Below are 57,671 nucleotides of genomic sequence, written 5' to 3'. Positions count from 1 at the left end.
AAGGCGTGGGCACCAAGCCATTGGCGAAATCGGCGGCCACGCGCATGCGCAGCCGGGTGCCAAGGGTGGCGGTGGCCGGCGCCGTAATGGTGCCGGTGTGCTGAATCAGGTTGTCGGAGCTAAAAACCAGCTCATTGTTGCCAGTGAAGGCGCCGTCGTTGTTGAAGTCTATCCACACCCGCACGTTTTCCGTCGTGTTGGGATTGGTGCGCACGCTGATGGCGTAGCTCTGGCCTATCACCAGGGCGGCGTTGTCGGTGCAGCTGTTGTCCTGGTAGCCCTCGCTCTGGCCCACCGAGGTTTTGTTGATGAGGTTGTTGCCCACCGTTACGTTCAGGATGCCCATGTTGAAGGTAGCCGCCTGTGTGCTACTGGCCCGGCCCGGCGTGCAGGTAGCCGCAATTGGACAGGTAGCAGTGCCCTGGGCAACTGCCTGCTGTACTGTGCCCAGCGTCATCAGAATGGCCACCATTCCCGGCGCAAAGCGGGACCAAGAACGTAAGAGTGGGGTCATACAATATTCAAAAGGAGAAGGGTAGAATTCAGTGGATAAATGTAAGCAGAAAAACAGGACGCTGTCGTCAGAATCAGCTGTTAATGACTTTTAATCATCCTTTTATTCAGGATTTTCATTTGAATAACTCGATTTCTCTTTTCCTTATTCGGCGGGGCTTTTGTGGAATGGAAGGGGTCGGGTTCCGTTAGAGCGCCGCTCTAAATCGCGATGCCCGGCCGTAAGTTTGCCTTCCTACTTTCCCCTGCTACCTCCCAGCAGCATTACTGGAACTGCTATTTTTTAAGGCTATGCCATCCCCAATTGTTCTCATCACCGGCGGCACGTCCGGCATCGGCCGGGCATGTGCGCTGGCATTCGGCCGCGCGGGCTACCAGGTGGCCTTCACCGGTCGCGACGAAGCCAAGCTGGCCGACACTGCCCAGGCGCTGGCAGCTGCGGGCATTACCAACCTGCCCGTGCGGGCCGATGTAGGTGACGAAGCTGCCGCCGAGCGCGCCATCAGCGAGACCGTGGCCCGCTTTGGAGGTATCAATGTATTGATAAACAACGCCGGTATTTCCATGCGGGCCCGCTTTCAGGACGCGGAGCTCGACGTTATCAAGCGGCTCATGCAAACCAACTTTTTCGGCACTGTCTTTACCACCAAATTTGCCCTGCCGCACCTGCTGGCCACCAAAGGCAGCATTGTGGGCATTAGCAGCATTGCCGGCTACCGGGGCCTGCCGGGCCGCACCGGCTACTCGGCCTCCAAGTTTGCTATGAATGGTTTTCTCGAAGCCCTCCGCACGGAATTGCTCGACCAGGGCGTGCACGTGCTCACCGCCGCGCCGGGCTTCACGTCCTCCAACATCCGCCAAGTAGCCCTGGCTGCCGATGGCTCGGCGCAGGGCGAGTCGCCACGCGACGAAGGCGCCATGATGAGCAGCGAGGCCGTAGCTGCTGAAATACTGAAGGCCGTGCAGCAGCGCCGGCGCTCCCTCGTGCTCACGGGCCAGGGCAAATTCACGGTTTTTATGAATAAGCTGATGCCGGGGCTTATGGATAAGCTGGTGCTGAACCACTTTCGCAAAGAGGAGAAAGGGGTGTTGTAGCATCCATTTCGCACAGAGTTAAAAGAGGTAAGGGGAGTTTCACGGAGAAGCATTGGCTCCGTGAAACTCCCCTTACCTCTTTTAACTCTGTGCGAAAACCCTACAGCGCCGACTTCTGTGCTAGCTTCACGGCCTCGTACATATCCACAATGCCTCCTGTCACTGACAGCGTTGAGAAGTCAGCCTTCTTGTCGGTGCCGGGCACCTGCACTTGCGTGCGGTGTACCTGGGCTGATTGCATGATGATGCGCTTCAAATCGGCGGCACTCAGCTTGGGGAAATACGACTTAAGCACCGCGGCTACGCCGGCCGTGACAGGCGAGGCCATGCTGGTGCCGCTTTCGTTGCCAAAGGTGCTGCCGGGCAGCGTGTTGAAGATGGCCACGCCGGGGGCAAATACATCTACCGCCTTCTTGCTGTAGTTCGAGAAGTTGGCGGGTAACTGGGCGTTGATGCGCGGGCCGGAAGCGCCCACCGTGAGCAGGTTGGGCACGGCGGTGTTGTTCATGTAGAACGACGCCGGATAGTTGTTGGTAACATCGAGGTTGGCGTTTTCATTGCCGGCGGCGTGCACCAGCAGCACGTTTTTGCTGGCAGCGTATTTGAAGGCCGCTTCCACAGCCTGGCGCTGCGGCGAAAATTCCTTGCCAAAGCTCATGTTGATAATCTGCGCACCATTGTCCACGGCGTAGCGGATGGCATTGGCTACGTCCTTGTCGCGCTCGTCGCCATCGGGCACGGCCCGCACGGTCATGATGCGCACGGGGTTAGGCGCAATGCCCATAACGCCAAGGTTGTTGTCGCGCACGGCCGCGATGATGCCCGACACGTGGGTGCCATGCGTGGGGTCGGGGCCTTGGATGTCGTTGTTGCCGTAGTAGCGCTGGGTCAGGTCATTAGGGTTGTCCTTCACGATGTCGGCGCGCGGGTCGAAGCTCAGGTTGAGCGAGTTTTCGAGCATGCTGCGCTCTTGCTTCACGCCTTCGTTCAGCTGCTTCAGCAGGTCGTCGGCATCGCTGGCACCCGTCTGGCGCATCATGTCGAGCATGCCGCCCACGGCGCGCTGCAAGTTGGGGTCATCGGTTTTGGCATTGCGCAGGGCCGTGGTGTCAAGGGTGGTAACGCCCAGGGCCTGCTTCATGTTGTCAACCATCATGGTGAGCGGCCCGGCCATGCCTTCTACTTGTTGGAAGCGCTCAGTTTCCTCAGCCAGGCGGGTTTTGTAGGTTTTCTCCGCTTTCACATAAAGGGCATAGTCTGCCTTTTCGGTGGGCTTTACCGTGGCGGCGGTTTTGCCTTTAAAGCGCTTGCGGCCTGCGGCTACTATGCGGGTCACTTCCAGGGTTTCGGCGTTGATATTGCGGCCATCGGGGCCACCCAGAAAGTTCCAGCCGTGCACGTCGTCGATGTAGCCGTTCTTGTCGTCGTCGATGCCGTTACCCGGGATTTCCTTGGTGTTGGTCCAAAGCATGCCTTTCAGGTCGACGTGGGCAGTATCGATGCCCGAGTCAATCACCGCCACAATGACCGGGCCAGGGGTGCGGTTTTTCAGGAGCTCCTCGTAGGTGCGGGTGGCGCCCACGCCGGGCACTTTGTCAAGCCGGGGGTCTTTCAGATACCATTGGGATGTGCTTAAGTCGCCCACCGGCGCCGGGGTGGCAACAGGAGTCGGCTTCGATTCGGGCTCGGTAATAACCTCCGGCGCGGGCGTGCTGATGGCGGTAGTTGCCGCAGTGGTAGTGGCCTGGGGCCGGCGGGCGCAAGAGGAGAGTAGCGTAGCAGCCAGCAGCACTGGCAGGGTTACGCGGGAAAAGATTGGCGTCATAGAATGGGGAAACGCCGCATCGAGCGGCTTGAGCATGAACTAACCAGTATCCGGGCCTATGGGTTCTGGTCGGGGTAAAGACGTGCCCACGCGATGGGATGTTGCGCCTGGGCCGTGGTAGTTCCAATTCCAAACTCTTTATTTGGTTTATACCTCACAAGCCCAACCTGCCATGAGCCGCTTAACTGGTGTTTTTGGTTTACTAATCTGGCTGCTGCCTCATTTTGGTTGGGCAACAGCTCAAGCGCCAGATTTATTGGTTTATCATGGTGACACCTTGCGCCTCCATTCAAACCCATTAGAATCGTGGCTTGAGAAATTGCCCGCACGTCCGACAGAACTTAACTTTTCAACCGCCTGCTGGCGAGGTTACGAGGCCACTTGGCTGCTGGAAGACGACCAACTTTTTCTGCTTAATGTGACCGTATGCGGTGAGAAGCCCCGTTCGGTAATTGACTTGAGGCGTTGGTTTACGCTTGATAGGCAAGGCCGTGTGCCCGCTGTTTGGGTATCGGGCAACTTAGATGTAGTGCTGGGAGAATTACTCCGCTACGAGCAAATGGGGTATGCATCAATCTATCAAAAGGATTGGCTCTTGACATTCGAAGTGGGTCGTTTAGTTAAGCAGCAGACATTTGATAATACAGCCTGTCAGGAAGCGGGCCCGCCGGGGGGAGGAGCCGAATTCTTTAATAGGCTTCATCAATCCATTAAATGGGCAAGTGTACCCAAGCAAAAAGCATCTGCCCAAAAGCGAGTATTCGTACAGTTTACTCCTGATAGCACCGGGCGTAGTTGTAGCGTAGTACTGGTAAAAAGCTGTGGCCTCCCCTATGATTCGCTTGCTTTGGCAGCGGCCCGTATAGTGGCTGCTACCGATTGGGGAGCATGTTATCGTTTCGGCAGGTGGCAATCTTTTGCCTGGATTGCTCCAGTAGTCTTTACTGAAAAGAACCGTCGGCGCAATTGGGCCATTCGCCCAGCGGGTGTGCGGTAACTTCACGGCCCGAATCCTGTTTCTTCGCTCATGCGTTTCAACCTCCGCTCCGCTGCTCGCTACCTCGCGGCATTTGCTGTCCTCAACTCTGCCGCCTTCACCGAATCGAAGGCCCAAACGCCCAAGACCTACACTTCCTCGGAAATCCTGTTGGGCCTGAAGAAGCTCAACGTCCTCGGCTCGGTCCTCTACATCGCCGCTCACCCCGACGACGAAAACACCCGCCTCATTGCCTACCTGGCCAATGAGCGCCTGCTCGAAACCGGCTACCTGAGCTGCACCCGCGGCGACGGTGGCCAGAACCTCATCGGCCCCGAGCTGCGCGAAGGCCTCGGCGTCATCCGCACGCAGGAGCTGCTCGCGGCCCGGCGCACCGACGGCGGCCAGCAGTTCTTCACCCGCGCCAACGACTTCGGCTTCTCGAAAACCCCAGAGGAAACCTTCCGCATCTGGGACAAGGAACAGGTGCTCGCCGACATGGTGTGGGTTATCCGCCAGCGTCGGCCCGATGTGCTCATCACCCGCTTCCCCACCGATGGCCGCGGCGGCCACGGCCACCACACCGCCAGCGCCATCCTCGCCGCCGAAGCCTTCGACGCCGCCGGCGACCCCAAGCGCTTCCCCGAGCAGCTTAAGTATGTGCAGGCCTGGCAGCCCAAACGCTTGTTTTGGAACTCTGGCAGCTTTTTCGTGAAGCCCGGCGAAAATATGGACGGCTACCTCAAGCTCGACGCCGGCGGCTACAACCCGCTGCTGGGCCAGAGCTACGGCGAAATCGCGGCCCGCAGCCGCTCCAACCACCGCAGCCAGGGCTTCGGCTCGGCGGCTACGCGGGGCGAGGCGCTGGAGTATTTCCAGCCGCTGAAAGGCACGCCAGCCAAGACGGATTTATTCGAAGGAATTGACCAGACTTGGAAACGCGTGTCCGGTGGCACAGCCATCGAAAATGCGGTAGGTGAGCTGATTCGTAAGTATGACGCCAGTAACCCAAGCGCCAGTGTGGCGGGGTTGTTTAAGCTGAATGAGTTGGTGAAACAGCTACTTCAAGCGAAGCAAACTCCTTCTAAAACCCCGGATGTTGGGGCAACGAGGGAACAGAAAATGATTCTAATCGAGAAGTCGCGTGAGGTGCAAAAACTAATTGCTGCTTGCCTCGGCTTGAGCATAACAGCAACTGCTGCGGAACCTTTAGTGGTAGCAGGACAAAAAATGAGTGTTGCAATAGTAGTGCTGAACCGTTCGCAGAAAGAAATTACTCTCAAACGGGTAAGCGGTTTTATGACAATGTTTGATACCGTGATGCAGAAGCCACTGCTTACTGGGAAAGCAATAAGTTTTACTGCAGGTCTCACTATTAATAAAAAAGTGGGTACCTCCCAGCCATACTGGTTGAGGCTGCCCAGCAGCGTTGGTATGTATCAGTTGCCGGATTCTGTACTGGTCGCAGAAATTATGAGCAAGAGCATGAGCACCTCTGCTTCTTCTAATGGAGTGCCTCAAAAGCCAAGTATTCAGGTCAGCAGGAACTTTCTCAAACCGACCAGGCAAGAGCTTATAGGTATGCCAGAGAATGAGTCTAACGCCTCTGTTCTAGCCTCTATGGAAGTGGAGGGCCAGCAGTACTCCCTATACGTCCCGGTTCTATACAAGCACACCGACCCCGTCCTTGGCGAGTTGTACCAGCCCCTGGCCGTGGTGCCACCTGTAATGGTGAACCTGCCGCCCGCTCGCTCCTACGTCTTCGCCGACAACAAGCCCAAGACCGTGCCCGTCACCCTCCGCGCCGGGCGCGCCGGGGTGAGTGGCAACTTGGCCCTCGCCCTGCCCGCCGGCTGGAAGAGCGAGCCCGCCACCGTGCCCTTCACCCTCGCCAATAAAGACCAGGAGCTGACTGTGGACTTCCAGGTGCAGCCCAGCGCCACCGCCGCTTCCGGTCACTCCGAGCTGCGCGCCACCGCCACGGTAGAAGGTCAGAAGTATTCGCGCGGCATCCAACCCATAGTCTACCCGCACATCCCCACGCAGTTTCTCTTTCCTGAGGCCGTGTCTCCGCTGGTGAAAGTCGACCTCAAGCGGCGCGGCCAGAACGTGGCCTACCTCATGGGCGCTGGCGACGAAGTGCCCGACGCCCTGCGCCAAATCGGCTACAACGTGACCATGGTGAACCCGCTAGAGCTCACCGCCGCCAACCTCAAGAAATTCGATGCCCTCGTGGTCGGCATCCGGGCCTACAATACCGTGGACCGCCTCAAGTCCCAGCAGCCCGAAATCCTCAAATACATCGAGCAGGGTGGCAATGTCATCGTGCAGTACGTGGTAGCCCGCGGCACCGTGTTGCCCGAAATCGGCCCGTACCCCATGAAGCTGAGCAGCGACCGGGTGACCGTGGAAGACGCCCCAGTCACTTTCCTCAAGCCCCAGCACCCGCTGCTCAACTTCCCCAACAAAATCACCGAGCAGGACTTCAAAGGCTGGGTGCAGGAGCAAGGCCTCTACTACCCCAGCTCCTGGGACCCCAAGTACCAAACCATTATCAGCAGTGGCGACCCCGGCGAGAAACCCAAGGAAAGCGCCATTCTGGTGGCTGACTACGGCAAAGGACACTACATCTACACGGGCCTGTCGCTGTTTCGGGAGCTGCCGGCCGGTGTCCCCGGTGCGTTTCGGTTGATAACGAACATGATTTCCTACGGGAAGGAAAAGGTGCAATAGGTTGACGTCCTCCGCGCCGGAACCTCACCCCCGGCCCCTCTCCAAAAGAGAGGGGAGCCACGGCGGCTCGGATTTTAAGCCCTTTTCCTGTTTTCTAATTTTACCTTGCAGGTCGTTTGAGCATTCATTTGCTTAAATGACCTTCGCATTTTTTACAAAAGCTCATTCTGGCCAAGCCGTGCCGCCGTGGCTCCCCTCTCTTTTGGAGAGGGGCCGGGGGTGAGGTTCCGGCGCGGAGGGCGACCTACATTATTCCGTGCTCACAGTAGAAAAAATCGGCGGCACCTCCATGACCGCCTTCGCCGACGTCCTCGACAACATCATCTTCCACAACCGGAAAGGCCAGGACTTATACAACCGCATTTTCGTCGTCTCGGCCTACGCCAACGTCACCAACTGGCTGCTGGAGAACAAGAAAACCGGCGCTCCCGGCGTCTACCACCGCATCACCCAGCACCAGGAGTTTCGGCAGGCGCTGCAGGAAGTAGCCACCCAACTGCAGGAGTTGAACAAGGCCTACGAACCCCTGGGCCTCGACTTGGCTGTGGCCGATGCCTTCATTCAGCAGCGCATCAACCAGGCCCAAACATACTTGGAAAGCCTCACCAACGTGCTGGCCTCGGGCTACGTCAACAGCGCTAATATTCTGCAGGCAGCCCGCGAAATTCTGGCCTCGATAGGGGAGTCGCATTCGGCGTTCAACTCCGTCAACATCCTGCAAAACCGCGGCGTAAATGCCACCCTGGTCGACCTCAGCGGCTTCGACGACGCCCAGGCCCTCACCATCGACGAACGCATCAGGCAGACCTTCGCCGGCATCGACTTTGCCAACACCATCTGCATCGCTACCGGCTACACCAAGGGCACCGAAGGCATCATGCGCGAGTTCGACCGCGGCTATTCCGAGGTCACATTCAGCAAGATAGCCGTGGCCGTGCACCCCGAAGAGGCCATTATTCACAAAGAATACCACCTCTGCTCCGCCGACCCCAACCTTGTGGGCCTGGATAACTGCCGCCCCGTGGGCTTCACCAACTACGACGTGGCCGACCAGCTCGCCGACGTGGGCATGGAGGCCATTCACCCCAAGGCCTCGAAGCCGCTCGAAATCAATGCCATCAACCTGCGCATCAAGAACACCTTCGAGCCCGAGCACCCCGGCACGCTCATCACCCGCGACTACGTGTCGGCCCGCAAGCACATCGAAGTCATCACCGGCACCGATAAAGTCGTGCTCATTGACATTCACGACCCTTTGATGGTAGGCACGGCCGGTTTCGACCTGCAGCTGATGCAGACGTTCTTCGACTCCAATGTCAGTTACATTTTCAAAGCCACCAGCGCCAATAGCATCACGCTGCTCATCTGGGAAAAGGACCTGCAACCCGAACTGGTAGCTGCCCTGGAAGCCAAGTACGAAATGGTGACCATCGAAAACGCAGCCCTGGTCTGCCTCATCGGCTCCAACATTGACGAGCCCGGCCTGCTGGCCCGGGCCGCAGGGGCCCTGGCCGAAGCGGGAATTAATATTCGGAGTGCTGGGTTTGCGCTGCGCAAGGTCAACATTCAGTTTATTGTTGGCCGTGAAGAGTACAAGCCCGCCATTGTGGCTTTAAATTCGGCCATGAGCTGATTTGAGCCCTCTTGTCCCACCGCGTCAACCTAACCCCCTATCCCGTGGAGAGGAGGGATTAGCTTCTAATTCTAGTTTTTAGAGCTAAAACTAGGACTAGTTCCCCCTCTCCACGGGAGAGGGGATTAGGGGCCGTGCCCGGCAGGGGTGAGGTTAACGCGGTGGGCGACCACGCCAGAACTTATTCCCGAATGACATTACGCCAGTTTCTCCTGTTCACGGCCGTAACCGTGCCGGCCTGCGGGCTGTGTATACTGTTTCTCGACCAGCCGCTGGCGCTGTTCATTCGGGCTAATTTCGGCTGGCTGGCCCCGTTTTTTGGCGAGCTGACTTCCGCAGCCGATGCCGTTCACGATGTGCTGATGACCCGCCTGCTGGGCATCCCGTTTTTTTTCTTGCTGCTCGGGGCAGCCTTTGTGGTGGGCCGCTACGTGCTCCGACGCCCGCAGGCTACTCTGTTTCTGATTCTGCTGCTAACGCACGAGTTCAGCATGGTGACGGCCAAGGTGCTGAAAGGGGTAGTGCACCGCCTCCGGCCCGAGGTCCTGTTCGATTCGGGCTACGCGGGCACGGGTCTGTGGCAGCCCGGGCCGCACAACGATTCCTTTCCTTCGACGCACACCGCCGTTTATTTCAGCTTATTCTGGCCGCTGGCGGTGGCCTTCCCGCGCTGGCAGAAGCCGTTGCTGGTGCTGCCCGTGCTCATTGGTCTGGGCCGCATGGTGCTGGGAGCCCACTACCTGGGTGATGTATGGGCCTCCATCTGGCTGGTGGTGGCCTTTACTTTCCTGTTTGGCTTGCTGGGGGTGCCCCGCAACGTGCTAGAGGCCCCTGTCTTGCACCAGGACCCTGCAGAAGAGGAAGTGCCTGTTTTGCAAAAGTAGAGCCCGGCTAGAGTTAGCGAGCAGGCTCAACCCTGCCAGGATTTTGCCGTTCAGAGGGCCACCGACACGCGCCAGTGGCCCTTTTTATGCGAACAGCTTTTTTTCTATTTGCCGGCCTTATGCTGCTGGCCAGCACGTGCCTCATGGGCCAATCTGCGCCCGTTGCCAACCCCAAGCTGTTGATTCTGGGCCACGCCGGCTCGGGCTTTTTCACACCCATCAGCCCCTTCAACTTCCGGCCGCCCAGCAGCTGGCGCGGGGTGCAGCACGCCCTGGACCTGGGCGCCGACGGTGTAGAAGTCGACCTCCAGCTCAGCCAGGACAGCGTAGTGATACTCTACCACGACCAGAGACTGGAGAACAATAGCACCGGCCGCGGCTGCGTGAGCGAACACAGCGCCGCCCAGCTGGTGCAGCTGCGCTACCGCGGGGGCTGGCCCTACGACTGGTTCCACAAGGAGCAACCCATCACTTTCGACACCTTGCTGGCCCGCTTTAGCCGTCGCCCCACCTTCCCCCGCCTCCACCTCGACCTGCACGAAGACGACCAGTGCCTGCCGCCGGCCCAGCAAGCAGCCCGCTCGTCTGTCCTAATTCGCCAGCTAGCCCGCAGTCTGCGTCGTTATCAGGTGCCCTTGCAACAAGTATCGCTCGTGACGCAGGAGCCCACCACTGTACGCTTGGCGCGGGCTGAGATGCCCACCCTGCCCATCGGGTTGGAAGTAACGGCCGATGACATAACCCCGGGCCTTGGCCAAGCCAAAGCCGAGCACGTGAAAACGCTGGTGCTGGACGCCGGCCGTGCCACCCCACAACACATGGCCCAGGCCCGGGCGGCCGGCATGTCGGTGGTGTTGTTCGGTGGCCGTTCTCCCAAGAGCATCAGAAAAACTCTGACCTTGCAGCCCGACGAAATGGAAGTAGACAATGTGAGGCGCCTCTTGATTTTGCAGGGACGGCGGAAGTAAGAGGCGCGCAGGCTGCACAAGTAGCGCGAACTTTGTAGTTCGCGTGCCCGAACGACACCCGAACGATTTACAAACGACACTCGAACGATTTGCAAACGGCGCGGGGACGCGAACTACAAAGTTCGCGCTACTGTACGCGAACAGCGCTAAGCGGTAATAACCATCCCCGCTACTACCTTCGCTCCGGCCTCCAGATGGGGGCTGGTAACCTGCTTTCCGAATGAAAACAACTCTTTACCACGCCGCTACCTGCGCGTTGCTGAGCGTGCTGTGCGCTACTGGCGCTGCCGCCCAAACCCTGCCCGCCCCCGTGGCCATCACCGATGCCGAGGCCACTGCTCGTGCCGTAGCCGACACCCTCTACATCCACGAGCGCTACACCAAAACGGAATATCAGATTCCCATGCGTGACGGCGTCAAGCTCTACACCGTGGTGTACGCGCCCAAGGATGCCGACAAAGTGCGCTACCCCGTCATGCTGAACCGGACGCCCTACTCGGTAGGGCCCTACGGTCCGGAGCGCTACAAAACCAACATCAGCCCGAGCAGCACCATGCTGCACGAGGGCTACATCTTCGCGTTTCAGGACGTACGAGGCCGCTACATGTCGGAAGGCCAGTTTGTGGATATGCGCCCGCAAAAAACCAAGTATGCCGGCAAAACCGACATTGACGAAAGCACCGACACCTTCGACACCATTGAATACTTGGTGAAGAAAGGGCCCAAGAACAACGGCCGCGTAGGCCAGTGGGGCATTTCATACCCCGGCTTCTACACTTCCACGGGCCTGCTCAGCCGCCACCCGGCCCTGAAAGCCGCCTCGCCCCAGGCGCCCATCGCCGACTGGTTTTGGGATGACTTCCACCACAACGGCGCGTTTTTCCTGCCCCACGCTTTCAACTTCATGGCCAGCTTCGGCCTGCCGCGCCCGCAGCCCACGGCTGCCAGGAACCCCGCCTTCAAGCACGGCACCCCCGATGGCTACGACTTCTTCATGCGCCTCGGCCCCCTAAAAAATGCCGACGCCAACTACTTCAAAGGCCAGGTCGGCTTCTGGAACGAACTGACCCAGCACCCCGACTACGACGCCTTCTGGGAAGCTCGCAACCTGCGCCCTCACCTGAAAAACATCAAAGCCGCCGTACTCACGGTGGGCGGTTTCAACGACGCTGAAGACCTCTTCGGTGCCCTGAAAACCTACGAAACCATCGAAAAGCAGAACCCCCGCATTGCCAACCGCCTCGTGATGGGCCCCTGGATACACGGCGGCTGGGCCCGCGGCACCGGCGAAATGCTCGGTAACGTGCACTACGGCCCGTCGCCGTCCTACTGGTACCAGCAAAACGTGGAGGCGCCCTTCTTCAAATCGTACCTGAAAGACGACAAGCCCGGCGCCAGCAAGCTGGCCGAAGCCTACGTGTTTGAAAGCGGCACCAACCAGTGGCGCACTTTTGATGCTTGGCCCCCCAAAGCCGCCAAGGACCGGACCCTGTACTTCCAGCCCAATGGCAAAATCGGCTTCGAGCAGCCGGCTAGCGGCTCTGAGTTCGACCAATTCCTGAGCGACCCAGCCCACCCCGTGCCATTCACCGAAGCCACTGCCACCGGCATGACTCGCGAGTACATGACCGACGACCAGCGCTTCGCGAGCCGCCGCCCCGACGTGCTCACCTACCAAACCGACGCTCTTACCGAAGACCTCACCCTGGCCGGCCCCATCGAGGCGCTGCTGCAAGTAGCCACTACCGGCTCCGACGCCGACTGGGTCGTGAAAATCATCGACGTATACCCCAACGACACGCCCGACAACCCGCGCACCCAGCCCCACGTGCGCCTCGCCGGCTACCAGCAAATGGTGCGCTCCGAAGTAATGCGCGGCCGCTTCCGCAACAGCTTCGCCAAGCCCGAGCCCTTCACGCCCGGCCAGGTCACGCCCGTGCCCTTCACCGTGCAGGACCTCATGCACACGTTTAAAAAAGGCCACCGCCTCATGGTGCAGGTGCAAAGCACCTGGTTCCCGCTCGTCGACCGCAACCCGCAGAAGTACGTCGACAACATCTACCAAGCGGAAGAAAACGACTTCCAAATCGCTACACACCGCTTGTACCATTCACCTGCTAGTGCTTCGAAGCTGGTTGTGAAGGTGCTATAGATGAAACGAACAAAGCTTATGCCGTTGCGCCGTTCCGCCCGCCCTAGGCGGGCCGACCGGTTGCCGTAGAAGCAGGTCCGCGTGCCCTTCAACCGGTCGGCCCGCCTAGAGCGGGCGGAACGGCGCAACAATTAGGACGTCACTTATTTTCTGAACAATATTTTCAAGAGGCGACCGCAAGGTCGCCTCTTTGCATTCCCAGCCAGTACGCTGCAGCCAGTGTGGAGGGTGTGGGTCTTTATAATAGGGTGTGGGTCTTTATAATGGAATAGCTAGAAGGAAGACCTATCCCATTTATAACTAAAAAATATGTAGATTATACAAGCTGCAGGCGCTGTCGGCACGATAGCAACTGTAAGATTCAGGGCAACCAAGGGGCCCGGTGTGACACACTCCCTTGGCTAGCAAGCCAATTAACCGCTCGCCTTTCCATATAAATCGTTACACCTAACCCCTTTAAAGCCATGAACGACCAGACCGCATTAATTACCGGAGCATCTAGTGGCATCGGCTTCGAGCTGGCCCGGTGCTTCGCCCGCGACGATTATCGGGTAGTATTAGTGGCCCGCCACCTCGACGAGCTTCGGGAAGCCGCCCGCCTACTGCACCAGGAGTTTGAGGAGGTTGACATCGTGCTCCTGCCTTTCGACCTAAGCCTGCCCGATTCCCCAGCCAAACTCTACGCCGAAACCACCTTGCGCGGCCTGCAGATTGACGCCCTGGTCAACGACGCCGGCTTTGGCGAAACCGGCTACTTCTCTGACACCGACATGGACACCGAACTGGCCATGATACAAGTGAACGTGACCGCACTGGTGCACCTCACCAAGCTCTACATGCGCGATATGATGGACCGCAACGTCGGCCGCATTTTGCAGGTTGGGTCACTGTCCTCCTTCACGCCTAGTCCCTGCCAGGCCGTGTACGCCGCCACCAAAGCCTTCGTACTCAGCTTCGCCGAAGCCGTGCAGCACGAGTTGAAGCAGCAAAAATCGGCCGTTACAATGACCGTGCTGTGCCCGCCACCTACCGATACCAACTTCTTTCACGTGGCCCACGCCGAGAACACCCGCGCCGCCAAAAATACCGCCTCGGCCCGGGCAGTGGCCGAGGAGGGATACGACACCCTAATGGAAGGCGGCGCACGCTGCCTGCCCACCATGGCTGCCAAGATGAATTTTTTCACCAGCCTAGTGCTGCCCGATTCCATGCTGGCAACCCTCATGAACAACCAACTGCACCCCGTGGAGCGGTAAGCCCGTAAGGGTAATCTCTGAAATCAGCAAAAAGGCCGCAGCACCAGTGCTGCGGCCTTTTTTAGGCAAATCGAATAGGATGTCTCTTTACGGCAAAACCAGTCTGAGAACAACTACTAGGCCTTACTTACCAGCCTTTTTGGCTTCTGCCATAAGGTCTTCGTTCATCTTCACGTACTCGCCGTTGGGAGGCGTAGAGGCAAGCGCACCTTTCTTCGAAGCCTCCGCGGCCTTCATAGCGCCGGCGTAGTCCTTCATTTTCAGGCGCATTTTGGCTTCCGAGTGCAGGTTCCAGAACTTGGCATCGGTGGCGTTGGCTTTTTCCATCCAGGCCACGGCCTGCTTCATATCCTTGTTGTTTTCGGCGTAGTACACGGCCGCAGCGGCGAGGTCTCCGGGAGCGGGGCTGGCGTTCTTGGTGATTTTCTCGTCAATCTGGGCCATCACTTTGCTGTCGACGTCAGCGGTGATTTTGAATTTGGCGCCGGTGTTGCCCCACTCCATCGCCACGTTGGCGGTGCCGGGGGTGAGGTCGGTGAAGTTGATGGTGAAGCTCTCCACTTTGCTGGCCACTTTGTAGGGCTTCACGGTGAGGCGGGCCACGTCTTGGTCTTCTTTGAAGCCTTCCACGTCGGCGCCCTGCTTCAGGCTCTTGTTCAGCACCACCGTCCACTCATTAGCGCGGGGAATGGTGTAGATGCCGTATTCGCCGGCGGGTACTTTTTTGCCGTCAATGGTCACGTCATCCGTGAACTTGATGCTGGTAGTGGCGTTAGCGCCCGTGCGCCAGCGCTGGCCCAAAGGCGCCAGGGGAGACTTGTCGCCGAAAGCAGCACGTCCTTTCAAGCTGGGACGCGAGTACACAATGGTGACATCAGTAAGGCCCACGCGCTGCGTGATGGTGCTAGCGGGGCTGGCCGCAGGCGTCCGAATTTGGGCCTGGGCGGCAGGAGCCGCCACCAGCGTAACAGCCGTAGCCAGCGTAGCAGTAAGATTTAGCAAAAGCTTGCTCATCAGGGTTGAAGAAAATTGGTGAGGTGATTGTGGGCCAAAAATACGAAACCCGCGCTTGGGGCGCGGGTTTGTGCGATAGAAGGTGCTTATAAAAGTTATTTCACCACTTCTTAAATGTCATGCTGAGCTTGCCGAAGCATCTTTACCTCAAAACTAACCTACCTCTATTAGTGACACAGTAGAGATGCTTCAGCAAGCTGAGCATGACGTCCGTCTTTTATAAATACTAGCTCAACTCAAACTGCAGCTTTAGCAGATTCGCATATAGCCCGTTCTCGTTGTCGGCCAACTCCTCGTGCGAGCCTTGCTCTACAATGCGGCCACCGTCAATCACCAGAATTTTATCGACTTTGCGAATCGTGCTCAAGCGGTGGGCAATGATGATGGAAGTGCGGTTTTTCATCAGCTCATCCATGGCGCCCTGCACCAGCTTTTCCGACTCTGAATCGAGGGCCGAAGTAGCTTCGTCGAGCAGCAGAATGGCCGGGTTTTTCAGGATGGCGCGGGCTATGGCCACGCGCTGGCGCTGCCCGCCCGAGAGCTTCACGCCCCGTTCGCCCACTACTGTGTCGAGGCCTTCGGGGAAGGACTCGATGAACTGCCAGGCATTAGCCTTACGAGCGGCCAAGGTGATTTCAATGTCGGTAGCATCGATTTTACCATAGGCAATGTTCTCCCGGATGGTGCCGCCGAAGAGCAGCGTTTCCTGGGGCACAATGCCCACGTGGCGGCGCAGCTCGGTGAGGTCGTAACTGCCGATGGGGCGGCCGTCGATGAGAATCTGGCCGCCGCTGAGCTCATAGAACTGCATCAGCAGCGAGACAATGGTGCTTTTGCCGGCACCGCTGGGGCCGACCAGCGCAATTTTCTCGCCAGATGAAATGTCAAACGAAATGTCCTGCAACACCGGCAAATCGGGGCGGGTGGGGTAGCGGAACGCTACGTTGCGGTACTCAATGTTGCCCCGCACGGCCAGCGGCGCCTGCCCGGCCGGCAGCGCGAGGTGAGTAGGCTCACTTGGCTCTTCCAGAATTTCCAGGATGCGCTCCGAAGCGCCCAGTGTGCTTTGCACCTTGCCGTACAACTCGCCCAGCCCGGCTACCGAAGCACCGATGAAGATGGTGTACAAGGCAAACGACGTGAGGTCACCAATGGAGAGTTGCCCCGTCTGGGCCAGCGATGCTGCCCGCCACAGCACCAGAATAATGCCGCCGAACAAGCCAATGATGACAAACGAGACGAAAGCCCCACGGTACAAATTGCTTTTCATGGCCGCTTTCACCGTGTTGGTAAGGGAAGCCGTGTAGCGCCGCGTCTCAAACTGCTCGTTGGTGAAGGCTTTCACGGTGTTGATGCCCTGTAGCGTTTCTTCCACTACCACGTTGGCCTTGGCCAGCTCGTCCTGCGTGATTTTGGCCAGCACCCGAATTTTCTTGCCGAACACGATGGCCAGCACCACAATAGGAGGGAAGGTGGCCAGCATGAACAGCGACAGCTTCACCGACACCACCATGATGAACACAATGCCGGTGAGCAGCGTGAGTATCTGGCGCACCAGCTCGGCCAACGACAGCGAGAAGCTGTCCTGAATCACGGCCACGTCGGAAGTAATGCGCGAGGTGATGGCACCCACGCGGTTCTTCTCAAAGAAGGGCACCGGCAGCGACACAAATTTGGCATAGAGCGCCTGCCGAATGTCGCGCACGGTAAACTCGCTGACCTGCGTAAAAAACCAGATGCGCCCAAACGAGAAGATGCCCTGCAGCAAAATCACTCCGAATAAGCCCATGGCAATCTGGTTGATGCTGACGGCAATGCCGCCGGGCAGCAGCACCGCCCGGCCATTGGCTGCATCCACGAGCTTGCCAATTATCCACGGAAAAGCCATAACCGTGGAGCTGCTCAAGAGCAGCATCACCATGCCGATAATGAACTTGGTGCGGTAAGGCAGCGTGAAGCGGAAAATCCGCATGCCACGCTGAAAGGTTTCTTTGGTAAGCTTGGGTTTGGGGGCGTCCGACGCACTGTCGCCGCCGCTGGTATTCAATCCGCTACGGGCCATTTAAATAATAAAAGCAGGACCGGGCGCTGGCCAGGTCCCCACGGAAGATAAGATTAACGTTTCTGCTTGTTCAGCGGTTGGCGGCGGTTTTGCTCCACCGTCATTTCGCCGGCTCCACCAAAGGGTACGGGCAGCTGGATAAGCACCGGCAAGGGCCGCCCGCGCCGCATGGCCGGCTGCCAACCCGTGAGCAGCGGCACCACGCGCAGGGCCTCGGCGTCGCACTCGGGCGAGAGCGACTGCGCCACCACGGGGTTGCTCACCGTGCCGTCGGCGTTCACCGTGGCCGTCACCAGCACGGTGCCGCTTACTTGCTTGGCGCGCGCCGCCTCCGGGTAATTGATGTGTTGAAGAAAGAACAAGCCAAGGGCCTGCTCGCCGCCTGGGTACACCGGGGCCCGGTCGGGCCGGTTGGCGGGGGAGTTGGCCTGCACCTGCATGTTGCCGGGGCGCAGCACAATGGGCTGCTGCCCCATGGCCGGCGCCGGCTGCTGGGCCATAGCCACCGGAGCCGCGGCCAGCAGCAGCACAAACAATAAAATAGTATTGGTCATCAGATAGTAAGAAGCTATTAAATCAAAGGGTATATCCGCTCAGGCCGAGCGTTCGGCGGAGTGGCACAAACCACCCGCTAATAGTGGCAACGTTTAGGTCGGCAATTTACGCTAACTGCCAAGGCAAAAAATCTGAGCTCACTCAGGATTTTTGTTGAGAATACTCATGGCTAAACCGCGGCCTGGGCCAACGGGTTCACGCCGCGGGGCCGAGAAATGGCCAACAGCCCAAGGAATACCAGCGCGCCGTTGACTAGCAGAATCTCAAAACCAAATTTATAGCCATTCAACCATTCTACCGAGTTGGCATTCAGGATGTAAGTGAAGACGGGCGCCGCAATGCAGACGGGCAGTACGGCGCGGTCGCGCAGGCCGCGGCTGGTAAGAATTCCGAACGAGAACAAGCCCAGCAGCGGCCCATAGGTATAGCCCGCGGCCTTAAACACGGCTGTAATCAGGCTCTGGTCGTTGAGCAGTTTAAAAATCAGGATAATCACAATTAGCACCGCCGAAAAGCCCAGGTGGGTGAGCTGCCGCAACCGCGTCTGCCGCTTTTCGTCGTACTGCTTAATGTCGAGGAAATCGACGCAGAACGAAGTGGTAAGGGCTGTCAGAGCCGAGTCGGCCGAGGCGTAGGTCACGGCAATAATGCCCAGGATAAAGATGATGCCGGCAAACAGGGTGAAGTGCGAGGTGGCCAGGAGCGGAAATACGTTGTCGCCCACAATTTTGCCGGTGGCGCTTACGGGCAGGGCAATGCCCTTGGCGGCGGCAAACTGGTAGAGCAGCACGCCCAGCGTGAGAAACAGCATGTTGACAAACACAATGACGATGCTGAACCAGAACATGTTTTTCTGGGCGTCCTGCAGCGAGCGGCAGCTCAGGTTTTTCTGCATCAAGTCTTGGTCAAGGCCCGTCATCACGATGGTGATGAAGGCACCCGAAGCGAACTGCTTCCAGAAGAACTTGTCGTCGCGGAAGTCGGAGAAGTAGATGCGCGACATGTCGCTGGACTTTACCGTGTCCACCATCTGCGCAAAGCCCAGGTTCAGCTCCGACGAAATGAGGTAGATGCTCACGCCCACACACAGCAGCATGGCCATGGTCTGGAAGGTATCGGTCCACAAAATGGTTTTGAGGCCGCCCCGGAACGTGTAGAGGTAAATCAGCATAATGCTGACAATGACCGTAACGTAGAACGGCACGCCCATTTCCTCGAACACCGCCAGCTGCAGCACTCCAGCCACCAGGTACAGCCGGAAAGCCGAGCCCACCGCCCGCGAAATCAGGAAGAACAGGGCCCCGGTTTTGTAGCTCCAGTACCCAAACCGCTGCTCCAGATACGTGTAGATGGACACCAGCCGCAGGCGGTAGTACAGCGGCATCAGCACGGTGCCAATCACTACGTATCCCACCAGGTAGCCAAATACCACCGCCATGTAGCTCCAGCCCTGGCTCTCCACCATGCCCGGCACCGAGATGAACGTGACGCCCGAGAGCGAGGTGCCAATCATGGCAAAGGCCACCATGTACCACGGCGCGTTGCGGTTGGCCACAAAGAAACTTTCGCTCGTAGCCCCTCTCGATGTGAGGATGGCAATAATGATGAGAACGGCGAAGTAGCCCGCTACGAGGCTTAGAACGAGGGTGGGGGACATTATATAGTAGCTGTTAGCTAATGGCTGTTGGCTGTTAGCTTTTATGGCCACAACCCAGCATCAGGGAGCAAAGCTAACAGGTAGCGCTCAGCGTAGCCGTTGCTCAACCCCGCGGGGTTTGTATTCCGCCCTGCAAAAACCCAACAGCTACCAGCCATTAGCTAATGGCTCAATAAAAAGCTAGTCCCAGTCCTGCCAGCGCAGCACCTCGCCCACGGCAGGGGCGTGCAGTTCGCCACGCAGCATGCCGCCCGAGGCTACGTCGGTGAGCTGCCGCAGGGGCTCCGACGCCGGCTCGTCCGACAAACTGAACGTACCGTAGTGCATGGGAACCACGTGGCCGGCCCGCAGCACGTTGGCCGCCTTGGCGGCCTCGTGCGGGTTGACGTGGCTTTTGGCCATCATGTAGGCCGGCTTATAGGCGCCAATCGGCATCAGCACAACGTCGACGGGGCCAAATAGCTTTTCAATGGCCTCAAAATGGTCGCCGTACGAGGTGTCGCCGGCGAAGTAGATGAGCTTGTCGGCCGCTTTGGCTCGAATGAGAAAACTGCCCCAGAGCACGCGGTTCGTATCGGCCAAGCCACGGCGGTGCCAGTGGGAGGCAGGCAGATAATAAATATCTACCGGTGGTTCATCAGGTACCGTCCAGCCCATGGCCTCCCAATCAAATTGGTATTGCTGCCACCATCCAGCTTCCTGAACGTGGAAAACAGACGGTATCATGGACCGCAGCAATGTCTTCATCTGCAGCGGGGCCAAAATTTCCATGGCTGGATTTTGCTGAGCCAGCAGCTTCACGGATTTTTCGTCTAAATGGTCCCGGTGGCCGTGGCTTAGCAGGAGAAAATCGATGTTGATTAGGTCTTCGGGGCGGCAGGGCAGGGGGTGGCGACGCTGCAGGCCCACAGACGAAAAAAGGACGGGGTCGAACAGAAACGTAGTGGCCTCAATTCGAAGCAAAAAAGTGGAGTGGCCCAACCAAACCAGACCATCCTCGGTACTTTTAAGAAACGCCGTGCAGTCCACTACGGCCGGCGCCCAGGTGTCCCGCTTCTTTTCATCTTTCTGCGGATTCGTCGAGAGCTGCCATTTCAGCAAGTTGCCAAGATTTGGCTCAAACAGTTCCTCGCCATTGGCAAAGGCGTTGCCGAAGAGCTTGTTGCCTTTGTAGCCCGGCCGCACCGTGGGCAAAGATTCGTTGCGGAGATAAGAGACGTTGGCCATGTATGGGTTTAAAAAGATGCCCGGTTACGCGAGCAACCGGGCAGCTGGCTTGGGGAAACCAAACCGCACAGAAATAAATTAGTTGCCCGCCTGGCTGGCCAGCCAGGCGTCACGCAGGGCCTTCTGCCGAGCTGTTAGCCCCGCCTTCTCAACCGTCTCAACTGGTTTTAGCTGCATCACAGGCTCTTCGCTGAGAGCTAGCTGAGCCGTTTTCTCCAGGCCGCCGGTCGTTCTGAATTTTACCGGCACCACATCGGCGGGCGTATGCTTGCGCAGCACGGCCTCCAGGTCGCTGGCACGCTTAAGCTCCTTGCCATCCAGGCTCACCAGCTGGTCGCCCCGGTCGATGCCGGCCTGGTACAAGCCCGTGCCGATGCGTGTGTTGTCGGCCACCACCGCTCGGCCTTCCTGGTCAAACTCAATCTGGCGAGCCAGCGCGTTGACCGAAGACCGAACCGGAACCAGGGCCAGGCCCGCCCCGAGCAGGCTTTCGCCGAAGCTGGGCAGCTCATAGCCATACACGTGCTGCCGAAAAAACTTGCCCGCAAACGCCGTGTCCTTGCTCACCTCGCCCAATACCCGCTGCAAATCCTTCACGGTGTAAGGGTTGGTGGGCGCATAGTCTGCCTGCTTCTTGCCGAATTGCTGCCACAGGGCCTGCATGTACTTGTCGAGGGAAGTCTTGTGGTTTTGGCGCAGCTGTAAGTCGAGCACCAGCGCAATGCCCGCGCCGTGGTCGTAGTACGACAGGTAGTTGTTGGCTGAGTTCATGGGGTCAATGCTCGCCGCGGCATCGATAAAAGCAGCCTGACGGCTCATGTCAATGGCCGAGGCCTTGCGGGGGCCGGGGCTAAGCTGGTGCAGGTTCACCCAGCGGCTGAGGTCGCCCAAAAACTCCTCGTCCGAAATGAGCTTGGCCCGGCGCAGGGCCAGCCGGCTCAGATAGCTCGTGAAGCCTTCGGCAAACCACAGGGCATCACTCATGTTGGCCCGCTGGAAATCAAAGGGCTCCAGGTCGCGGGGGCGGAGGCGCTCCACGTTCCAGGCATGGATGAACTCGTGCGCGGCGGTGCCTAGGTTGCGCGTGCCGGCGTCTTCGCGCAGCGGGCGCGGGCTGGTCAGCGACGTCGAGTTGCGGTGTTCCATGCCGTCGCTGATGGCTTGGGGCAGATAGTTGGCAATGAATGTGTAGCGCCCAAAATCAAAGGCCGGCAGCTCGCCAAAAATGGCTTTTTCCTCTTTCACCACTTGCTGCACCTTCTTGGCGTAGGCGTCTAGCTCGGCTCCTGTGCCTTGGTGCAGCACGGCCAGCTCTATGGTCTGCTTGCCTTCCTGCCAGGTGCGCACCTGCTGGTCGCCCAGCGACACCGGGCTGTCCATCAGGTATTGCATGTTTGGGGCCGTGAAGGTATTCGGCTCGGCTCCCGGGCGCAGCTGCGTGGCCACTTTCCAGGTAGCAGGGAGGTCAAATTTTACCTCGGCCGGCCGGCTTTCCAGGCCAGTAGCGTAGCAGAGCGTGGCCGGAATGTTGAGGTGGGCATGCTGCTCGTCGATGCCCGAATAGGTGCCATCCGTGCGGTCGGCGTAAAGCGTGTAGCTGAACACCACGGTGCCATCGGCGCCCGGGGTCACGTCCCAGCCGTATTGGTCGGGTCGGTTGAGGGGCAGGCGTTGGTTGCGGCCATCGGTGGCCACCACGTAGTACACGTTTTTGGAAAACTCGTGCAGGGCGTAGCGCCCGGGCGAGCTGCGCGCCATGCGCACCCGAAGCGGCCCTTGGGGCAGCCCCGCGAACGTGACCGTCACCCGGGCCTCGTGGTGGACTGCATTGGGGAAAGACAGGGCGTAGCGAACGGCCGGCCCGGCATCAGCACGGGCTTGCCCCCACACCGGGTTTCCTCCCAACGCAACAATTAATAAAAAACCAGCGGTAACGAATTGATTCATAGAATAGGGGTAGCAAAGCCGGGACTCACCATCGGCGCCAAGCGCTTATTCTGCAAAGGTGCGTACGATTTGCAACAGAAGATGGCGTTTTAGCGAGCAATAAGCTACAATTAACCAAGCCCAGCCCAGCTTAGTAGACAACAGCAGAGCAAGGAATTAAGCAGCAACCCCGTCAACCAGCACTGCGGCTTCCATGGCGCCGCCAAAAAAAGTACTGCTCTTGTTCACGCGCATCCCCAGCCGTGCCAACGCCGGATGCAGCGCGGGCAGCTCCTTCGCCTGCAGGCCCGTGGTAAGCCGAAAAAACGTGTACATCATCCGAAGCAATACCCAGCGCCACCCACTTTGGGCGGGTCGAAAATCAGCCAGTAGCCACGTTCCTCCCGGCCGTAGCGCCGCTCGTAGCTGCGCCAGTGCCGGGCCTATTTCATCGGCGGCAATGCAATCAAGCACAAAAAAGGTGATGACAGCGTCAAATATTTCATCAGAGCCGAGCGCCTCTTGGGTCCCGTGCCTGAACTCGACTTGCGCTGTGGCAGCTGGAAAATCGCGGCTCAGCAAGGCCCGGGCCCGGGCTAGCATGTTGGGGGACGCCTCCAGGTAAAGCACCATGGCCCCGGGCCGGCTCCGTAACACTTCGGCCAGCACCCAGCCCGTGCCGCCGCCCAGGATGAGCACCCGCGGAGCTCCGGCTGGCAGGCCGGCCAGCGCGGCCTCTTGCACTTTCTTCAGTGAAGGCCCAAACACGGCGCCGGCCAAAAAATCGTAGCACCACGCCACCCGGTCGAAACCAGTGGGGGCGTTAGGGCCCACTGAGGGGGAGGAAGGGCGCGCAACGGGGTCGGGCATACCAAAATGCAGCGAATACAGAAAATAAATAGCGTGGCAAGTAACTGAAAAACAATTGGCGGTGCCGCCTGGGCCCGCAAAACAGCGAAAAAAACGGCGCGGGTGTTGCGCAGCTGCAAATTGGCGCTGTATCTTTGCACCATCAAAAGGCCGCACTTCCTAACGGGGAGAGCGGCTTTTTGCCCACTGCATGCGCTTGTGGCGAAATTGGTAGACGCGCTGTCTTCAGGCGGCAGTTCCGCAAGGTGTGGGAGTTCGAGTCTCCCCGAGCGCACGTTTTTAAAAAGCCAGCCCAAGAGGGCTGGCTTTTTTCGTTATTGCGTACCAAGAGCCTCTCTCGGCACATAGCCATTAATGGCTTGCCGAAGCATCTCGCTTGCCAGCGTGCCTATGAACCGTTTTACTTCCCGTTTGCTGGCACTGGCTGGCCTGCTCACCGTCGAAATTGTGCTGGGAGTAGTGCTCTTTGTGGCCGCGTTTGCCGTTTTTTTCTACCTCACTCGGGTTGTATTTGTTAATAATTCGCTGGCGCTTGACGACTGGGCCGGCGGCCTCATGGACGACCTGCGGCAAGCCCACCCCTGGATGACGGGGCCCGTGCGCTTCGTTACTTTTTTTGCGGCGCTGCCGTTTCTGTTGCCCGCGGGCATCATTACCCCACTGCTGCTGCGCCGGGCGGGCTACCGGCGCGAGGCCATGGAGCTGGTGTTGGCCATGCTGGGCGGCATCATCCTCAACCAGCTACTCAAGACGTACTTCGGGCGCCCCCGACCCAGCAACGCCCTGCTCCAAACCCTTGGTCTGAGCTTCCCCAGCGGCCACGCCATGCTGGGCATGACGTTCTACGGCTGCCTGGCCTGGTTTCTGGCTCGGCACTTCAACCGGCCGGGTTGGGTGGCGCCGCTACTAATCTGGGTGCTGCTGATTGGCCTCACGCGGGTTTATTTGCACGCCCACTACGCCACCGACGTACTGGCTGGCTTCGCGGGCGGGGCTGCCTGGTTAGTGGCCTGCCGGCTGGGCATCAAGCTTTTCTGGAAAGAGGAGAAGGAGATACTAGGCGACTAAAGCAAAGCTCGCTCGTGGTGCGGCACACAGGTTTGCTCGGGATTACCAGCCTACCTACTGATTTACTTCGCTACAAGCTAAAGCTTCACCTGCACCCGCAGAGCCAGCAAGCCCTTCACGCCCTGCAGCTCGCCTAGTTCCAGCTCTTCTACCTCGGGTTCCAGCAGGCCCCGGTCCTGCAAATAATCGATGTATTCGTAGTACTCCACGGCCTCCCGGCTTTGGGCATACACCAGGGAAATGGTGCCGGGCTGCGTCAGCCGCTCGTCGGTGCCCAGCACGGTGGCCTTGTCGATACGCTTCTTAATGATTTCGTAGCGAATGTTATAGGCGCCGTCTACGTCGAACTGGCGCTCGTCTTGCCGGAAGCGGATGCTCAGCGACTGCCCATGAATCAAAATGAGCTGCGTGGTTTCGAGGGGAACCGGTAGGGTTTCCTTCAGCGCGGCGGTGCGACGCGTAATCTCCACCATGGTCAGCAGCTGCCACAAACGCAGGTTTTTGAGAAACACCAGGTCAAAGGGCTTGTTTTCGACCAGCGCCGCGCCCACGTAGATGTTGTATTCCACGCCGTCGGTTTTGTAGCGCTGGAAGTAGTGCGGGAACATCTGCTGGGCCTTTTCTTCCTCTTCGTCCAAGTAGTCGCCCACGGCTTCGTTCAGCATCGTTACGCTGATTTCGAAGTCTTTGCGGCGCTTGTAAAGGATTCCGAGCTTGGGGTCGATGCCGTCCCAATACTTGGTGATAACCGGCCGCATCTCGGGCGTGTGGGTAGCGAGGTATTCAAACAGCGGCTCGATTTCCCTGCTTAACGAGTCGTAGATATTGGCCTCATCGCCCGACAGGATGCCGTCTTTCAGCCGCCGCAAGTTCTTGGTCACGTAGAACTTGAGCTCGTCGAGAATGGGTAGATGCTGGTATTCCGATGCTTTTTTGAGCACCTTGTTGGCCAGGGTGAGGTGCTCAATCAGGTCTTGCTGAATGGCTTCGTTGCGGGCCGTGCTGCTGCCGCGAATATCGCAGGAGCCGTGCAGCGGGTACACGTCCTCGAACACGATGGCCTCCATCTCGGCCGTGCGGTTGCCGGAGTCGAGCTGCGTGAGCAGGTTGCGGGCCGCGTCCATGAAGCGCCATTCCATGGTGGGGTGAATGGCGGTAAATTTCTCCCGAACAATGGCGTGAACTCGGGTTTGCAGGTCTTCGGCATTGCGTTTCACGGCCACCGCAAACAGGGGCAGAAACTGCGCTACTTTGTCCAGCTCAAACTCGTCGAGGCTGCCTGCTTTGGGCGTGCCCAGCTCTAGCAGGCCCACCGTGTCGTTGCCGTAGGGCAGCAGGGCCAAAATAGCTGAGTTAATCCCCAGCCCCATTATCTGGCGGCGCAGGTCTTCGGGAATGTCGGCGGTAGCCACGTTCTTCAGCACCAGGGGCTCCCGCTCATGCAGCAGTCGGTCGTAAATCTGCCGAAAGCTGCTGTCGGCCGACTGGTGCTGTACTTGTTTGGTGAGGAAGCTGTGGTTGATTTTGCGGCCAAAGTCCACAAAAGCCCGTTTTTTCTCGTCGTAGGCGGCGATGCCCAACTGCAGGGCCGGCTCGGCAAACAGCACCCGCAGCTTCTCCTGAATCTGCTCGAAGCGGGCGGGCGTCTGCAGCACGTCGCGCTCCAGCAGGTCGTACTTAAGCTCCGACAGGATTTCCTGCTCGGTCACGTCCATCAGCTGAATGATGTTGAAACCTTCCAGCTCGAAGTGTTCGGACGGCAGCAGCTCCTGCCACAGCTCCACACGGTGGCGGTTGTGAACCAGCGTGTCCATCTGCTCGGGGGTGAGCACGGGCGGCTCGCCCACCAGCTTCACCGTCACAAAATCCGAGTTGAAGTCGATGCCATAGTGCCGGTAAAGACCAATCTGATAGTCCGGCACCGTGAAGATGATAGTGCCCAGCGGGGGCAGCTGGGCCCCGTACACGCGGTGCAGAATCAGGTGGTAGGCCATCAGCCCCATCTGCTTTTCCATCGCCTCCATGTCGATGTTCAGCGGCTGCTTGATGGTGCGGTCCTTGTGCAGCATCACCTCCTCAAAGAGACGGGTGGAGTAGAAGCTGCGCCGCTGAAACGGCCCAATTACCCCGGTAATGTCGGCTGAGGACGCCGCCGGCGGGAACACCGCAAGCATCAGGGTTTCAATCAGGTCGCAGTTGCAGTCGAGCACCGTGTGGTCGGTGAGCGGGCCTCGGCACCAATCCGCTTCCGCTACTTGCGCGCCAATGGCGCGGGCCAGCAGCGCCACGCCCGCGTTGCTGTCCCGCTCCCGCTCCTGCCAATACGAAATCAGCGGCTCCAGGCTGAGCGTGGAGCGGAACGGAAAATGCGAAACAGGGGCGGTTTTGCGGGGCGCAGGCACCGGAGCAGCCACTGGAGATATAGGTTCGGCAGGCATATAAGCGAAAAACACAAATTTCCGGCCAGTCGTTGCAGCCCGGCAAGCACTATACGAGGATGGCTGGCCACCCGGCTATTTAACAACCTCGATGGTAGGCCGTTGCTTTAAGTCGATGACGGCCACGCTGTCGAGCGCAGTGCCGTTTCGGGAGGCGTATTTGGTAAAAGCTGTTTTCTGGTTATTGGTGTAGCAGGTGCAGCATTTTTTGCCTTCAAAGCTGCCGTCAAGCTGCACGCTATCGATGAGCAGTGCGGTGGTGGGCACAGGCTTGCTGCGCGGCCTCTGTACGAGGTATTGTACCTCGTAGCGATATGCGTTGAGCTTGCTGGTACCAATCTGACCAAATGGCGTGGTGTTGTTCAGCTGAATGTTGTCGCGGGCCCGTGCCGCAGTCCGAATCAGCGTCACCGATTCCGGCTTGTTAGTCGCCGAAAAGCGCTTCGGCGCCCGCGTGATGATGATGGTGTCGAGTTCAGCAGTGCTGAAAGCTTGCGAAAAGCTGATGTTAACAGCATCGGCTTCGTCGTCCTGGCAGGGGGGACACACCTCGTTGGCGCAGCAGCCGCTCAGCAACCAAGCCAGGCTCAGGCAGAGAAGGGTTGGGAAACGGAAAGAGAGAAAGTAGGCCATAGCGCGGGCAAAGGTAAGGCCCGTAGCACCCACCTTACCGGGGCAAGGCAGGGCGCTACGGGCCACTCATTGTTATTAGGGGGTAGCACCAGAGGCACCGGCGCGGTTTAGCGGCTACCCGTCACCACCGACGACGAAGGCAACGTCGGGTTCTCAACCGTGCCGCCTGCCATCAGCAGGGGGCGCAGACGGGCCGTGGCCGTATCGAGCTGGGGCCGAATTTGGGCCATGGCGCCGCGCAGAGCGATGATGTCGGCCAGGCGCGGGGCCGTGGTTTGCGAGTATCCGTGATACATGGCCACTTTCACGGCCGAAGTGCCGTTGCCCACATAGGAGCCCAGCAGGTTTCCGTTTGCGTCGCTCACCTGCACTTCGGCCTGCAGGCTGGTTTTGTACCATTCCAGTGGGATGCCAAATACGGCTGGCAAGAGAAAAGTGAGCACCTGCACGCCTTGCAGGCCGCGGCCCGTGCGCAGGGTGCGCACCTTCTTAACCACAAGCTTGGCGTAGCCAAACGTTGCCGTGTCGGTTGGCTCGGTTAGGTTGGTCTGGCACTCCTGCTGGAACAGCTTGAGGGGGTCTTCGGGCAGGGCGCCGTCGTTCATGGCGAGCGGGCCTTGGTCGGCTAGAATCTCCAGAGCCGGCAGGCGGTTTGCAATGGCGGCCGAAGGAGTGCCTTTCATCATGGACTTTACCGACACGCAAGCCGGAGCCACCAGCAGAGCCGGGGCAAGAGCCAATATGGCGAGTTGACGAGTAAATTTCATAGATGTAAGTTAATAATAATGAGGAAAAAGTAAATGAAAAACCTGAATGTTGCTAATTAGCTAACAGTGCTCGGAAATGAAGAGCTAAGTTAGCCAAGGCAGCGGGCAGGCAGGTTTATTTTTCGGTGAATGCACAAAAATTGCCTCCCACCGACGCCGAATATTGCGTTGTGGGAGGCGAAAATTAGGGAGCTAAAGCGGGGTTAAAAAGTCCGGTTTTGGAAGCGCGCGGTTCGCTTGCTCAAACCCTTTACGTGTAGAGGTAGGTAGGTTTTTTAACGTTCAACAAAAAAGCCTGAAAGGCTGGGGCAAGGTCATTAGCCTCGCCCCAGTTTGTGCCTTAATGGGCGCTGCCAGCCAGCTGTTGGGGGGCTTCTACCTCGGTGGGGTCGGGGCCCTGGTAGTCGTCAATAAATTCGCCTTCCCAGCGGGCCACTACTGCCGACGCCAGGCAGTTGCCCAGTACGTTCACGGCGGTGCGGGCCATGTCCATGAGGGCATCAATGCCCAGGATGATAAACACGGGCCAGGCCGGTAGGCTGAACGAGGCCACCGTAGCAAGCAGAATAACCAGCGAAGCGCGGGGCACGCCGGCCACGCCTTTGCTGGTGAGCATGAGGGTGAATACCATGAGCAGCTGCTGGCCAAAAGTGAAGGGCACGCCGGCCGCCTGGGCCACAAATACGGCTGCCAGCGAAAGGTAGAGCGTGGTGCCGTCGAGGTTGAAGGAGTAGCCAGTGGGCATCACGAAGGCCACAATGCGGCGCGGCACGCCAATGCTCTCCATGGCTTCCATGGCGCGCGGCAAAGCTGCTTCCGACGAGGTGGTGGCGAAGGCAATGCTCACCGGCTCGGCCACGGCTGCCAGAAAGCGGCGCAGCGGGATGCGTGCTATTAACGCCACCGGCAGCAGTATCAGAATGGCAAATGCAATGAGGGCCCCGTAGAGGGTCAGGAGTAGCTGCAGGGCGTTTAGCAAGGGCGCAAAGCCCATTTTGCCCACCGTGTAGGCCAGGGCGCCGCCCACCCCGAGGGGGGCAAAGAACATCACCACGTTGGTGAACTTGAACATCACTTCCGAGAGGCTTTCGCAGAACTCCAGCATCACGCGGCGGGGGCGCTCGGGTGTGAGGGCCAGGCCAATGGCGAACAAGATGGCAAAAATTACCACCTGCAGCACCTGGCCTTCCGCCACCGACTTGGCGATGTTTTCGGGGAAGATGTGCAGGATGATGTCGGCCGCCGACTGCGGGGCCACTGCGGCCAGCTCTTCTTCCTTCACGCCGGCCTGGCTGATGCCCACGCCGGCCTTGGTGAGGTTGATGGCCGCCAAGCCAATGAACAAGGCAAAGGTGGTGACTATCTCGAAGTAAATAAGTGCTTTGAGACCCATGCGGCCCACCTGTTTCAGGTTGGCGTGGCCAGCAATGCCCACCACCAGCGTAGCAAATACAAGCGGGGCGATGATGGTTTTGACCAAGCGCAGGAAAGCGTCGCTCAGCACCTTGAAGTTCATGGCAACATTCGGGGCATCGTGCCCAAGCTCGATGCCGACGAGCATGCTGTACACAATCCAGAGGGTGAGGGAGCGGCGGGGGGCCACCGCAGCGGCCAACGCGACCAGTGCCACCCAGCGTGCTGCTACGGGAACCGCCGCGGGAAATGCCAGTATATTATTGGCTGTCAGGACAGTGAGTAGGATGCCAATCGCTACTAAGACAACCGCAACGAGGAATAAACGAGATTTCGTCATGCAACTAAAAAGGCCGAGGGAATGGAATGAGGGCATAAAGAACGGCATTCTTCCGCCAGCAAACCTGTGCGGCCCTTATTGCAGGTTGCCCGGCTCCCGAAAAACGCCACAATGAGTAGCTCTTCGGACCGTTTAGGACCATTGTACGGCCTGCCCAAGGCGGCCCACAGGGCCACGGCACGGGTTGTCCAAACTTTTGGCTGCATCTTCGGCGCCCGCCCTTGCTTTCCCCTTATGCCCATCTGGACCCTGACTGCCCAGCAGCTGCACCTCAACTACGTCTGGAAAATAGCCCGCAACGCCAGCGCCACCAAAACCAACCTGCTGCTGCGCATAGCCGGCCAGGGCCAACAAGGCATAGGCGAGGCCGCCCCCAACGTGCGGTACGGCGAATCGCCGGAGCTACTGACGCAACAGTTTGCCGCCTTGCAGGCCAGTGGCTTGGCCGAAGTAACCTCGCTGGCAGCGCTGGATGCTCTACTGGCAGAGCAGCCCACCGCCCACGCCCTGCGCTTTGGCCTGGAGGCCGCCCTGGTGCAATGGCTGGCGGCCTGCGCCGGGCAGCCGGTGTGGCAGTGGCTGGGCGTGCCAGCACCGGCCCGCCGCGTGCCCACTGCGTTTTCGCTGCCCATTATGGAGCCAGAGGAAGTAGCCGGCTTCCTTCGCCAGCAGAACGCGGCACGGTTTGAGGTTCTTAAAATCAAGGTAAATCAAGCCGCGGGCCTCGGCTTGCTGGCCGAAGTAGCCCGGGCCCTGCCCAACCACGCTTTGCTGGTAGACGGCAACGAGGCCTGGCCCGATGCCGACGCTGTACTGCAGTTTCTAGAACAGGCGGCGACGCTGCCCGGCCTGCGGCTGCGCTTTCTGGAGCAGCCCTTGCCCGCGGCCCTGGCCGATGACTACCGCTACCTGCGCCCGCGCAGCTCGGTGCCGCTTCTGGCCGATGAGTCGGTGACGGATACCGCCGATTTTGCAGCCATCGCGCAGCAGTTTCACGGCGTGAACGTGAAGCTGATGAAAGCCGGCGGCTTTCGGCGCGGCATCGACTTGCTGCGGCAAACGCGGGCCCACGGCCTCACGCCCATGCTCGGCTGCATGGTGGAAACCAGCGTGGGCATTGCCGCGGCGCTCCACATCAGCGCGCTGGCGGATGTGCACGACCTCGACGGCTTTCTGATTGTGAAGGACGAGCCGTTTGGGGTGGTAGGGGAGGAGGCAGGGCAGCTTTGCCTGCGGGAGGAAAAAGCCGGATAACGGGGTTTATAACATAAAAAAAGCCAAACCTCCATGCTGGGGTTTGGCTTTTTGATTGAGCGTTATAACGTTGCTCAGGAGTCGTTTTTGCAGAGAGCTTTATTTCGGCGCTTTCATTTGCGCATCAAGCTGGGCCAGTTGAGCGTCGATGTCCTTGGTGTCGGGCATGTCGGTGCGGCCTTGGCTGAGGAGGTTGACTTTTTGCGTCAGCAGCTCCACTTTCTTGTTAAGGAAGTTCATTTGTACGGCCGGGTCAACGAACGTCGTGCCCCGCTCTACATAGGTGTTGAACTTGCCGCTGGGCCCGTTGGGTGCCTCGCCCCGCGCTGCTGCTGCGCTGCCGGGCGTGGCAAATACCACCCCGCCATCGGCCCGCACGTAGTCGCCTTCGCGCAGGGTTAGCTTTTTGCCCTTGGGATGGACTTTATCGGCGGGCATTTCCACGATGCCGCTCTTGTAGTTGATTTTGACGCCGCCAGCTAGCTTCACGTTTTGGGTCAGGGGAGTAATCTGGCTGCCTTCGCGGCGCACTACTTCGCCGTCCTTGAACACGAACTGTGTGCGGGCGGTGGTCTTCACGGGGAAGCCCCCGTCCTGGGCCGCTACGGGGCGAGGGGCGGTAGCCAGGCAAGCAACGGCGAGCAACCCAAAGAGAATGCGTTTCATATAGCGGGGAAATGGAGAATGAATCTGCGAGAATACGGGTTTTTAGCTAATTTGATGAGCTACCGCTCAGGCAACAATAATTTAATTCAAAATAAACGGGAACAATGTTGCAACATTAAATGTATGTACATAAATTTGCATCCGATTCCACATCATCCCATGCGCATCGAAGACGAAATCAAGCAGCCCATTTTCAAAGACGAGCACCAGAAAGCTTACATAAACCTGGTGTACACCGCGGGCTGGCTCCAACTCCGTCAGGCCGCGGCGTTCAAGACGTTTGGCTTGACTTTACCGCAGTTTAACATCCTGCGCATTTTGCGCGGCCAGCACCCCTTGCCCGCTACCGTAGCCCTGCTCATTGAGCGGATGCTGGACAAAACGAGCAATGCTTCCCGTATAGTAGACCGCCTGGAAGAGAAGAAGTTAGTGACGCGCACCGTTTGCCCCGCCAACCGCCGCGCCGTCGACATTCGCATCACCAAAGCCGGCCTCGACCTGCTTGAGCGCATTGAGGAAGCCGGCGTTACGCAAAGCAGTGGAGTCACTCAGCTCAACGCCACCGAATTGCACCAACTTAACACCCTGCTCGACAAAATCAGGTCGGTGGAGTAATCGGTTTTTCACTTCCGGATGCCTTCATCCGCCCAACACGTTTTTCCCTTGCGGCCCATCCGCTGCCTTCTTTTTTAACAACTCCCTTTTTTAAATTTCTTTTTCAGATGAAAAAAATCCTGTTGCCCGCCCTGTTCGCAGTTGCCATACTTGGTGCTGCTCCTGTTGCTTCGGCGCAAAAAATGAACAGCGAGAAAATGGCTGCCAACTCGGCGGCCTACAAGGTTCAGCCGCAGCTGAGCACCCTGGGCTGGGAAGGCAAAGCCGTAACTCACGGCCACAACGGCACCATGAACTTCACCGAAGGCCAACTGCTGGTGAAAGGCAACGCCGTAGTGGGTGGCACCGTGATTGTGGACATGAAGAGCATGAAGGCCACCGACATCACCGATACCGAGAGCCACGGCAAATTTGTGGGTCACATGACCAGCGAAGATTTCTTTGGCGTAGAGAAAAACCCAACCTCGACCTTCAAAATTGTGAGCGTGGCCCCCATCAAAGGTGCCGCCAAGGATGCTGACAACGCCACCATCACCGGCGACATGACCATCAAGGGCGTGACGCAGCGCATCAGCTTCCCCGCCAAAGTGGGCGTAAAGCAAGGTGTGGCCGCCGCCACGGGCAAAGTGACCATCGACCGCACCAAGTTTGGCCTGAAGTACGGCTCGAAGTCGTTCTTCGACAGCCTCGGCGACAAAGCCATCAACGACACCTTCGACCTGACTTTCAACGTCATCGCCAAGAATTCGTAATTTCGGCACCGTCCGCTTTGCCGGATGTTGTGGCCTGGAATACCAGTAGCCGAAAAAGCCCGCCAGTTATGGCGGGCTTTTTTTATTCCGGAACAGTGAAGGTTCTGGGCAGCTCGAACTTGAGGTGGCGGCTCTTGCTGCGCGCGTGCAAGGCCTCAAGCAGCTCATCGAGCTCGGGTTTGTATTCGACCCACAGGTCTTCGTGCAGGTGTTTGAGTACCAAGGCCGGCAACCGCGCTGCCAGCCGGGCCGTGGCATTGAAAAAGCCGTCGTACACGCTGTCGAACTGCCCGGAATAGTTGTCGGTGCACTGCCGGAGAACGTAAAGCAGCAAGTCGACTTCCAATTGCTTGTTTTTGGTGATGCGGCGGGCCCGGGCGGCCTCTTGCACGCTGGCCCGCAGGGCTTTTACCAGGCTGCGATTGAGCAGGCGGCCCGATACTGCTAGGTTGAACAGCTCGTGGATGCGGTCGGCGGCCTCTTCCTGGATTTGGGCGAGCGTCACGTCGGCCACCAGCTCGTAGCGGTAGGTTTCGTAGAGCTCGGCGTCGCGGCGCACGGCCCGCAGGAGCAGCGCTTCCTTCTCGGCTTCGGACAAACGCTTGAGGGCTTTTTTAAAATCGGGGGAGGGGACGGGCATTTAGTGACGGGAGCTAATGGAAACGCGTAACAGCTTGGGTTATTCGAAAGCAAAGGGTAATAGTTGTTATGGGGACTGAAAACTACAGCGTGCGTCAACGAGCCAGCTTGCTACCGAACTATTTCGTTCCCTGAAATGCATCGGCTAGGCATGAGCTCACTGTTCCGATAACCTGCTAAAATCGCCCAAACGCAAGGAAACGATTTGACTACAATTTCAGTTATTATCAGCTGCCCCACGCGGGCTTTCCTGCGTAAATTTGCCTTATGAACACTCGCCCGCAAATTGATTACGATGAGGAGGTATTGCTGCTCGAAGAAGAAGTCGAGCTACGCAACCTCGTTGTGTACAACGACGAGGTCAATACCTTCGACCACGTCATCAAAACCCTGATTGACGTGTGTGGCCACCAGCCCGAGCAGGCCGAGCAATGCACGCTGCTCATCCACTACAAAGGGCAGTGCGCGGTTAAAATTGGCACTTACGAGGAATTGGAGCCGCTTTGCACCGCCATCCACGACCGCGGCATTTCGGCCGATGTCGTTTAAATAAGCTGTTAGCTCGTAGCTATTGGCTGTTTGCTTTTCGGTCATTTATTGGTTGACCTCCAGCGGCAGTTCCCAGAGCCAACAGCCAACAGCTATAAGCCAATAGCTGATACTGAATGGAATTTCCTTCTAAACTGATTGAAAACGCAGTGGGCGAGTTGTCTCGCCTGCCCGGCATTGGGCGCAAGACGGCGTTGCGCCTGGCCCTGCACCTGCTCAAAGCCGAGATGGACACCACCGCCTCCCTGGCCGAAGCGTTGGCCAAAATGCGGTTTGAAATCACTTATTGCCGCACCTGCCACAGCATTTCCGACGCCGAGGAGTGCGGCATCTGTGCCAACAAGCTGCGCGACCACAGCCTGGTGTGCGTGGTATCGGATGTGCGCGACGTTATTGCCATTGAGAATACGGGCCAGTACAAAGGCGTGTACCACGTGCTGGGCGGCGTTATCTCCCCCATTGAAGGCGTAGGGCCTTCTGATTTGCACATCGACTCCTTGGTGGAGCGCGCCAGCATTGAAGACTCGGAAATCCGCGAGGTAATTCTTGCCATCAGCCCCACCATGGAGGGCGACACGACGGCCTTTTACCTGTCGCGCCGTCTGCGCGACCTGCCCAACGTGCACATCAGCACCATTGCCCGCGGCATTCCCATGGGCGGCGAACTGGAATACGCCGACGAAATCACGCTGGGCCGCAGCATTGTTGAGCGCCTGCGCCAGGCGCGGTAGGGCGGGAGAAAAGCCCAATCTAGTTACGCTTAATCAGACTTAACCTATTAGTAATACAAGCCCATGGCACTGCTACAGTGGCCATGGGCTTGTCGCTTTTTATGTCTTCGGTGTTGGATTGCTTAAATGTATAACCATGTCGCCACGCAATGGCGGGCAAGGTCTTAATTTCGTCACTGTGGTGAAGCTCTCCGTCGTTATTGTCAACTATAACGTCTGCTATTTTCTGGAGCAGGCGCTGCTATCCGTTCGGCGGGCGGTAGAAAAGCTCGGCCAGCCGGTGGAGGTGTTTGTGGTCGACAACAACTCGGTAGATGGCTCGGTGGCCATGGTGAAAGAACGGTTTCCGGAAGTGGTCCTGATTGCCAACCGCGACAATCCGGGTTTCTCCAAGGCCAACAACCAAGCCCTGCGGCGCGCCACCGGCGAGTATCAGCTCCTGCTGAACCCCGACACGGTGGTGGAGGAAGACACCTTCCGGGCCTGCTGCGAGTTTATGGACGCGCACCCCAACTGCGGGGGGCTGGGTGTGAAAATGCTCGACGGCCAGGGCCAGTTTCTGCCCGAGAGCAAGCGGGCCCTGCCCACACCCGCGGTGGCCTTCTACAAGATGTTTGGCTTGGCGAAACTCATGCCCAAGTCGCGCACCTTTGGCCGCTACCACCTCGGCTACCTCAGCCCCGAAGAAACCCACGAAGTAGAGGTGCTCAGCGGCGCTTTTATGCTGCTGCGCAAGGAAGCGCTCGACCAGGTTGGCCTGCTCGACGAAGACTATTTCATGTACGGCGAGGACATCGACCTCTCGTACCGCCTCACCCGGGGCGGCTGGAAAAACTACTACTACCCCGGCACCCGCATCATTCATTACAAGGGCGAAAGCACGAAGCGCACCAGCGTAAATTTTGTGTTTGTGTTCTACCGGGCCATGGTGGTTTTCGCCCGGAAGCACTTCGCGCCGGGCCGGGCCGGGCTGTTTTCGCTGCTCATAAACGCGGCAATCTGGCTGCGGGCCGGCGCGGCTTTGCTCGAGCGCCTGGCGGTGCGGGTGGCCCCGCTGCTGCTCGACGCCACCCTGATTTGGGTGGGCATGTATTTCCTGAAATCGTACTGGGAGAACAACCACAAGTTTGTGCCCGGCGACTACCCGCCGCAATACATGGCCGTGGCCGTGCCCGCCTACATTCTCGTCTGGCTGACGTCGGCCTACCTGAGTGGCGCCTACGACCCGCCCGTGAAAACGTCCCGGGTGGTGCGGGGTATTTTTGTGGGAACGCTCCTGATTTCGGCCGCGTCTAACTTTCTCGATGCCTGGCGCTTTTCCAAGGCCCTGATAATATTGGGTAGCGCCTGGGCCGTGGCGGCCGTGGTGGGGCGGCAGCTGCTGGCCCACTTCATGAAGTACCGCGACCTGCGCCTGAGCGAGCGCCGCCAAAAGAACATTGCCATTGTGGGCTCGGGGCCCGAAAGCCGCCGCGTGCGCCACCTGCTGGAAGCGGCCGGGGTGAAGGCCCGCGTAATCGGCTACGTGAGCATGGCACCCAAAGCCGTTGCCGTGGAAATGGCGTACGCCTCTCCCTTCGGCTACGCCGCTGCCGAACCGCTCGAAGAGCCGCTGGGCGAGCTGCGCCAGTTGGCCGATATTATCCGCCTGTATGCTTTGGATGAGCTGATTTTCTGCGGCAAAGACCTGCCGGCGAGCCAAATCATCGCCCTCATGCTCAGCTTGCCCGCCGAACCGCGGGTGGCCTACAAAATCCTGCCCGAAGACAGCCAGTACATCATCGGCAGCAGCAGCAAAGACCGGCCCGGCGACTACTACACCCTCGACATTGCCCTGAACCTGTACCAACCCCGGCAGGCCCGCGCCAAGCGCCTGCTCGATGTGCTGACCAGTGTGGGCCTGCTGGTGCTGGCGCCGTTGCTGATTTGGTTTCAGCCTACTAAGGCTGGGTTTCTGAAAAACTGCTTTTCTGTACTGGTCGGGAGCCGCACGTGGGTCGGGCTGCGCCACATGGCGGGGTCGGCCCGGGCGGTGCCCGCGGTGCTGTCGCCCGCCGATGCCGCCGTGTCGGGCACGCCGCTCACCGAAGTCACATTGCGCCGATTGGAGCTACTTTACGCCAAGGATTACGAACCCAGCATGGACCTGAGCGTGCTCTGGCGCTGCTGGCGGCGCTTGGGGTAATTCCATCTTCGTCCGCAGGCCGGCGTAACTTTGTACCCTCATTCCCCCTCCCGCTCCTCATGTCCAATACCGCTACCCTCGCGACCACTTCGCCGCTCTCCGACCGCGTGCAGGCAATGAATGAATCGGCGACCATCGCCATGGCCAAAAAATGCCGCGAGCTCATTGCCAAGGGCTTCGATGTTATTAACCTCAGCTTCGGCGAGCCTGATTTTCAGACGCCGCAGTACATCAAGGACGCCGCCAAAAAAGCCTTGGACGACGGCTACACCTTCTACACGCCCGTGCCCGGTATTCCGGAGCTGCGCCAGGCCATTTGCGACAAGTTTAAGCGCGACAACCAGCTGGAATACCTGCCCACCCAGATTGTGGTGAGCACCGGCGCCAAGCAGTCGCTGGCTAATGCCGTGCTCAGCCTCGTAAATCCGGGGGATGAGGTTATCGTGTTTTCGCCCTATTGGGTGAGCTACGAGGAGATGGTGAAGCTGGCCGAGGGCACCACTGTTCCGCTGGTGGGCACCCTCGAAAACGACTACAAAGTGACGGCCGAGCAGCTCGAGGCGGCCATCACGGAGCGCACCAAGCTCGTCATGTATTCGTCGCCCTGCAACCCGACGGGGTCGGTGTTTAGCCGCGAGGAGCTGGGCGCCATTGCTGCCGTTTTGGCCCGCCACCCCCACGTGTACGCCTTGGCCGATGAGATTTACGAGTACATCAACTTCGTGGGCGAGCACGTGAGCCTGGCCCAGTTTCCGGAGGTGAAAGACCGGGTGATTACCGTGAACGGCTTCTCGAAAGGCTACGCCATGACGGGCTGGCGCCTCGGCTACCTGGCCGCGCGCCCGGACATTGCCTCCGCCTGTGACAAGATGCAGAGCCAGATTACCTCGGGCACCTGCTCCATCGCCCAACGCGCCGGGGTTGCCGCCCTGAACGGTGGCCGTGCCTCGGCCGATGAGATGGTGGCCGCTTACCGCCGCCGCCGCGACCTGGTGCTGGACATTGTGAAGGACATTCCCGGGCTGAAAACGCCTATCCCAAGCGGCGCTTTTTACATCTTCCCGGAAGTATCGGCCTTTTTCGGTCGCACCGCCCCCGGTGGCAGCACCATCAACAACGCGACCGATTTAGCCATGTACCTACTGAACGATGCCTTGGTGTCGGCGGTATCGGGCGAAGCATTTGGCGCGCCCGACTGCATCCGCTTCAGCACCGCAGCAGCCGATGAGAAACTCGTGGAGGCATTCCGGCGGGTGAAGGAGAGCCTGGCTAAGCTCTAAAAACCCGCACGCCAAGCCGCGTTCCTACATTTGCAAAATGTCTGTTGATTCCCTGCATACCCTTTTTGATAATTTTAACAACCTGCGCGTCCTAATCATCGGCGATGTGATGGTCGATGCCTACGTATGGGGCCGTTCCACGCGGCTTTCGCCGGAGGCGCCGGTGCCCATTGTGCATGTGGCCCGCACCGAGCAGCGCCTCGGCGGTGCCGCCAACGTGGCTCTGAATGTGCAGGCCCTGGGCGCCACGCCGCTACTCTGCGCCGTAATCGGCACCGACACCGGCGGCGACCAGCTGCTGCAATTGCTGCACGAGCGGCACCTGTCGTCGGATGGCATTATTCGCAGCGCGTATCGGCCCACCACCGTTAAGCAGCGCATTATTGCTCACGGCCAGCAGCTACTGCGCATCGATTCCGAGGTAGAAACCGACATATCTGCGTCGGAAGGGGCGGAGCTACTGGCCGCTTACGACGACCTCTTGGCCCGCGCCGACGTGGTCGTATTCGAGGACTACGACAAGGGTGTGCTCAACGAGGCAATCATCACCGAGTGCATTGCGCGGGCCCGCCGGCGCGGCATTCCCACGGTGGTGGACCCCAAGAAGAAGAATTTCCTGGCTTACCGCCATTGCACCCTCTTCAAGCCCAACCTGAAGGAGCTGCGCGAAGGACTCAAGCTCGAATTCGGTGACCCCGACTCGGACCGCCCCGGCTTTGAGGCTGCCGTGACGCGCCTGCGCGAAGTGCTTGAGCCTGAAACGGTACTAGTCACGCTCTCAGAGTATGGGGTTTTTGCTCAGCGTGATGGACAAAAGACTTATTTGCCGGCCCATTTGCGCAAGATTTCTGATGTATCCGGAGCCGGGGATACTGTGATTAGCATCGCGGCGCTGTGCGTGGCGCTAGACTGCCCGCCGGCTTTCACGGCCGCCCTAGCCAACTTGGGCGGCGGGCTGGTTTGCGAGCAGGTGGGCGTGGTGCCGGTAGAGAAGCAGCTGCTGCTTCAGGAAGCAATTGACGCAGAATTGTAGTCAAAACCACATTGCGTCTAAAGAAAGACGGCCCCGTAAGTATATCCGGGGCCGACTTGCGTTTCAGGAGCTGCTTGGAGCTTAAGCCTTCTTCAGGAATTCAGTTTTGAGCACCATCGTGCTGCCTCCGGCGCGGCCCTCAATCTCGCCTGCGCTGTTGGTTAGGCGGATGTTTTTGACCATCGTGCCGCGCTTCAAGATGAGGGAGGAGCCTTTGACTTTAAGGTCTTTGATGAGGGTGACCGAGTCGCCTTCAGCGAGCAGAGTTCCGTTGCTGTCTTTAACGTCCATGAGTGGAAAGGGGAGGTGGTTGGATAAGGAGCCCGAAACTAGCTGCGGAAAAGCAGCAGATACGCCAGGAAAAGCACCGGCGACAGGCTGCCAAGGGAAATTAGGACCACCATAAAGGTTTCCATGCCCGTGCGTTCCGGTTTCTTCAGGAACCAGCGCCACATGAAAAACAGAAGGCCCAGTAGCAGAGCCAGCGTGATGTAAAAGGTAGAGCCGAATGAAGAAGCCATAATGATTGTTGTTTCAGGCGCAAATAGGGGTACCAATCGCCTTAAAGGAGACAGGATAAGCATACGTACGGTAATGCTGAGCGGAGCCGAACCGAAGGTCGCCGTAGGCAAGCCTCTCGCTCGCTTCGTTATTAAACGTCTGTCATGCTGAGCCTGCGAAGCATCTTCTCACGCTTCAACGATTCGTCTCGCGGGGATAAGGTGCTTGCTTCGTGCCTCAGCATGACAGACGATTGGGTTACTACCCCAAGAGAGATGCTTGCCTACGGCGACCTTCGGTTCGGCTCAACATGACCGTACGAATAGCTTTTTCTTCAGAGCTAATAGCACGATAATAAAGGGTTAACCCTCACTGCAATGGCGCGATTATTACCCGCGCCAGGCCTTCACCGTGTCCACAAACACGCGCACGTTGTCCGGATTGGTGTCCGGGTACACGCCGTGGCCAAGGTTGGCAATGTGGGGGCCGCCGGCAAACTTGCGAAGCATGGTTTCGGTAGCGGCTTTCACCTGCTCGGGCGTGCCGTAGAGGGCGCAGGGGTCGAGGTTGCCTTGCAGGGTTTTGTTGCCGGCTTGCAGGCGCACCTGAGCGGGGTCCTGGTTCCAGTCGAGGCCGATGGTGCGGCAGGAGGTGGCGGCGAAATCTTCGACGGCCCACCAGGCGCCTTTGGCAAACACCGTGACGGGCACCAACGGGGCCAGGGCCTCGGTGATTTCGGTGATGTAGCGCGTCGAGAACTCGCGGTAGTGGTCAGGCGGCAAAATGCCGGCCCAGGAGTCGAACACTTGCACCACCTGCGCACCCGCGGCCACCTGGGCCTTCAGGTAAGCAATGGTAGTAGCCGTGATTTTGGCTAGCAGCTGGTGGGCTAGCGCAGGCTCGCGGTAGAGCATGCCGCGGGCTTTCGAGAAGGTTTTGGAGCCGTGGCCTTCCACCATGTAGGCCAGAATAGTCCAGGGAGCGCCGGCGAAGCCGATGAGGGGCACGCGGCCATTCAACGCTTTTTTGGTGATTCGCAGGGCTTCGAGCACGTAGCCGAGGCCTTCCTCGGGGTCAGGAATGCGGAGCTTCTCCACGTCGGCAGCCGACTTGATGACATTGGGAAACAGCGGGCCGCGGGCTTCTACCATTTCGTAGGGCAGGCCCATGGCATCGGGCACCACCAGAATGTCGGAGAAGATGATGGCAGCGTCCACGTCCAGCGCATCGATGGGCTGGATGGTGACTTCGGCGGCCAGGGCGGGGGTTTCCACCAGCTCTTTGAAGCCGGAGAGGCGGCCACGCAGGGCGCGGTATTCGGGAAGGATGCGGCCGGCTTGGCGCATCAGCCACACGGGCGTGCGCTCGGTGGCTTCGCCGCGAGCGGCGCGAAGGAAAAGGTCGTTTTTCAGCATAGACGGGGGCAAAGGTACGACCGGTCTCATTTCGCTGTTAGCTAATAGCTGCCGGCTGCTAGCCCGTACTAGACGGTGAGCTAACAGCCAGCAGCTATTAGCTAACAGCTAAAACGTTACCCGGCGCGGCGCTTCTCGTCTTCGGCCCCGCCGCTGCGGCGGCGTGTGGGGGCCAGCTTGTCGTTGCCAAAACGGTAGCTAAAGGTCAGGTTTGCGAAGCGCGTATCGCGGCGCAGGTAGAAACGCTCCACGTAGTTATCGTAGGTGGAAGTAACGCGCCCGATTTGCGTGAAAAAGATGTCATTCACAGACAGTTTTATCGTGGCTTTGCGCTCCCAGAGGCTTTTTTGCACGCCGGCGCTCACATCGCCATTCGGCCGCGACACAAAGAAACCATCCACTTGCCGCGACTGGTAGCGGCCGTTCAGCTCGGCGCTCCAGCCCTTGCCGAAGGTGAAGGTGTGGTTCGACGTCAGGCTCACGGTCACGCCGCCTTGGTCGAGGTTGGTGCCAGCTACTTCGCCGTTGAAGCGGTTGTAGTAGAGCACGGCGTTGTTGTAGGTCTTCCACCACTTGGTGATGTCCACGGGGGCCGTCAGGGTGAGGGCGTAGTAGTGCTGCAGGTCGAGGTTGCGGAAGGTCGAGACCACCGTGCTGTCGGTTTCGGGCTGCACCGTGTTGATGATGGGGTCGCTGGTGCGGCTGTAGCTCAGGCCGGCGCTGTACTTCTGCTTGAAAGTATGCGTCAGCTCGACGTTGTAGCTGGTTTGGGGCAGCAGCTCGGGGTTGCCACCGCCCGAGGTGGTGCGGTCGATAAGCTGACGGAAGGGGTTGAGCTGCTGATAGCCTGGCCGGTCAATACGCCGGCTCAGGGAGAGGTCCAGCTCGTGGGTTTCGCTCAGCTTGCGCTTGACGGCCGCGCTCGGGAACAGCTGGAAGTAGTTGCGCGTGAAATCTTTGTATTCCACTTCGCGGTCCTGTTTGCCCACGGCCTTGGTTTGCTCGCCGCGCAGGCCCGCCTGCAGCGTGAGTTTGGGTAGGCTGTAGTTCAGGTTGACGTAGCCCGCGTTGATGTTTTCGTCGTAGCGGAAGCGGTTCGAGCGGTTTAAATCCAGCAAGGCATCGTTGAAGAATTTCAGGTCGTTGTCAGCCGTCACCAGGCTGGATTTCGCTCCCAGCTCCAACCGCAGCTGCTTGTTCAGGGCCTGGGTGTAATCGGCTTTTACCGACTGAATGGTCAGCCGGCCGTCCTGGTCGAGGCTGTTGGCTTCGGTTGGCTCATTCGCAAAAAAGGTGTTGAGCCGTTGGGCCCGGCGGGTGCGGTAGGTGGCGTAGTCGGCATCGGCGGTGAGTTCCTGCGAGCCAAAGGTGTTGGTGAAGGTGTGCCGAAAGTTGAGGTTGCCGGACAGGTTATCCAGCCGGTTCCGGCTGTTGTTGGTGGAGTTGTAGCGCAGTTCCCGGCCGCGTTCCAAGTCGTTCAATGCCGTCCGGTTGGTGCCGTCGGTGGAGTTTTGGTTGTCTAGACCGTTTAAGACAGCCCCAATCGTGGTTTTTTCTGACAGGTTATAATCCAGCCCGCCGCGCCAGCTGTGCGACTGCAGATTGACCGGGTTGATGTTTTCCTGGTCGGAAGTGCTTGTCAAAGCTCGCCCGGTGGCGGTGGGCCGGGCATAAAAATCCCGGTGAATGTTCAGCAGGTTCAGAAAAGCACGGTCGGCGTAGTTGTAGGAGCCGAACAGGTTGATGTTTTTCTGGCGGTGGTTCACGCTCAGGCCACCGGTATACCGGTTGAACTCCCCGCGGCCGTAGGTGAGATTCACGGTGCCGTTGGTGCCCAAGCGCTGGTCTTTTTTGAGGTTGATGGCAATGATGCCGGCGCCGCCCTGGGCGTCGTACTTGGCCGGCGGGTTGGTAATGAGCTCAATGCTCTTGAGCTGCTCGGCGGGCAGGGCGCGCAGGTAGTCGGCCAGCTCGGAGCCGGTCATGGGCTGGCGCTTGCCGTCGATGAGCACCAGCAAGCCTTGACGGCCGCGCAGGGCCAGGTTGTCGTTGCCGTCCACGGTCACGCCGGGGGAGCGGCGCAGCACATCCAGCGAGGTATTGCCGGCCGCCAGGGTCGAGCCCTCCACGTTGACGATGGTGCGGTCGGCTTCGCGCTCATACAGCGGCTTCTGACCCATCACCTGCACTTCTTTTAGCTGGGTAGCGGCATTGGTCGCCAGGGCCAGGGCAGGCAGTTCTATGCTTTGCCCGGCCACTTCAAACGGCTGCGACCATTGCCGCACAAAGCCCACCTGTGCGGCCGAAACCAAGTAGCGCCCCAAGGCGGCCCGCTCAAACTGAAACGCGCCTTTCACGTCGCTAAATTCGGTTTTGACTACCGTGGAATCGGCCGCGCGGTGCAGCGTGACGGTAGCAAATTCGATGGGACTGCTGGTGGCGCTCTGCACCGTGCCGCGCACGTTCGCTTGTGCTTGTGCCTCCTGGGTAGCAGTAAATAAGCCGGCTGCCAGCAGCAGGACGGCCGCATGGCGGAAAGTGAGGGAATGGTTCATAAAGAATGGTATTGCAGAAAAAAGGTGAGAAAGAGCTTGGAACGCAGAAAAAAGGAGACTGAAGAATAGGGTTATTAGTGGTGAATGCAGATGCAATTCCAAAGATTATGATATGTCATTAAGGTTGCTTCGAGCCGGCGTATTGTCTAAAATAAATTAGCTGATTCAACCCATTATGAAGAGCTTAGCTAACCGCGGGGGCGCAGTTGAGCGCAATGCGCTCGAGCAATTGTTGGAGCATGGCCAGTTCGTCCTCTTTGATGCCGGAGAGGGCAGTGGCCCGGTTTTCGAGGACGATGGGGTGCACGGCGTCAAGCATTTGCTGCCCGGCTTCGGTAACGCGGAGTTGGGTACGGCGGCCGTCGTGGGGTAGGGGCACGGCCGAAAGCAAGCCGCGCTTGGTGAGCAGCGCCAGCATGCGGGCCACCGAGGCCTGGTCTTTGAAGACCCGCTCAGCGATTTCTTGTTGGGTCAGGTCGTCGTACTCCAGCAGCACGCGCAACACCAGCCACTGGTCGATGGTGATGTCCAGCCCCGCCCGGTCGATGTTGGCCTGGGCCAGCCGGCGGTAACTGCGGATGGCTTTGTCGAGCGAGTAGAAGAGGATGGAGTTCAGCATGACCCCACGAAGGTACTGAGGTTTTATGATATGTCATAAAGATGGGTAGGTGTGAGAGGTATTCTATTTGTTAGGATTTTGAAAACACGTTATGCCGCCGACAGAATCATCTCGCCCGGGGGAACCTCACCCCCTGACCCCCTCTCCAAAAAAGAGGGGGCACCTGACGAAGTGTAGCATGGACTCTGCTAGTCCGTGCGTCGTCGGGTCCGCGCTACACCAAGCATGGAACCGGTGCCCCCTCTTTTTTGGAGAGGGGGTCAGGGGGTGAGGTTCCCCCGGGCGGATGAGATGTTGAGGTCCGCGCTGCATAACAGCTACTTCCCGAATTGCCGCAGATTATACGTGAAGCTCAACAGGAAGTACTGCTGCAAGATGCGGCTGCGAACGTCTTCCACGTAGGTTTCGGTGGTGTTGCGGACCACGCTGCGGTTCTGGTTCAGCAGGTCGTAGGCCTGGAGCTTGAGCTCCCCTTGCTTGTTGGCGAAGAACTGCCGGGCCAGCCCGACATTCCAGAGCACGATGCGTTGGTTGAAGCCGGCGGCGCGGCCGGTGTTGTTGCTGTACCACACGTCGGAAGTGAGCACGAAGCGGGCGGACAACTGGTAAAACACGTCGGCGGTTACGGTTTGGGTGAGGAAGGCGGCGTTCTGCTCGCTGAGGCGGGAATAAGTGGCGTTTTGGTAGGTGACGTTGGCGCTGATGCCGAATTCCAACTTCTCGTTGAAGGCAGAATTGGCGCTGGCGCCTTGGCCCAGACTCCAGGTGCGGCCGGTGTTGGGCAGGCCGTTTACCAGGCTGGGGGTTTTGACAAAACTGGCGTTAGTGGTCAGGTTGAGATTGATTTTGTGGGTGGCCAGGCGCTGGCCCAGCGACAGGTAGCCGGTGAGGCTGTAGAAGCCATCGGCATTCACGGGCCGGGTGGTTTGCACGCCGCGAGCGTTGAAGTCCGTGGCCGAAACAATGCGGTCGTCCACACGGCTGCCGTTCAGCAGGCCAAACACGCTGCGGTTGGTGCCAGCGTCGAACTGCGAGTAAGAGGCAACGAGCGACTGCACGTATTCGGGACGCAGGTTGGGGTTGCCGGTTTGCACGCTCAGCGGGTTGGAGTTGTCGCGCACGGGCTGCAACTGGGTGGCGGTGGGCGCGTTCAGCCGGGTGCGGTAGTTGAGGCGCAGCGAGCGGTTGCGGGTGCCGGTGTAGTTGAACAAGGCATTGGGCAGGAGGCTGGTGAAGCGGCGTAGGATGGTAGTGTCGGCCGTAAGATTGCGCACCCGCAGGTCGGCCTGCTGCCCATCCAGGCCCACGCCAATGGTGTAGCGCAGGCGGCGCTTTTGCAGCGTGAGGCCGGCTCGGTTGGCCTGAAACAAGCTGGTAAAATTGTTGCTGAGGCTGGGGTTTCGCAAGTCGTACTGGCCGCTGGTCTCGTTGAAATCAGTGGTCAGGCGGCTGCCGTTGTTGCGCGCATCGGTGAAGCTGTAGTGCGCTTCCAGCTTGTTGCGCAAAGACAGCGGCTCGGTGTAAGACAGGCTCACGGTGTTGTTGCGCACCGGCGTGAACTGTTCGATGCGCTGGTTGAGGTCCTGGGTGATGGGCGTGCCGCGGGCGTCGAAAAACGTGTTGGTGGCGCGGTTGAACGCATTGCCGTCCTGGTTGCTCAGGGTGGAGTTGAGGTTGGCCGAGAACGTGCGTCCCGGGCGCGCAAAGCGGCGCATGAGCAGCGCGTTGCCGCCGCCGTTGGGGTTGCTGGTGTTGCCTTCGTAGCGGTTTTGGCCCTGGTTGAGCAGGCGGCCGGCAGAGCTGGACTGCTGCCGGTTCTGGCGGCTCTGGTCGTTGGTTTGCCACCAGGCGTAGGGCGTAAGCCGCACCGAAGTCAGCGAATCGAGCATGTAGTCGAGCCGCATATTGAAACGGTGGCTGGTGGTGGTGCTGCGGGTGAGCAGGCTTTGGTCGGTGATGAGGGAGGGGCCGGTTTCGCGGCCATTGAGTGGGATGCCGGCCACGTTTTCGCGCCGCAGCTGCTGGTCGGTGGTCACGGTGGCGCGGCTGGCGAGGTAGCTGGTGGCTACTTCGGTGCGCTTGCCCCAGGCGTCGCGGTAGTTCAGGCCCACCGCGCCCGATTCGGTGATGCTGGAGGGTTGGTTGTTGCTTGAGCTGGGTCCGTTCTGGCGCCCGCCGCTCATCATTTGAATCCGGCCTCCGCCTCCGGGCCCGCCCATGCTCGGCCCAAAGTCGCCGGAAGAAGGCCCGCCATTGTCCGAAAAGCCTTGCTGGTTGAGGTTGTTAGCTTGGGCCAATACCGAAATCTGGCGGCCGTTGTTGAAGCGGTTCAGGCCGAGGCGGGCCTGGTAGCGGCCATCGGTGCCCACGCCCACGCCGTTGGCGCCGAAGTAGCCCTTGCGCTTGTCGCGCTTCGTGACGAGGTTGAGGGTACGCTGGCGGTTGCCGTCGTCGATGCCGTTGAAGGCCGACTGGTCGCTCTGCTGGTCGTAGAGCTGCACTTTGTCGATGATGTCGGCCGGCAAGTTCTTGGTGGCCATTTTGGGGTCGTCGCCGAAGAAAGGCTTGCCGTCGACCAGCACGCGGTTCACAGCTTGGCCCTGGGCCCGGATGCTGCCGTCGCGGTCTACCTCCACGCCCGGCAGCTTTTTCAGCAGCGACTCCACGGCAGCGTTCGGCTGGGTTTTGAAGGCCTTGGCATTGAAGTCGATGGTGTCGCCGCGCACGGTCACGGGCGCACGTTCTTGCGTCACCACCACCTCGCCCAGCTTTTGGGAGAGCACGCCGAGGCGCAGGGGGCCCAGGTCGGGGGTGGGGTTGGCGGCGGTTACGGCCACGGGCACCAATTGGGCGCGGTAGCCGAGGGCCGTTACCAGCACCCGGTAGTTGCCGGGAGCCACGTTGCGGAGGGCAAATTGCCCGTCGCCGTCCGTAATGCCAAACATGACGTAGCTGGAATCTTTGGCCAGCGTGAGCGTAACGGAAGCTTCGCGGATGGCCTTGCCGGTGGTCGAGTCGGCCAGGGTACCGCGCACGGTGCCCTGGCCCGGTCGGGTAGGGGCCTGCGCCCGGCTGGCCACAGCCAAGCCGAGCAGCAAGCTCAATAGCAGAAAAAGACGCATCGGTACAGTTAGTTGCGGTTGCCGCGCAGGCCACCCTCCATCATCTTTTGGCGGAAGTCGGCCAATGCTTTTTCACGGGCGTCCTTCATTTCGGCGGCCGTTACTTTTTGCGCGGTGGAGTTGGGCTGCACCTCGGCTTGAGGCACGGCTTTCAGGTCCAGTTTGGTGGCGCGGTATTGCTCCTGCTCGCTTTCGAGGGCCAGTACCACGCCTTTTTCGGGCGTCAGGTCGCGCACTGGCGAGTAGGTGAAGGGCAGGTCGGTGGTGAACCACACGGTGTAGGTTTCCTTTTTATAGGGCACCGTGGCCTTGCGGCAGGTGTAGCCGGCAATTTTCTTGGTTTTGCTGGTCACCGTCCAGTTGATGGGTGCGGAAATCGGCGCGTCGGAACGGTAGGTAGTGGGGTTGTCGTCCTTTTTCACCGTGAGCACGGTGGTGGTAGTGCGGTTGGCCAGGTCGAGGTAGGTGGCTTCCTCAAAGGGCCGGGCAAAGTTGGTGACCTGGGGCGCGCTGGCGGGGCTGTCGCCGGTACTATTCATGCTCACGGTGCGCATGGTCATGCCGCCACCTTCGCGCTGTTCTTTGGCTGCGGTGCCGGCAAAGGTGAGAGTGAGCCCAAACGAGCGGGTTTCGGGGATGTCCGTAGGGAATTCGGGGCTGCCCGGCTTGATGGCCTGGCCGTTTACTATGATGCGCACTTGGCTCAGGTCCACGCGCTGGGTGGCTTCGTAGTTGATGCGGCCGCTGGTTTGGGCCAGGGCGCCGCCGGCTGCCAGCAGGCCCGCCGCGAAGGTTAGTACTAGGTTTTTTACAGCGTTTTTCATGGTGCTGAAGGGTAGTAAAATTGAACGCTACAAAGCACCGGCATTCTTTTGTAAAGTATTGTTATTCTGTGTTAAATAGTGTTAACGCCGCCAAATGAGCAGGTGAGGGACGTACTTTTGTTTGGCCAAACTAGTCCAGTTGTTTTGTTATGAAACGTCGCATTCGCTCCATCTTCTGGCTTATGGTGGTGTGCATGATGGGCATCAATGGCTTCCAGGGCTATTGGCTCTATAATACCTATCAGCTCACGGCCAGCCAGTTTGCCCGTACGGCCCGTGAGGCCTTGTCCAGCGTGGTGCAGCGCCAGCAGCTAGACTTAGCGCGCCAGTTCGTCGACCGCGACCACCGCACCAAAGGCCGCATTGTTGTCTTTCAGAACAGCACCGAGGGTGGCCAATTCGACCGAGTGGTGATGCAGCAGCGAACGGGTTCGGACACTGCTAAAGGGCAGCGCCAGAATGTGTTAATTCAGCGCGAGATAACTGAAGCCTCGGCGCCCATTACCTTCGGGCCGGGCGGGGTCAGTGAAATCAGGGTCCACAAGGTGCAAATGCCCGATTCGGTCGTTTCTCGGCTCAAGGCGGGCGTGGCCGATACCATGGTGCGCAAGCTATCCAAGTTGCTGATTAGAAACTGGGCGGGAGGGAAGCCCGTCGACATGCTCCAAATGACCACCGACTACCATCACGAGCTGCGCCTACGGGGCGCCGATGCTTCGTTTGTGCTCGACACCTTGGGCATTCCGATTCGGAGCACCGAGCCACGCTCGGCAATGCTGGAAAAAATGCCGGTGCGGGCAGGGTTTAGCTTGGTAACCCCGCCGGTTTCGCTCGACCCTTTCCGGGATTTGTATGTGCGCGCCGCGTTCCAACCGCCCACTTCCTACATCCTACGCCAAATGGGGGGCTTGCTGACCGGCTCGGTGCTATTACTGGCCCTCACCACGGGCTGCTTCTGGCTGATGCTGAGCACCATCTTGAAGCAGAAGAAGCTGTCGGATGTCAAAAACGACTTCATCAACAACATGACCCACGAGCTGAAAACGCCCCTGGCCACAGTGTCGGCGGCGGTTGAGGCCTTGCAAAATTTCGGAGCCTTGAATGACCCGGTCAAGACCCAGACCTATCTGAGCATTTCGCGCACGGAGCTGCAGCGCCTTTCCGATTTGGTCGAAAAGGTGCTCAATATTGCCGTGGATGAACGGCAGCAACTTGAGCTGACTCCTGAGTCGGTGCGGCCAGCGGAACTGGTGGCCGAAATTGTGGCTCGCCACCAGCTGCAAGCGTCCAAGCCGGTGAAGTTTGACATTGAAGTCGGGCCCGCCGCCTCGGTGCTGTTCGACCGCCTGCACATGGGCAACGTCATCAACAACCTTATCGACAACGCCATTAAATACTCCCGCGAGGCCGTGACCATCACCATCCGGGGGCGACAGGAGGCCACCGGCTGGCACCTCAGCGTGGCCGACGATGGCCCAGGAATCGAGCCGGGATACCAGGAGGCCATTTTCGACCGGTTTTTCCGCGTGCCCACCGGCAACCTGCACAATGTCAAGGGCTTTGGCCTGGGTTTGTATTACGTACGGCAAGTAGTGGAGCGTCACGGCGGCCACATCGATGTGCGCAGCGGGCTAGGCCGCGGCAGTGAGTTTTCGCTGTGGATTCCGCAGGGGTAAGCTCAGTGTTTCAATACAAAGTCGAGATGTCTCGGTCCCTTGCTTGATTCGCAACATGCTCGACATGACGGTTCTTTTTAGCCTTTACCTATGCCCACCATTCTACTCATCGAAGACGAGCCCTCGCTCGGCCTTATTGTCAAAGACAGCCTGGAAAGCCGCGGCTTCACCGTGCAGTATGCGGCCGATGGCGAGGCCGGCCTACAGTTGTTCCAGCTGCGGTGCCCCGACATCGTGGTGGCCGATGTGATGATGCCCAAGCTGGATGGTTTTTCAATGGCCGAGCAAATCCGGAGGGAAAACGCCACCGTGCCCATCCTCTTTCTCACCGCGCGCTCGCAACCCGCTGATGTGGTGCGCGGCTTTGAGCTGGGTGGCAACGATTACCTCAAAAAGCCCTTCAGCATGGATGAGCTGATTGTGCGCATCAAGGCCCTGCTTTCCCGGCAGCCCGCCGCAGCGCCAGTGTCTGTTGGCCCGCTCGCCATCGGCCGCTACCAGTTCGACCACCCCAAGCAGAAACTACGCTTCGGGAGCCACGAAGAAGCCCTCACGAACCGCGAAGCCGAACTACTCAAGCGCCTCTACGACCAGCGCAACCAGGTGCTGGAACGCACCGCCGTGCTGCGCGAGCTCTGGGGAGATGACTCATTTTTCAACGGCCGCAGCCTCGATGTTTTCATCACCCGCCTGCGCCGCTGCCTCAAAGAAGACCCGCAGGTTCAAATCGTGAACATCCGCGGCATCGGCTACAAGCTGATTCTGTAGTAGGGGCTGAAGAACGATGTAGAAACGCCACACTTGGCGTCTCAGCGTCCGCGCCACTAGCGAATTGTTGCGACATCGTTCAACGCCGAGACGCCAAGTGTGGCGCCACTACAGCAGCTACTAGCGCGTCAGGCCGGGAAACAGGGCGGCAATAGCCGTGGCGAAGAAATTAACACCAATAGCTAGGGTAATAAACCCGATGATGCGTGCCATAGCGGCCATGCCTGGTTTGCCCAGCACGCGGGTAAGCCGCAGCGAGAACAGCAGGATAATAAAAGCAGCCAGTGCCACCAGTGTGAAGCCGGCAATGGTCATGGCCTTGTCCACGTAAGTAGGCCGAATCAGGCCGATGCAGATGGCCATGGAGCCCGGACCCGAGAGCATGGGCATGGCCAGCGGTGTAAAGCTGATGTCGTCCTTGTGCTTGCTCTCTTCTAGAGCGGCGGGGCCTACCCGGTCGCGGTTGGCGCCGGGGGTAAGCAATTCGAAGGCCGAGCGCATGAGTAGGATGCCGCCCGCAATGCGCAAATGCTGAATGTTGATGCCGAAAAAATTCAGAATGTACTGCCCGCCGAAGAAGGCCACACTCAGAATGGCCACCATGTAAACGCAGGCCCGGAGGGCCGTTTTGGCGCGGTCCGATGCCCGGTCATCGGCCGTCAGGGTCAGGAAAACCGGCATCGCCCCGAAGGGATTAACGATGGAAAACAGAGTGGTGAAGGTGGCGAGCAGAACTTCCATAGGTCGCAAAGGTAGGGGAAGGTCCGGGGTGGAGGGAAAAGACTTATTTTGCCGCTGCAACGGCGGAGTTTACTGCTTTTCCGTATTAATCCTGTCTAATTCCCGCTCTCTTACATGATTCCAGACTCTCCCGCCGGGGGCCCCTCGTCCGGTCCCGATGACGACCGACCCATTCTCGAAACGCCTTTGGTGGGCATCATCATGGGCTCGAAATCGGATTTACGAATTATGTCGACGGCCGCCGACATGCTCCGTCAGTTCGGCGTCACCTACGAAATCACCCTGGTATCGCCGCACCGCACGCCCCACCGCATGGTGGAATATGCCGAAAATGCCCGCAAGCGCGGCCTGCGCGTGCTCATTGCCGGCGGGGGCGGGGCGGCCCACCTGCCGGGCATGGTGGCGGCCTTCACCACCCTGCCCGTAATTGGGGTGCCCATCAATAGCACCATTTCCATTCAGGGGCTCGATTCAATTTTGAGCATGATTCAGATGCCCAACGGCGTGCCCGTGGCCACCGTCGGCATCGATAGCGCGGCCAATGCCGCCGTGCTGGCCATCCAAATGCTGGCGCTGAACAACGCCCGGCTGGCCGATGCGTTGGAGAAGTTCCGCATCTCGCTCAAAGACCGGGTGATGCGGACCATCGAGGAATTGCGTAAGGGAGGATTTCAGGATGATGTCTAATTTCTTTGCCTGTCGTCCATGTCTGACCCTTATGCTTTGTTAATTACCATCGGCCATTGGATAGTCTGGATAGTGGGCGGCCTGACCATTCTGGCCACCCTGCTGCCGATACTGCGCCAAACGGCGTGGTGGATTCGGGCCTGCGATTTTCCCCGTCTGCAGATTGTGGCCGGCCTGGCCCTGAGTTTGATAGCAGAGCTATTTTTGCCCGAAGAGCCCAGCCTGGCCAGCGACATCTTTGTGGTAAGCCTGGCCGCGGCCCTGCTCTACCAGGCTGCCCGCATTTGGCCCTACACGCCGCTGCACAGCCGGCAGGTGCTCGACGCCAGCCGCCCCGACGATGACCACGACAACCACATCAGCCTGATGGTGGCCAACGTGCTGATGTACAACCGCGACGCCTCGCGCCTGCTGGGCCACATCAAAAACCTGCAGCCCGACATTGTGCTGGCCGTCGAAACCGACGACTGGTGGCTGAGCCAGCTCGAGCGCATCGAAAAGGATTTTCCCTACACCTGCCACGCCCCGCTGCCGAACACCTACGGCATGCTGGTGTTTTCGCGGTTACCGTTGCAAAAACCTCAGATTCGGTACATCCTCGACAAGGAAATCCCATCCTTTCATGGCTGCGTGAAGCTGCCCAGCGGCGTGTCGGTAAACCTGCACTTCCTGCACCCCAAGCCGCCCGCGCCGCAGGAGTCCAAGACCAGTGCCCGCCGCGACGCCGAGCTGCTGGTGGTGGGCAAGGTAATACAAGGCCACAAAGGTCGCCCCACCATCGTGGCCGGCGACCTCAACGACGTGGCGTGGTCGCACACGTCCGAGCTGTTTCGGCGGCTTTCGCGCCTGCTCGACCCGCGCGTGGGCCGCGGGCTGCTGCCCACCTTCCACGCCGACCACCGCCTGCTGCGCTGGCCCCTCGACCACGTGTTTCACTCGGCGCATTTTCGGCTGCAGCGCCTGGAGCGGCTCACGCACATCGGCTCCGACCATTTTCCCATCTACATCCGCCTCAGCTACGAGCCCAGCGGCTGGCAAGACCAGGAGCAGCAGCTCGAAGCCGCCGATGCCGACGACCACGAAGAAATTGAAGAGAAAATTGTGGAAGGCGTAACTGAAGCCGCCGACCCAAATGCCGACTAAACCACTTCGGATAACGCCCACAAAAAAGGTCATGCCGCAAAGCATGACCTTTTTTGTGGGCGTTGCGGATTTTTAACGGCTTGCCGACTTCGGGCCGCGCTTGGCAGTCACCAACTCGACGGGCGTGAAGCTGCCAGCCTGTGTAACCCGTCCCGTGGCGTTGACATAAGTGGGCCGAATTTGCATGGTGAGGCGGCGCCCGCTGCCAGTGAAGTCGGCCAGGCCGGCAGCAAAAGCAGCGGGCGTGCTGCCTGCTACCAAGCTTTGCGGCACGTTCATGTCCACGTCCACGGGCAGGGTCACAATGGAACTGGACTCCAGTAGCGCGCTGGTGCCGGTCACGCCTTTGGTGAGCTCCTTGCCATCAAGCATCAGCTGGTAATCGAGCTGCTTAAGCTGCAGGTTTATCAGGCTGGGGTTGCGGGCATACACGCGCATGCGCAGGCGCAAGGGCAGAGCATTGGCCTTTAGTGCGGTTTGCAGCTTGGTTTGCTGGTCGGAGCTGAGGTCGGTGGCCTGGCGCACAAACAAGATGTCCTGCTCGCCTAGCTTGGCCTCATCCACGAAGTTGAGTCGGTACTGAACCTGGTCGTAAGCCAGGTTTTCCTGCGCCTCTACGGGGAGGTTGCTTTTCTTTGAGTTGGGCGACTCTTTCACTTGCTCGCTCAAGCTACACTGCGTGGTGCCAGCAAGCAGCAGGCCTAAGGTCAGAATACGAAGAGGGGATAAGTAGGGAGTAAATTTCATATGTAAAATCTATAGGTGGGCAGGCGGATAGTAGAAAGGCCAGAGGGCCGCCCGGGCCCTCTTACGAGAATGAGTTAATGCTGGGCTAAAATTAACTCTTCGCATCGCTACCATTGGGCTTTTGCCCAAAGCGGAGTTAGGCATGCAAAACAGACTGGCTGGTTTTCAGCCGGCAAAGCACAAAAAAAGGCTGGAAGCAGTGCGCTTCCAGCCTTTCTGTATTTAAGCAGCAACCAAATTATTTGCCGTCTACTTCTTCGTAGTCAACGTCGGTCACGTGGTCGCCCTGGGGCTGGCCGTTGCCGTTCTGGCTCTGACCGTCGCCGCCGGGGAAGCCCCCGCCGGGCTGGCCTTGGCCATCGCCGGCACCGCCAGCGGCGTACATCTCTTGCGAGGCCGCCTGCCAAGCCGCGTTGATGGCCTCCATGGCCGAGTCAATGCGAGCGAGGTCCTTGCTTTCGTGCGCCGATTTGAGGTCGGCCAGCGCGCCTTCGATGGCGGTTTTGTTGCCACCGCTCAGCTTGTCGCCGTACTCCTTCAACTGCTTCTCCGTCTGGAAAATCATCGAGTCGGCAGCGTTCACCTTGCTGATGCGCTCGGTTTCAGCCTTGTCCGACTCGGCGTTGGCGGCCGCTTCGTCGCGCATGCGCTTGATGTCGTCCTCGCTCAAGCCGCTGCTGGCTTCGATGCGGATTTTCTGCTCTTTGCCCGTGCCTTTATCCTTGGCGGTTACGTTCAGGATGCCGTTGGCGTCGATGTCGAAAATTACCTCAATTTGCGGTACGCCACGGGGTGCGGGCGGGATGCTGTCGAGGTGGAATTTGCCGATGGTGCGGTTCTGGTTGGCCAGCGGACGTTCGCCTTGCAGCACGTGGATTTCAACCGAAGGCTGGTTGTCCGAAGCCGTCGAGAAAGTCTCCGATTTCTTGGTTGGGATAGTCGTGTTCGACTCGATGAGCTTGGTCATCACGCCGCCCATTGTCTCAATGCCCAGCGAAAGCGGGGTCACGTCGAGCAGCAGCACGTCTTTCACTTCGCCGGTGAGCACACCGCCTTGGATAGCAGCGCCAATGGCCACAACTTCGTCGGGGTTCACGCCTTTCGAAGGCTTCTTGCCGAAGAATTTCTCCACTTCCTCCTGAATGCGGGGAATGCGGGTCGAACCACCCACGAGGATAACCTCGTTGATGTCCGAAGTCGACAAGCCAGCGTCTTGCAGGGCCTTTTTCACGGGCTCCATCGAGCGACGCACGAGGTCGTCGGCGAGCTGCTCGAACTTGGCGCGGCTCAGTTTTACCACCAAGTGCTTGGGGCCCGAGGCCGTAGCGGTGATGTAGGGAAGGTTTACTTCGGTTTCGGTCGAGCTGGACAGCTCCACTTTGGCTTTTTCAGCAGCTTCTTTCAAGCGCTGCAGGGCCATGGGGTCGTTGCGCAGGTCGAGGCCTTCGTTGTCCGACTTAAACTGGTCGGCCAGGAAGTTGATGATAACCTGGTCGAAGTCGTCGCCGCCGAGGTGGGTATCACCGTTAGTGCTCAGTACTTCAAACACGCCGTCGCCCAGTTCGAGGATGGAGATATCGAACGTACCACCACCAAGGTCGTACACGGCAATTTTTTGGTCTTTGTGCTTCTTGTCGAGGCCATAAGCCAAGGCAGCAGCCGTGGGCTCGTTGATGATGCGCTTCACATCGAGGCCCGCAATGGCACCGGCTTCTTTGGTGGCCTGGCGCTGGGCATCGTTGAAGTAAGCAGGCACCGTGATTACGGCTTCGGTAACAGTAGTACCGAGGTAGTCTTCAGCGGTCTGCTTCATTTTTTGCAGCACCATCGCCGAAATTTCCTGCGGCGTGTAGTTGCGGTCACCGATTTTCACCGCCACCGTGTTGTTCGAACCGGGGGTGAGGTCGTAGGCCACGTACTTGCTTTCGTTCTGCACTTCGGAGAAGTTGCGGCCCATAAAGCGCTTGATGCTGGCAATGGTATTCTTCGGGTTGGTCACGGCCTGGCGCTTGGCAGGGTCGCCCACCTTGCGCTCGCCCTTGCCCCCGTCGAGAAACGCGACGATGCTGGGGGTGGTGCGGCGGCCTTCGCTGTTGGGAATAACAACGGGTTCGTTGCCTTCCATTACGGACACGCACGAGTTGGTAGTGCCGAGGTCAATGCCGATTATTTTGCCCATGTTGGGATGTTTTTTATAGTTAGGTAAGGATTGTCAGGTCTAAGCAGCTTTTGCAGCCGTTACCCGGGGATTACAAGCAACGTACCAGCGTGCTTTTGGTGACAGATTGTCACCGAACTGGCGCGCCCTGGCTGGGCGACCGACTTGCTGACTTGATTTGATGCTGTAGAGGTGACTTTTCCTGACATTTCTATCACACAGAGCTCACGGAATTTGAGATAAAACCTTGTGCAACTCTGTGCGCTCTGTTTTATGAGCTCAGTGCGAAAACGTTTTATACCGAACGCCGTGGGTTGGTAGAACCTTTCGCAGGCGGAGCTGCTGGCGACTCTTTGCTTCCCTTCACGGCCACTTTCCGGTTCGCCGGGTTCTTCGTCGCCGAAAACTTCGCCTTCAGCTTGCGCGACTCTTCCAGTGTCAGCTCGCGCCACTGGCCGGGGGCTAATTCGCCGAGGTCCATTTCATCGATGGTCACGCGGATGAGGCGCAGGCAAGGCAGGCCCACGGCAGCGCACATCTTGCGCACCTGACGGTTCATGCCCTGCGAAATGGTGATGGCGAGCCAGCTGGTGGGAATGCTGGCCCGGAAGCGAATGGGCGTGCTGCGCTCCCAGAGCTCGGCTGGTTCGGGTAGTACCTCGGCCCGGGCGGGGGCGGTCAGGCCTTCTTTAATCTTGACGCCACGCCGCAGTTTGTCCAGCGCTTCTTCCGAAACAGTGCCTTCGACCTGGGCCCAATACGTTTTGGGTACTTTAAACTTGGGGTCGCTGAGGCGGTGCTGCAGGGCTTTGTCGTCGGTGAGCAGGAGCAGGCCCTCACTGTCAAAATCAAGCCGGCCCACGGGGTAGATGCCCGGTACGGGCACGAAATCCTTGAGCGTGGCGCGGCCATGCTCGTCGGTGAACTGGGTAAGGACTTCGTAGGGCTTGTTGAGGAGGATGTAGCGCATATCAGGGGAAAAAGGCAGCGCACGTAGCGTGAACTT

The 57,671-nt window shown here is 59.2% G+C and carries 47 protein-coding genes and 1 tRNA gene (1 of these 48 only partly in view); 22 read left to right on the top strand and 26 right to left on the bottom strand.

Annotated elements, in window-relative coordinates:
* A protein-coding gene (locus BMZ66_RS26350; protein WP_092669975.1) for a GEVED domain-containing protein crosses the window boundary here: on the bottom strand, positions 1-514 show its 5' portion. Its footprint begins 1,769 nt before the window's first position; 514 of the gene's 2,283 nt are visible here — the first part of the coding sequence; the start codon lies at positions 512-514; the stop codon falls past the left edge of the window.
* Between the two features lie 290 nt (positions 515-804).
* On the opposite strand from BMZ66_RS26350, the gene BMZ66_RS06015 reads away from it, so the two are divergent.
* Complete coding sequence (locus BMZ66_RS06015; protein ID WP_092669973.1) at positions 805-1,608, top strand: SDR family oxidoreductase; 804 nt, start codon at positions 805-807, stop codon at positions 1,606-1,608.
* 100 nt (positions 1,609-1,708) lie between these two features.
* Here the strand turns inward: BMZ66_RS06015 and BMZ66_RS06010 are convergent, their stop codons facing one another.
* Positions 1,709-3,433 (bottom strand): S8 family peptidase, encoded by a 1,725-nt coding sequence (locus BMZ66_RS06010; protein WP_092669971.1) that lies wholly within the window; start codon positions 3,431-3,433, stop codon positions 1,709-1,711.
* Between the two features lie 172 nt (positions 3,434-3,605).
* On the opposite strand from BMZ66_RS06010, the gene BMZ66_RS25060 reads away from it, so the two are divergent.
* The 7 genes from BMZ66_RS25060 (at position 3,606) to BMZ66_RS05980 (ending at position 14,035) form a co-directional block, all read left to right on the top strand.
* Positions 3,606-4,430 carry a hypothetical protein gene (locus BMZ66_RS25060; RefSeq protein ID WP_143080072.1) on the top strand — a complete coding sequence of 275 codons (825 nt, stop codon included), beginning with the start codon at positions 3,606-3,608 and terminating at the stop codon, positions 4,428-4,430.
* 30 nt (positions 4,431-4,460) lie between these two features.
* Entirely contained in the window at positions 4,461-7,142 is a 2,682-nt protein-coding gene (locus BMZ66_RS06005) for a PIG-L family deacetylase (protein WP_092669970.1), read from the top strand.
* Between the two features lie 256 nt (positions 7,143-7,398).
* Positions 7,399-8,775 carry an aspartate kinase gene (locus BMZ66_RS06000; protein ID WP_092669968.1) on the top strand — a complete coding sequence of 459 codons (1,377 nt, stop codon included), beginning with the start codon at positions 7,399-7,401 and terminating at the stop codon, positions 8,773-8,775.
* A gap of 191 nt (positions 8,776-8,966) precedes the next feature.
* Positions 8,967-9,659 carry a phosphatase PAP2 family protein gene (locus BMZ66_RS05995; RefSeq protein ID WP_092669966.1) on the top strand — a complete coding sequence of 231 codons (693 nt, stop codon included), beginning with the start codon at positions 8,967-8,969 and terminating at the stop codon, positions 9,657-9,659.
* Between the two features lie 86 nt (positions 9,660-9,745).
* Complete coding sequence (locus BMZ66_RS05990) at positions 9,746-10,627, top strand: glycerophosphodiester phosphodiesterase (protein ID WP_092669964.1); 882 nt, start codon at positions 9,746-9,748, stop codon at positions 10,625-10,627.
* 220 nt (positions 10,628-10,847) lie between these two features.
* Complete coding sequence (locus BMZ66_RS05985) at positions 10,848-12,779, top strand: CocE/NonD family hydrolase (protein WP_092669962.1); 1,932 nt, start codon at positions 10,848-10,850, stop codon at positions 12,777-12,779.
* A 464-nt stretch (positions 12,780-13,243) separates the two neighbouring features.
* Positions 13,244-14,035, top strand: a complete 792-nt coding sequence (locus BMZ66_RS05980; protein WP_092669960.1) for an SDR family NAD(P)-dependent oxidoreductase — start codon at positions 13,244-13,246, stop codon at positions 14,033-14,035.
* 123 nt (positions 14,036-14,158) lie between these two features.
* Here the strand turns inward: BMZ66_RS05980 and BMZ66_RS05975 are convergent, their stop codons facing one another.
* From BMZ66_RS05975 to BMZ66_RS05945, 7 genes are all read right to left on the bottom strand, one after another.
* Positions 14,159-15,049, bottom strand: a complete 891-nt coding sequence (locus BMZ66_RS05975; protein ID WP_092669958.1) for a DUF2911 domain-containing protein — start codon at positions 15,047-15,049, stop codon at positions 14,159-14,161.
* Between the two features lie 226 nt (positions 15,050-15,275).
* Positions 15,276-17,111 carry an ABC transporter ATP-binding protein gene (locus tag BMZ66_RS05970; RefSeq protein ID WP_092669956.1) on the bottom strand — a complete coding sequence of 612 codons (1,836 nt, stop codon included), beginning with the start codon at positions 17,109-17,111 and terminating at the stop codon, positions 15,276-15,278.
* A 53-nt stretch (positions 17,112-17,164) separates the two neighbouring features.
* Positions 17,165-17,665 (bottom strand): energy transducer TonB, encoded by a 501-nt coding sequence (locus BMZ66_RS05965; RefSeq protein WP_092669954.1) that lies wholly within the window; start codon positions 17,663-17,665, stop codon positions 17,165-17,167.
* Between the two features lie 170 nt (positions 17,666-17,835).
* Positions 17,836-19,323, bottom strand: a complete 1,488-nt coding sequence (locus tag BMZ66_RS05960; protein WP_092669952.1) for a sodium:solute symporter — start codon at positions 19,321-19,323, stop codon at positions 17,836-17,838.
* A gap of 180 nt (positions 19,324-19,503) precedes the next feature.
* A complete protein-coding gene (locus tag BMZ66_RS05955) occupies positions 19,504-20,550 on the bottom strand; it encodes an MBL fold metallo-hydrolase (RefSeq protein ID WP_092669950.1) in 1,047 nt (348 codons plus the stop codon).
* 78 nt (positions 20,551-20,628) lie between these two features.
* Positions 20,629-22,497 (bottom strand): M61 family metallopeptidase, encoded by a 1,869-nt coding sequence (locus tag BMZ66_RS05950; RefSeq protein WP_092669948.1) that lies wholly within the window; start codon positions 22,495-22,497, stop codon positions 20,629-20,631.
* Between the two features lie 156 nt (positions 22,498-22,653).
* A complete protein-coding gene (locus BMZ66_RS05945; RefSeq protein WP_177204607.1) occupies positions 22,654-23,310 on the bottom strand; it encodes a class I SAM-dependent methyltransferase in 657 nt (218 codons plus the stop codon).
* Positions 23,311-23,538: 228 nt separating this feature from the next.
* Here BMZ66_RS05945 and BMZ66_RS05940 point away from each other — a divergent pair.
* A tRNA-Leu gene (locus tag BMZ66_RS05940) sits at positions 23,539-23,620 on the top strand.
* 116 nt (positions 23,621-23,736) lie between these two features.
* Entirely contained in the window at positions 23,737-24,414 is a 678-nt protein-coding gene (locus tag BMZ66_RS05935; RefSeq protein ID WP_177204606.1) for a phosphatase PAP2 family protein, read from the top strand.
* A 77-nt stretch (positions 24,415-24,491) separates the two neighbouring features.
* Here the strand turns inward: BMZ66_RS05935 and BMZ66_RS05930 are convergent, their stop codons facing one another.
* From BMZ66_RS05930 to BMZ66_RS05915, 4 genes are all read right to left on the bottom strand, one after another.
* On the bottom strand, positions 24,492-26,852 hold the full coding sequence (locus BMZ66_RS05930) for a GAF domain-containing protein (RefSeq protein WP_143080071.1): 2,361 nt from the start codon (positions 26,850-26,852) through the stop codon (positions 24,492-24,494).
* A gap of 75 nt (positions 26,853-26,927) precedes the next feature.
* The gene (locus BMZ66_RS05925; protein ID WP_092669940.1) at positions 26,928-27,485 is read right to left on the bottom strand and encodes a hypothetical protein; all 558 of its coding nucleotides are present in this window, start codon (positions 27,483-27,485) and stop codon (positions 26,928-26,930) included.
* 107 nt (positions 27,486-27,592) lie between these two features.
* Positions 27,593-28,252 (bottom strand): hypothetical protein, encoded by a 660-nt coding sequence (locus tag BMZ66_RS05920; RefSeq protein WP_092669938.1) that lies wholly within the window; start codon positions 28,250-28,252, stop codon positions 27,593-27,595.
* 340 nt (positions 28,253-28,592) lie between these two features.
* Positions 28,593-30,005, bottom strand: a complete 1,413-nt coding sequence (locus BMZ66_RS05915; protein ID WP_092669936.1) for a dicarboxylate/amino acid:cation symporter — start codon at positions 30,003-30,005, stop codon at positions 28,593-28,595.
* Between the two features lie 234 nt (positions 30,006-30,239).
* Between BMZ66_RS05915 and BMZ66_RS05910 the strand changes: the two genes are divergently transcribed.
* Positions 30,240-31,259, top strand: coding sequence for an enolase C-terminal domain-like protein (locus tag BMZ66_RS05910; RefSeq protein ID WP_177204605.1), 1,020 nt, complete (start codon positions 30,240-30,242; stop codon positions 31,257-31,259).
* Between the two features lie 99 nt (positions 31,260-31,358).
* Here the strand turns inward: BMZ66_RS05910 and BMZ66_RS05905 are convergent, their stop codons facing one another.
* Positions 31,359-31,925, bottom strand: a complete 567-nt coding sequence (locus BMZ66_RS05905) for a DUF6799 domain-containing protein (RefSeq protein WP_092669932.1) — start codon at positions 31,923-31,925, stop codon at positions 31,359-31,361.
* Between the two features lie 159 nt (positions 31,926-32,084).
* On the opposite strand from BMZ66_RS05905, the gene BMZ66_RS05900 reads away from it, so the two are divergent.
* Together BMZ66_RS05900 and BMZ66_RS05895 are read left to right on the top strand one after the other, a co-directional pair.
* The gene (locus BMZ66_RS05900) at positions 32,085-32,540 is read left to right on the top strand and encodes a MarR family winged helix-turn-helix transcriptional regulator (RefSeq protein ID WP_092669930.1); all 456 of its coding nucleotides are present in this window, start codon (positions 32,085-32,087) and stop codon (positions 32,538-32,540) included.
* Positions 32,541-32,647: 107 nt separating this feature from the next.
* Complete coding sequence (locus BMZ66_RS05895) at positions 32,648-33,292, top strand: YceI family protein (protein ID WP_092669928.1); 645 nt, start codon at positions 32,648-32,650, stop codon at positions 33,290-33,292.
* 82 nt (positions 33,293-33,374) lie between these two features.
* On the opposite strand, the gene BMZ66_RS05890 is transcribed toward BMZ66_RS05895, so the two are convergent.
* The gene (locus BMZ66_RS05890; RefSeq protein WP_092669926.1) at positions 33,375-33,932 is read right to left on the bottom strand and encodes a hypothetical protein; all 558 of its coding nucleotides are present in this window, start codon (positions 33,930-33,932) and stop codon (positions 33,375-33,377) included.
* 266 nt (positions 33,933-34,198) lie between these two features.
* Between BMZ66_RS05890 and BMZ66_RS05885 the strand changes: the two genes are divergently transcribed.
* The 5 genes from BMZ66_RS05885 (at position 34,199) to BMZ66_RS05865 (ending at position 39,709) form a co-directional block, all read left to right on the top strand.
* Positions 34,199-34,480 carry an ATP-dependent Clp protease adaptor ClpS gene (locus BMZ66_RS05885; RefSeq protein ID WP_092669924.1) on the top strand — a complete coding sequence of 94 codons (282 nt, stop codon included), beginning with the start codon at positions 34,199-34,201 and terminating at the stop codon, positions 34,478-34,480.
* Positions 34,481-34,596: 116 nt separating this feature from the next.
* Complete coding sequence (recR, locus tag BMZ66_RS05880) at positions 34,597-35,211, top strand: recombination mediator RecR (protein ID WP_092669922.1); 615 nt, start codon at positions 34,597-34,599, stop codon at positions 35,209-35,211.
* Between the two features lie 136 nt (positions 35,212-35,347).
* Positions 35,348-37,396: a glycosyltransferase family 2 protein gene (locus BMZ66_RS05875; RefSeq protein WP_092669920.1), complete on the top strand. Its 2,049-nt coding sequence runs from the start codon at positions 35,348-35,350 to the stop codon at positions 37,394-37,396.
* A gap of 59 nt (positions 37,397-37,455) precedes the next feature.
* A complete protein-coding gene (locus tag BMZ66_RS05870; protein WP_092669918.1) occupies positions 37,456-38,676 on the top strand; it encodes a pyridoxal phosphate-dependent aminotransferase in 1,221 nt (406 codons plus the stop codon).
* A gap of 37 nt (positions 38,677-38,713) precedes the next feature.
* Positions 38,714-39,709 (top strand): bifunctional heptose 7-phosphate kinase/heptose 1-phosphate adenyltransferase, encoded by a 996-nt coding sequence (locus BMZ66_RS05865; protein WP_092669916.1) that lies wholly within the window; start codon positions 38,714-38,716, stop codon positions 39,707-39,709.
* An 81-nt stretch (positions 39,710-39,790) separates the two neighbouring features.
* Here BMZ66_RS05865 and BMZ66_RS05860 read toward each other — a convergent pair whose 3' ends face one another.
* The 7 genes from BMZ66_RS05860 to BMZ66_RS05830 form a co-directional block, all read right to left on the bottom strand.
* Positions 39,791-40,000, bottom strand: a complete 210-nt coding sequence (locus BMZ66_RS05860) for a zinc ribbon domain-containing protein YjdM (RefSeq protein ID WP_092669914.1) — start codon at positions 39,998-40,000, stop codon at positions 39,791-39,793.
* Positions 40,001-40,038: 38 nt separating this feature from the next.
* Positions 40,039-40,230 carry a hypothetical protein gene (locus BMZ66_RS05855; protein WP_092669912.1) on the bottom strand — a complete coding sequence of 64 codons (192 nt, stop codon included), beginning with the start codon at positions 40,228-40,230 and terminating at the stop codon, positions 40,039-40,041.
* 369 nt (positions 40,231-40,599) lie between these two features.
* The gene (gene hemE, locus BMZ66_RS05850; RefSeq protein ID WP_092669910.1) at positions 40,600-41,625 is read right to left on the bottom strand and encodes a uroporphyrinogen decarboxylase; all 1,026 of its coding nucleotides are present in this window, start codon (positions 41,623-41,625) and stop codon (positions 40,600-40,602) included.
* Between the two features lie 116 nt (positions 41,626-41,741).
* Entirely contained in the window at positions 41,742-44,180 is a 2,439-nt protein-coding gene (locus BMZ66_RS05845) for a TonB-dependent receptor (RefSeq protein WP_092669908.1), read from the bottom strand.
* Positions 44,181-44,364: 184 nt separating this feature from the next.
* Positions 44,365-44,799: a MarR family winged helix-turn-helix transcriptional regulator gene (locus BMZ66_RS05840; RefSeq protein ID WP_092669906.1), complete on the bottom strand. Its 435-nt coding sequence runs from the start codon at positions 44,797-44,799 to the stop codon at positions 44,365-44,367.
* A gap of 317 nt (positions 44,800-45,116) precedes the next feature.
* Positions 45,117-47,921 (bottom strand): outer membrane beta-barrel family protein, encoded by a 2,805-nt coding sequence (locus tag BMZ66_RS05835; RefSeq protein WP_092669904.1) that lies wholly within the window; start codon positions 47,919-47,921, stop codon positions 45,117-45,119.
* Between the two features lie 8 nt (positions 47,922-47,929).
* Complete coding sequence (locus BMZ66_RS05830; protein ID WP_092669902.1) at positions 47,930-48,745, bottom strand: GLPGLI family protein; 816 nt, start codon at positions 48,743-48,745, stop codon at positions 47,930-47,932.
* Positions 48,746-48,894: 149 nt separating this feature from the next.
* On the opposite strand from BMZ66_RS05830, the gene BMZ66_RS05825 reads away from it, so the two are divergent.
* Entirely contained in the window at positions 48,895-50,421 is a 1,527-nt protein-coding gene (locus tag BMZ66_RS05825; RefSeq protein ID WP_092669900.1) for a sensor histidine kinase, read from the top strand.
* 90 nt (positions 50,422-50,511) lie between these two features.
* Positions 50,512-51,189, top strand: coding sequence for a response regulator transcription factor (locus tag BMZ66_RS05820; RefSeq protein WP_092669898.1), 678 nt, complete (start codon positions 50,512-50,514; stop codon positions 51,187-51,189).
* Between the two features lie 120 nt (positions 51,190-51,309).
* Here the strand turns inward: BMZ66_RS05820 and BMZ66_RS05815 are convergent, their stop codons facing one another.
* On the bottom strand, positions 51,310-51,930 hold the full coding sequence (locus BMZ66_RS05815) for a MarC family protein (protein ID WP_092669896.1): 621 nt from the start codon (positions 51,928-51,930) through the stop codon (positions 51,310-51,312).
* Between the two features lie 201 nt (positions 51,931-52,131).
* On the opposite strand from BMZ66_RS05815, the gene purE reads away from it, so the two are divergent.
* Complete coding sequence (gene purE, locus BMZ66_RS05810; RefSeq protein WP_439645759.1) at positions 52,132-52,617, top strand: 5-(carboxyamino)imidazole ribonucleotide mutase; 486 nt, start codon at positions 52,132-52,134, stop codon at positions 52,615-52,617.
* 18 nt (positions 52,618-52,635) lie between these two features.
* Positions 52,636-53,760 (top strand): endonuclease/exonuclease/phosphatase family protein, encoded by a 1,125-nt coding sequence (locus tag BMZ66_RS05805; protein ID WP_092669892.1) that lies wholly within the window; start codon positions 52,636-52,638, stop codon positions 53,758-53,760.
* Positions 53,761-53,832: 72 nt separating this feature from the next.
* Here BMZ66_RS05805 and BMZ66_RS05800 read toward each other — a convergent pair whose 3' ends face one another.
* From BMZ66_RS05800 to BMZ66_RS05790, 3 genes are all read right to left on the bottom strand, one after another.
* Positions 53,833-54,507: a hypothetical protein gene (locus tag BMZ66_RS05800; RefSeq protein WP_092669890.1), complete on the bottom strand. Its 675-nt coding sequence runs from the start codon at positions 54,505-54,507 to the stop codon at positions 53,833-53,835.
* Between the two features lie 238 nt (positions 54,508-54,745).
* On the bottom strand, positions 54,746-56,686 hold the full coding sequence (dnaK, locus tag BMZ66_RS05795; protein ID WP_092669888.1) for a molecular chaperone DnaK: 1,941 nt from the start codon (positions 56,684-56,686) through the stop codon (positions 54,746-54,748).
* Between the two features lie 274 nt (positions 56,687-56,960).
* Positions 56,961-57,635 (bottom strand): pseudouridine synthase, encoded by a 675-nt coding sequence (locus BMZ66_RS05790; RefSeq protein WP_092669886.1) that lies wholly within the window; start codon positions 57,633-57,635, stop codon positions 56,961-56,963.
* Between the last annotated feature and the right edge of the window lie 36 nt (positions 57,636-57,671).

The organism is Hymenobacter arizonensis, assembly GCF_900115775.1.
In the GTDB taxonomy this organism is placed as follows: domain Bacteria; phylum Bacteroidota; class Bacteroidia; order Cytophagales; family Hymenobacteraceae; genus Hymenobacter; species Hymenobacter arizonensis.
The sequence above is the reverse complement of the archived record's forward strand: the minus strand, read 5'-3'. Positions and strand labels throughout refer to the sequence as shown.

Coding starts and splice junctions, on each gene's coding strand:
- BMZ66_RS05915 (WP_092669936.1), bottom strand. CDS start 30,005: ATGACGAAATCTCGTTTATTCCTCGTTGCGGTTGTCTTAGTAGCGATT.
- BMZ66_RS05910 (WP_177204605.1), top strand. CDS start 30,240: ATGCCCATCTGGACCCTGACTGCCCAGCAGCTGCACCTCAACTACGTC.
- BMZ66_RS05875 (WP_092669920.1), top strand. CDS start 35,348: ATGTCGCCACGCAATGGCGGGCAAGGTCTTAATTTCGTCACTGTGGTG.
- BMZ66_RS05980 (WP_092669960.1), top strand. CDS start 13,244: ATGAACGACCAGACCGCATTAATTACCGGAGCATCTAGTGGCATCGGC.
- BMZ66_RS05860 (WP_092669914.1), bottom strand. CDS start 40,000: ATGGACGTTAAAGACAGCAACGGAACTCTGCTCGCTGAAGGCGACTCG.
- BMZ66_RS06015 (WP_092669973.1), top strand. CDS start 805: ATGCCATCCCCAATTGTTCTCATCACCGGCGGCACGTCCGGCATCGGC.
- BMZ66_RS05800 (WP_092669890.1), bottom strand. CDS start 54,507: ATGAAATTTACTCCCTACTTATCCCCTCTTCGTATTCTGACCTTAGGC.
- BMZ66_RS05965 (WP_092669954.1), bottom strand. CDS start 17,665: ATGACCAATACTATTTTATTGTTTGTGCTGCTGCTGGCCGCGGCTCCG.
- BMZ66_RS05820 (WP_092669898.1), top strand. CDS start 50,512: ATGCCCACCATTCTACTCATCGAAGACGAGCCCTCGCTCGGCCTTATT.
- BMZ66_RS05870 (WP_092669918.1), top strand. CDS start 37,456: ATGTCCAATACCGCTACCCTCGCGACCACTTCGCCGCTCTCCGACCGC.
- BMZ66_RS05855 (WP_092669912.1), bottom strand. CDS start 40,230: ATGGCTTCTTCATTCGGCTCTACCTTTTACATCACGCTGGCTCTGCTA.
- BMZ66_RS05865 (WP_092669916.1), top strand. CDS start 38,714: ATGTCTGTTGATTCCCTGCATACCCTTTTTGATAATTTTAACAACCTG.
- BMZ66_RS05900 (WP_092669930.1), top strand. CDS start 32,085: ATGCGCATCGAAGACGAAATCAAGCAGCCCATTTTCAAAGACGAGCAC.
- BMZ66_RS06005 (WP_092669970.1), top strand. CDS start 4,461: ATGCGTTTCAACCTCCGCTCCGCTGCTCGCTACCTCGCGGCATTTGCT.
- BMZ66_RS05970 (WP_092669956.1), bottom strand. CDS start 17,111: ATGGCCCGTAGCGGATTGAATACCAGCGGCGGCGACAGTGCGTCGGAC.
- BMZ66_RS05825 (WP_092669900.1), top strand. CDS start 48,895: ATGAAACGTCGCATTCGCTCCATCTTCTGGCTTATGGTGGTGTGCATG.
- BMZ66_RS25060 (WP_143080072.1), top strand. CDS start 3,606: ATGAGCCGCTTAACTGGTGTTTTTGGTTTACTAATCTGGCTGCTGCCT.
- purE (WP_439645759.1), top strand. CDS start 52,132: ATGGGCTCGAAATCGGATTTACGAATTATGTCGACGGCCGCCGACATG.
- recR (WP_092669922.1), top strand. CDS start 34,597: ATGGAATTTCCTTCTAAACTGATTGAAAACGCAGTGGGCGAGTTGTCT.
- BMZ66_RS05960 (WP_092669952.1), bottom strand. CDS start 19,323: ATGTCCCCCACCCTCGTTCTAAGCCTCGTAGCGGGCTACTTCGCCGTT.
- BMZ66_RS05835 (WP_092669904.1), bottom strand. CDS start 47,921: ATGCGTCTTTTTCTGCTATTGAGCTTGCTGCTCGGCTTGGCTGTGGCC.
- BMZ66_RS05955 (WP_092669950.1), bottom strand. CDS start 20,550: ATGGCCAACGTCTCTTATCTCCGCAACGAATCTTTGCCCACGGTGCGG.
- BMZ66_RS05840 (WP_092669906.1), bottom strand. CDS start 44,799: ATGCTGAACTCCATCCTCTTCTACTCGCTCGACAAAGCCATCCGCAGT.
- BMZ66_RS05890 (WP_092669926.1), bottom strand. CDS start 33,932: ATGCCCGTCCCCTCCCCCGATTTTAAAAAAGCCCTCAAGCGTTTGTCC.
- BMZ66_RS05985 (WP_092669962.1), top strand. CDS start 10,848: ATGAAAACAACTCTTTACCACGCCGCTACCTGCGCGTTGCTGAGCGTG.
- BMZ66_RS05885 (WP_092669924.1), top strand. CDS start 34,199: ATGAACACTCGCCCGCAAATTGATTACGATGAGGAGGTATTGCTGCTC.
- BMZ66_RS05950 (WP_092669948.1), bottom strand. CDS start 22,497: ATGAATCAATTCGTTACCGCTGGTTTTTTATTAATTGTTGCGTTGGGA.
- BMZ66_RS05995 (WP_092669966.1), top strand. CDS start 8,967: ATGACATTACGCCAGTTTCTCCTGTTCACGGCCGTAACCGTGCCGGCC.
- BMZ66_RS05920 (WP_092669938.1), bottom strand. CDS start 28,252: ATGAAATTTACTCGTCAACTCGCCATATTGGCTCTTGCCCCGGCTCTG.
- BMZ66_RS05815 (WP_092669896.1), bottom strand. CDS start 51,930: ATGGAAGTTCTGCTCGCCACCTTCACCACTCTGTTTTCCATCGTTAAT.
- BMZ66_RS05895 (WP_092669928.1), top strand. CDS start 32,648: ATGAAAAAAATCCTGTTGCCCGCCCTGTTCGCAGTTGCCATACTTGGT.
- BMZ66_RS05830 (WP_092669902.1), bottom strand. CDS start 48,745: ATGAAAAACGCTGTAAAAAACCTAGTACTAACCTTCGCGGCGGGCCTG.
- BMZ66_RS05905 (WP_092669932.1), bottom strand. CDS start 31,925: ATGAAACGCATTCTCTTTGGGTTGCTCGCCGTTGCTTGCCTGGCTACC.
- BMZ66_RS06010 (WP_092669971.1), bottom strand. CDS start 3,433: ATGACGCCAATCTTTTCCCGCGTAACCCTGCCAGTGCTGCTGGCTGCT.
- BMZ66_RS05805 (WP_092669892.1), top strand. CDS start 52,636: ATGTCTGACCCTTATGCTTTGTTAATTACCATCGGCCATTGGATAGTC.
- BMZ66_RS05930 (WP_143080071.1), bottom strand. CDS start 26,852: ATGCCTGCCGAACCTATATCTCCAGTGGCTGCTCCGGTGCCTGCGCCC.
- dnaK (WP_092669888.1), bottom strand. CDS start 56,686: ATGGGCAAAATAATCGGCATTGACCTCGGCACTACCAACTCGTGCGTG.
- BMZ66_RS05925 (WP_092669940.1), bottom strand. CDS start 27,485: ATGGCCTACTTTCTCTCTTTCCGTTTCCCAACCCTTCTCTGCCTGAGC.
- BMZ66_RS05975 (WP_092669958.1), bottom strand. CDS start 15,049: ATGAGCAAGCTTTTGCTAAATCTTACTGCTACGCTGGCTACGGCTGTT.
- BMZ66_RS05990 (WP_092669964.1), top strand. CDS start 9,746: ATGCGAACAGCTTTTTTTCTATTTGCCGGCCTTATGCTGCTGGCCAGC.
- BMZ66_RS05935 (WP_177204606.1), top strand. CDS start 23,737: ATGAACCGTTTTACTTCCCGTTTGCTGGCACTGGCTGGCCTGCTCACC.
- BMZ66_RS05845 (WP_092669908.1), bottom strand. CDS start 44,180: ATGAACCATTCCCTCACTTTCCGCCATGCGGCCGTCCTGCTGCTGGCA.
- hemE (WP_092669910.1), bottom strand. CDS start 41,625: ATGCTGAAAAACGACCTTTTCCTTCGCGCCGCTCGCGGCGAAGCCACC.
- BMZ66_RS05790 (WP_092669886.1), bottom strand. CDS start 57,635: ATGCGCTACATCCTCCTCAACAAGCCCTACGAAGTCCTTACCCAGTTC.